Origin of the sequence: Roseateles sp. (assembly GCF_039595595.1) — a bacterium.
GTDB lineage: Bacteria > Pseudomonadota > Gammaproteobacteria > Burkholderiales > Burkholderiaceae_C > Roseateles.
Genome location: NZ_JBCNLG010000022.1, coordinates 1 through 56,723, shown reverse-complemented (window position 1 = coordinate 56,723; position 56,723 = coordinate 1). Strand labels below are relative to the sequence as shown.

The window sequence follows — 56,723 nt, the reverse complement described above, 5'->3', positions numbered from 1 at the left end:
CGTCCCCTCGGGGCCGTTCCCCTCACTGGACCTGGCGCGAGCCCGGCGCCTGATTCTGCGGATCGGTGAAGAGCTCGCCGACATCCACCGCGTCGAAGACATAGTGGTTGCCGCAGAACTCGCAGCCGATCTCGACGCCGCCCAGCTCGGCCAGAACCTCGTCCACCTCCTGGCGCCCCAGGCCTAGCAGCATGCGGCCCACGCGCTCGCGCGAGCAGGTGCACTGGAAGCGCGGCGACTGCGGGTCGAAGCGGCGCACCGTCTCCTCCCAGAACAGGCGGCGCAGGATGGTGTCGCTGTCCAGCGTCAGCAGCTCCTCCGAGGTCAGCGTCGAGGCCAGCATGCTGATGCGGTTGTAGGCCTCTTCCATCTCCTCGCGCGCGACGCCCGACGAGGCGCCCGCCTCCAGGTTGCCCTCGCCCTCGATGGGCAGGCGCTGGATCATCAGACCGGCCGCGAGCTGGTCGTTGGCCGCCAGCACCAGCGTGGTCTCGAGCTGCTCCGACTGGCGCATGTAGTGCTGCAGCACGTCGCTGAGCTTTTCCAGCGGCCGGCCATCGGGGCCGTTCAGCGGCACGACGCCCTGATACGGCTGCTGGCCCGGCAGTCTGTCCTTCGGATCGAGCGTGATCGCGCAGCGGCCCTGGCCATGGACGTTGAGCATCTGCTGCAGCGTCGCGTCGTCCGGCACCGCGTCGCGCGTCTTGGCGGTGGAGCGGAAGGTCATGTCCGGCTGCACTTCGGCCACTGCGAGCTTGAGCGGCCCGTCGCCCATGACCTGGAAGACCAGCGCGCCGTTGAACTTGATGTTGGCCTGCATCAGCACGCCCGCCGCGGTCATCTGGCCGAGCAGGTCGCGCACCGCCGGCGCCAGCGGCTCCTTGCGGCGGCCCAGCAGCTCCTTCCAGCCCTCGTCCAGGCGCACCAGCATGCCGCGCACCGGCAGGCCTTCGAAGAGGAACTTGTGGAGCTCGCTCGGGGCGGGCTTGAGGGGCGTGGTCATGGCGATTCCTTCGGCGGATTCGAGTTATCTGTGGGGGGAAGGTCCCGAGATGGGGGCAAGTGGCGCGCTCGCAAGCGGCCGGTGCCGTGGACGGTTCGGCGGTCCGGGTTCGGCGGTCCAGGTTCGGCGATCGTGCGGGAGGCCGATAATTCTACGAATGGAACTTCGAACCCGCGCGCTGCAGGTCCTTCTGATCGCGGACCCGCAGGCCAAGGCGCAGGCGGCCCGCGCGCTTCATGCCCAGGCCACGGCCACCGGGCCCGCCGGCGACGCGCACGCCCTCATCCTGGACGCCGGCGCCCTCCTCGTCCCCGAGACCGAGCCGCCCGGCCGCCCGGAGCGGCCGCGCCTGGTCGCGGCGCTGCAGGTCGCATCGCGCTCGCCGTTCACGCCCGAGGGCCGCGCGGCACTGCTGCACGCCATCGCGCATATCGAGTTCAACGCGATCAACCTGGCGCTGGACGCGGTCTGGCGCTTCCCCGGCATGCCGCGCGCGTTCTACCTGGACTGGCTGCAGGTGGCGTCGGAGGAGGCGCTGCACTTCTCGCTGCTCGATGCTCACCTGCGCGAATCGCTGGGGCGCCGCTATGGCGACTTCGACGCGCACGACGGGCTGTGGTCGATGGCCCGCCGCACCGCCGGCGACGTGCTGGCGCGAATGGCGCTGGTGCCGCGCACGCTGGAGGCGCGCGGGCTGGACGCCACGCCGCCGCTGCAGGCCAAGTTCGCCAAGGCCGGCGACGCGCGCGCGGTGGAGATCCTCGGCGTGATCCTGCGCGACGAGGTCGGGCACGTGCGCATCGGCAACCACTGGTACCGCCACCTGTGCCGCGAGCGCGGACTCGATCCGGTGGCGCTCTACCCCGAACTGGTCGAGCGCTTCGAGGCGCCCAAGTTGCGCCCGCCGTTCAACGTCGAGGCGCGCAGCGCCGCCGGCTTCAGCCCTGAAGAAATCGCCTATCTCAGCTCATGAAGGCTGACGCGCCCTGACCATCGGGCGCGACCGCCGCTGTGCTTGACACTCTCCGCCCATGACCCGCATCCAAGCCAATCTGCTGCTCACCCTCATCGCGATGATCTGGGGCTCCGCCTTCGTCGCCCAGGCCCACGGGATGGAGAGCATCGGCCCGATGATGTTCACCGGCATCCGTTTCCTGATCGGCGCGCTGGTGGTGCTGCCGCTGATCGTGCGCGAGCGCCGCGCCGCGGGTGCGGCCGCGCTGCGCGGCGGCGACGCGCTCAAGATCATGGGATTGGGCGCGCTGCTGACCGTCGGCGCGGCGCTGCAGCAGATCGGCATCCAGTACACGACGGTGACCAACGCCGGCTTCCTGACCGCGCTCTACGTGCCGCTGGTGCCCTTGCTGGGCTGGATCCTGCTGCGCCACCTGCCGCACTGGTCGGTGTGGCCCGGCGCGCTGGCCTGCCTGGCCGGCGCCTTCCTGCTGTCGGGGGCGCACGAGCTCAGCATCGGCCTGGGCGATGCCTGGGTGATCGCGTCGGCGCTGCCCTGGGCGGTGCACGTGCTGCTGGTGGGCCTGGTCGCCGACCGGATGAACGCGCCATTCACGGTCGCCGGCGGCCAGTTCCTGTTCTGCGGCGTGGTGGCGCTGGCCTGGGGACTGGGCTTCGAGTCCTGGAGCTGGGCCGGCCTGCAGGCCGCCGCCGGTCCCATCCTGTACACCGGCGTGCTGTCGGTGGGCGTGGCCTTCACCGGGCAGGTCGTGGCCCAGCGCTACGCCCATGCCGCGGACGCCGCGATCATCCTGTCGTCGGAGACGCTGTTCGCCGCGATCTTCGGCTACCTGCTGATGGGCGACCGGCTAGGCAGCGCCGGCCTGGCGGGCTGCGCGCTGATCCTCGGCGCGATGCTGCTGATCCAGCTGCTGCCGATGCTGCGCGTGCTCAGACCGCGCGCGGCCTGAAGCGAGGGCGCGGCTCAGTCCAGCGGGAACGCGCTCGACTTCTTCACCGTCCGCAGCACCAGCATCGAGTTCGCCTTCGCCACGCCCGGCAGCTGCATCAGCACGTGCGTGTGCAGCCGCTCGAGGTCGTCTGCGTCCTTGTAGGCGAAGCGCAGCAGGTAGTCGTTGGTGCCGGCCACGTAGAAGCAGTCGAGCAACTCGGGCGCGTCCTTGACCGCCTGCTCGAACTCGGCGAGCGCCGCCGGCGTCATCCGCTCCAGGTTGACGATGGTCCAGCTGGTGCCGGGCTTGCCGATCGCCTTCGGATTCAGCAGCGCGACCACGCGGTCGATGACGCCGCTGTCCTCCAGCCGCTTGACCCGCCGCAGGCACGCCGACGGCGACAGATGGACCTGCTGCGCGAGGTCCTGATTCGAGATGCGCGCGTCGCGCTGCAAGACCGCGAGGATCGCGCGGTCGATCGCATCCAGTTGCACTTCCTTGACCATGGGCGGCATTGTGTTCGAAGACTCCCCCCTTTTCGCCGCATTGGGTTGCGCATTCAGGGGTTTACCCGCCTCCGGAACGCTCACCGATTGCGCGGCGGCTTGCCTAGACTGCCCGGCATCGACCTCGGAGTTCCCATGACCACGCCCAACCTCGACGCCTACTGGATGCCGTTCACGGCCAACCGCCAGTTCAAGCAGTCGCCGCGCCTGCTCACGCGCGCTGACGGCATGTTCTTCACCGACGATCAGGGCCGGCAGGTGCTGGACGGCGTGGCCGGCCTGTGGTGCGTGAACGCGGGCCACAACCGGCCGCGCATCGTCCAGGCGATCCAGGAACAGGCCGCCGAGCTGGACTTCGCGCCGCCCTTCCAGATGGGCCATCCCAAGGCCTTCGAGTTCGCGTCGCGCCTGGCGCAGATCGCGCCCGAGGGCATGAACAAGGTCTTCTTCACCAACTCCGGCTCCGAGTCGGTGGAAACGGCGCTGAAGATCGCGCTCGCCTACCACCGCGCCCGCGGCGAGGGCCAGCGCACCCGGCTGATCGGCCGCGAGCGCGGCTATCACGGCGTCAACTTCGGCGGCATGTCGGTGGGCGGCATGGTCGCCAACCGCAAGATGTTCGGGACGCTGCTGGCGGGCGTGGACCACCTGCGCCACACGCACGACCTCGCGCGCAACGCGTTCAGCGTCGGCCAACCGGCCCATGGCGCGGAACTGGCCGACGACCTCGAGCGGATGGTCGCGCTGCACGACGCATCGACGATCGCGGCGGTGATCGTCGAGCCGGTCGCGGGCTCGGCCGGCGTGCTGATCCCGCCGCAGGGCTACCTGCAGCGCCTGCGCGAGATCTGCGACAGGCACGGCATCCTGCTGATCTTCGACGAGGTCATCACCGGCTTCGGCCGCACCGGCAACGCCTTCGCGGCGCAGACCTTCGGCGTGACGCCGGACCTGATGACGGTGGCCAAGGGCTTGACCAACGGCTGCGTGCCGATGGGCGCGGTGCTGGCGCAGCAGCGCATCCATGAGGCCTTCATGACCGGCCCGGAGCATCTGATCGAGTTCTTCCACGGCTACACCTACTCGGCGCACCCGCTGGCCTGCGCGGCGGGCCTGGCGACGCTGGACACCTACGCCGAGGACGGCCTGCTGACGCGCGCGTCGGAGCTGCAGGGCTACTTCGCCGAGCAACTGCATGCGCTGCGCGGCGAGCCGCATGTGATCGACGTGCGCAACCTCGGACTGGTCGGCGGCGTGGAGCTGTCGCCGCGCGCCGGCGAGCCGACCAAGCGCGCCTTCGAGACCTTCCTCGACTGCTGGCAGCAGGGCGTGCTGATCCGCACCACCGGCGACATCCTGGCGCTGTCGCCGCCGCTGATCGCCCAGCGCGAGCACCTGGACCGCATGATTGATGCGATCCGCGTGGCGCTGCGCCGGCTCAAGTGACGGCGTGGGGCATCATCCCGCACCATGTCCAGCGCCACCACCGATCCGACGCCCGCCGCCCACGAGCATCACGGCCACCAGGGCCACCACGGTCATCATGTGCCGTGGCTCTCCTACCTGAGCCTGGCCGCCAGCACCAGCCTGATCGGCAGCTACGTCGGCCTGTCCAAGCTGCTGGTGCTGGCCTTCCCGGTCTTCCTGCTGGCCTTCCTGCGCTTCGGCATGGCGGCGGTGTTCATGCTGCCGTGGCTGCGGCGCGGCCCGGCGGAGAAGCCGCTCTCCGGCCGGACTCGCTTCCTGCTGTTCCTTGAATCGTTCTTCGGCAACTTCCTGTTCTCGATCTGCCTGCTGTTCGGGATGAAGCACAGCTCGGCCGTCGTGGCCGGCGTGATCATGGCCGGCATCCCGGCGACGGTCGCGCTGATGAGCTGGCTGTTCCTGCGCGAGCGCATCGCGCCGCGGACGCTGCTGGGCATCGCGGCCGCGGTCGGCGGCATCGTGATGGTGGCGCTCGACCGCCATGGCGGCGCCGCGGATCCGCAGCTCGGGCAGACCTCGATCTGGGGGGCGCTGCTGCTGGTCGGCGCGATGTGCTGCGAAGCCAGCTACGTCGTCATCGGCAAGCGGCTGACGGCCGACCTGCCGCCGCGGCGCATCAGCGCGCTGATCAACCTGTGGGGGCTGGTGCTGGTCACGCCGCTGGGGCTGTGGCAGGCCGTCGATTTCGACTTCGGCGCCGTTGCGCCCAAGGACTGGGGGCTGCTGCTGTTCTACGCGATCGCCGCCAGCACCGTCACCGTCTGGCTGTGGATGAAGGGCCTGCAGCACGTCAGCGCCGCCAAGGCCGGCGTGTTCATGGTCTTCCTGCCGGTTTCCACGGCGCTGATCGGCCTGCTCTTCCTCGGCGAGCGGATGAGCGGCACGCAGTTGCTGGCCTACGCGCTGGCGCTGGGCGGTGTCGTGCTGGCGACCTGGCCCGGCAGGCCGGAACGGCTTTCCCGCCCCTGAATCGGCGACACCGGCCCCACGACACCGGTCCGGTTCCGGAATTACACCGGTCTGCATTCAGATTTACTACCAATGTAATACCATTTGGGGATACGGCCCGCTAAGATGGGCTGACCGAACCCGCCCGGACGCTTTGGCTTCCGGGCCGAACCCTCCCCGCCGATGAACGCGAACGCCTCTCCCACGGGCCCCACGCCTGCCTTTCCCACGAGCGCCGGCCCGGCTGCCGGCCAAGCCGTCAGCCAGGCAGATTGGGAAGCCTGGATCGCCAGCTGGTATGCCGTCCTGCAGCAACCCGTGCGTACCGGTGTCAGTCCGTTGGCGGCGCAGCCGGCTGCGGCAGGCGCTGAAACCGCGCAACCTGCGCCGCTGGCCCTGGTCTTCGCCCCGCATCCGGACGACGAGTGCATCGTGGGCGCATTGCCGCTGCGGTTGCGCCAGGAAGCCGGCTGGCGCGTGACCAACATCGCGGTGACGCTGGGCAGCAAGCAGGGCCGGCGCGCCGAGCGCTGGACCGAGGTGGGCGCCGCCTGCGACGTGCTGGATTTCGACCTGCGCCTGCTGGCCGCCGACGGCTTCGAGCAGGTCAAGCCGGAAGCCGCCGCCGCGCGGACGCCGCAATGGCAGGAACAGGTGAGACTGGTCGCCGAACTGCTGGCGGCGGAAAAGCCGGCGCTGATCCTGGCGCCGCACGCGGGCGATGGCATTCCGACCCACATCGGGGTGCACCTGCTGGTCACCGAGGCGCTGATCCAGGCGCGGATCGCCACCGTCGTCGCCCACACCGAGTTCTGGGCGACGCAGCCGTCGCCGACCACGCTGATCGAGACCGGCCAGCGCGACACCGCGCGCCTGGTGCGCGCGCTGGCCTGCCACCAGGGCGAGATCGCGCGCAATCCGTATCACCTGCGCCTGCCGGCCTGGATGGCCGACAACGTGCGCCGCGGCGGCGAGCTGCTCGCCGGCGCGGGCGAGGCGCCGCCCGATTTCGCCTTCGGCACGCTGTACCGGCTCACGCGCTGGGCTGACGGCGCCCCCGCCGGCGATCTGCCGAGCACGCACTGGTCCTGCGACACGCCGCTGGACGCGAAGGCGCTGCTCGGCGGCTGAGCGCCGCCCGCACCTGCAACCTGAACTCATCGCCGGCCGCGATTCCGGCATGCGCGGCGCGCACGCGGGCGCTCGCGGGCACACGCGGCGGGCCTATGCTCGGCGTTTCCCCTTTTCGAGCCCCCTCCCTCACGCCATGAGCGACGCCCGCACCGATCACCCGACCCATCTCCGCGTTCATCAGTTCGCCGGCCTGAAACCGGGTCCGAAGCTGCTGGTGACGGCCGCCGTGCACGGCAACGAGGTCGCCGGCGTCGGCGCGATCGAGCGCGTCATGCGGATGCTCGACGAGGGCCGGCTCACGCTGCTCAAGGGCACGCTGACGATGATCCCCATCGTCAATCCGCTGGCGCACCGGCTGCAGCGCCGTGAGGGCGAGCGCAACCTGAACCGCAACCTGCGCGTCAATCCGATTCCGCAGGACTTCGAGGATCGCGTCGCCAACCGCCTGTGCCCGTGGATCGCCGCCAGCGACGTGCTGCTGGACCTGCACAGCTTCAACAACCCGGGACCGGCCTTCGCGATGATGGGCCCGCGCGACAACGACGGCGAGCTCGAGCCCTTCCGCCACCAGGCCGCCGAGACCGCGCTGGCGCTGGCGGTGGGCACCTCGCGCATCGTCGAGGGCTGGCTGTCGACGTATGCGCTGGGCCTGAAGCGCCGCGCCGAGAAGGCCGCCGACGGCTCGCGCCGCATGGCGCTGCAGCAGGATCCGCATTACGGCGTCGGCACCACCGAGTACATGCGCAGCACCGGCGGCTACTGCATCACGCTGGAATGCGGCCAGCACGCGGATCCGCAGGGGCCGGAGGTCGCCTTCAAGGCGATCCTGCGCACGCTGGTGCTGCTGGGCATGATCGCGCCGGCGGGCATCGAGCTCGCCGATCCGAAGCGCCCGGTGGAAGTGCTGCAGCTGTACGAGGTCATCGACCGCGAGAGCGTCGACGACCGTTTCGAGCGCACCTGGGCCAGTTTCGACGCCGTCGCTGCGGGTGAGCGCATCGGCACGCGCGCCGACGGCACGCCCGTGCTGGCGCCCTTTGCTGGACGCATCGTCTTCCCCAACAACAACGCCGAGCCCGGCCACGAGTGGTTCTACCTGGCAAAGCCCAGCGACCGCGTGTTGACTTGAGCTTGTGGCTAGAGTCGCGGGCATGAACGACACCCCTGCCTCCGCCCGTCCGCTGCAGCCGCTGCGCATTGATTTCGTCTCGGACGTCGCGTGCCCCTGGTGCGCGGTGGGCCTGAAGTCGCTGGAAACGGCGCTGGCCCGTCTGCCGGACGTGCCGGTGGACATCCATTTCCAGCCCTTCGAGCTCAACCCGCAGATGGCGCCCGAAGGCGAGGACATCGAAGAGCATCTGACGCGCAAGTACGGCTCGACGCCCGAGCAGCGCAAGGACATCCGCGCGCATCTGCGCCAGCGCGGCGCCGATGTCGGTTTCACCTTCACCGAGGGCGCGCGCAGCCGCGTCTGGAACACCTTCGACGCCCATCGCCTGCTGCACTGGGCCGGGCTGCAGTCGCCCAAGGCGCAGCACGACCTGAAGCTGGCGCTGCTGACGGCGTATCACACGCATGGCAGAAACCCGGGCGAGCGCGAGACACTGCTGGCCGCGGTGCGCGAGATCGGCCTGGACGCGGCCGAAGCGGCGCGCGTCTTCGACAGCGGCGACTACACCGATGACGTGCGCGACGCCGAGTCGCTGTGGCTGACGCGCGGCATCAACTCGGTGCCGGCGGTCGTGATCAACGAGAAATACCTGATCCAGGGCGGCCAGCCGCCCGAGGCCTTCGAGCAGGCGCTGCGCCAGATCGCCGCCGAATCCGCTCAGGCCTGAACGCGCAAGCGGGTTGATCCGGTGGCCGGAGCGGCCGCCGGAACTGAGACAATCGCCCATCGTTTGAACGGGGCCACGCGTCGTCCGCGTGGCCCCGTCGTCATTCCTGGCGCCCTGGCGCGCCGTCCTTGCCTGCCGTAGTTCCGAGATGTTCAAGAACCTGATCGTTTACCGCCTGTCCAACGACTGGCAGCCCCATGTGGAAAAGCTCGAGGACGCGCTCGAGCAGGAGCGTTTCAAGCCGTGCGGCGCGACCGAGGCGCTGTCGGCCGGCTGGGTGCCGCCGCGCGGCGAGCCCGGCGCCCGCTTGCTGGAGGAGATCGATGGCCATTGGCTGCTGAGCCTGCGCATGGAGAAGCGCGTGCTGCCGGGATCGGTGGTGCGCGAGCGGGTCGAGGAGATGGTCGAGCAGATCGAGCACGAGACCGGCCGGCGTCCCGGCAAGAAGCAGCAGCGCGACATGAAGGACCAGGCCACGCTGGAACTGCTGCCGCGCGCGTTCACGCTGCAATCGCACCTGCGGGTGTGGATCTCGCCGAAGCAGGGCTTCCTGATGGTGGACGCGGGCTCGATCGGCAAGGCGGATGAGCTGATCACGCTGCTGGTGAAGGCGGATTCGTCGATCAACCTGCACCTGCTGCAAAGCGCCGAATCGCCGGCGGCGTGCATGGCGGCGTGGCTGATGGATGGCGTGCCGCCGAAGGATTTCATCATCGACCGCGACTGCGAGCTGAAGGCGGCCGACGAGATGAAGGCGGCGGTGCGCTATGCGCGTCACAACCTGGACACCGACGAGGTGAAGGCGCATCTGACCAGCGGCAAGATGCCGACGCGGCTGGCGATGACGTGGAAGGAGCGGGTGTCGTTCACGCTGACGGACACGATGCAGATCAAGGGCATCAAGTTCCTGGACGTGGTCTTCGACGGGCGGGACAAGCCGGCCAAGGATGAGGCGTTCGATGTGGACGCGGCGCTGGCGACGGGCGAGCTGGCGCAGTTGATTCCCGACCTGATCGAGGGATTGGGCGGGGAACTGGACTTCATCGGGCAGTCGGCCAAGATCGCGGCGGAACATGCGCCGAAGGCCGCGCCGGCGGCTTCGCCGGCGAAGGACGAGGATCTCGCGACCGAGGCGGCGCCCTGGGATTGAGGGGCGCCACGAGCCCCTGGCCCTCAGCCCGCTCAGAACAGATCCTGCTGCTCCCCCACCTGCTGGCCTGTCGCGCGCGCCTCGATGGCAAGGATCTTGAGCTTCGTGACGACGCCGCCCGCGGCCGAGAAGCCCGTGAGGTTGGCCGCCTTGCCCGCGGCCGGCGCTCCCATCACGCGATGGCAAGGCACGATCGGCGCGAACGGGTTATGCCCCTCCGCGCGGCCCACCGCGCGCGCCGCGCCCGGATGCCCCAGCCGCGCGGCCACTTCCCCGTAAGTCAGCGTCTGCCCGACCGGAATGCGCCGCGTCAGCGCGAGCACCTCCCGATCGAAGGCCGGCACCGCGCTGTCATCCAGCTGCACCTCGAGCAGATCCCGCGTCTGCCCTTCAAGCAGCGCCCGCACGCCCTCGCAGGCGTGTCTCACCGCCTCCGGCAGACGCTCGAACGCTGTCTCCTCGCGCGCCGCGGGGAATCTCACCCACATCCGATCGCGCGTCATCGACGGCGTCTCTTCCGGCAACTGCGATCCCACGATGCCGCGCTCGGTCCACGCGATGCCGCAGTGGCCGAGCACCGTCGGGTAGCAATGGAAGAAGACCTGCGGCGCCATCGCGCGATGCTCCTCGCCGGCGCCGTCAGCCGCTGACAGGAGCCTGCGCCGCCGGCTCCTGGAACGCCGGATGCTGCCGCGCGATCTCCGCGGCCTGCACCCGGGCCTCGGTGGCGAGCTTCGCGACCTCGCGCGGCGCCATCGCCTTGAGCTTGTGATCCGACCACACCTGCCGCCAGCGGCGCGCGCCCGGCAGTCCGTTCCACAGCCCCAGCGCATGCCGCATCGCCTGCGGCCACGGCCGGCCCAGCGCCACCTGCCGGTCCAGGTAATCGAGCCACTGCGCTTCGACCTCCTCCCGGCTCGTCACACGCGGCGCCGCCTCGCCAAAGAACCGCTGGTCCCACTGCGCCATCTGCCAGGGCTCGTGATAGGCCTGGCGCCCGATCATCACGCCGTCGACATGCTGGAGCTGCTCCGCGATCTCCTCATCCGCCTTGAGCCCGCCATTGATCGCGATGGTGAGATGGGGGAACTCGCGCTTGAGCTGGTGGACCAGCTCATACCGCAGCGGTGGAATGTCCCGGTTCTCCTTCGGCGACAGCCCCTGCAGCCAGGCGTTGCGCGCGTGCACGATGAAGACCTCGCAGCCCGCCTCGGCCACCTGGCCGACGAAATCGCGCACGAACTCGTAGCGCTCGATCCGGTCGATGCCGATGCGGTGCTTGACCGTCACCGGGATCGCGACCGCGTCCCGCATCGCCTTGACGCCATCGGCCACCAGCCCCGGCTCCGCCATCAGGCAGGCGCCGAAGGCGCCGCGCTGGACGCGCTCGCTGGGGCAGCCGCAGTTCAGGTTGACCTCGTCATAGCCCCACTGCTCCGCCAGCTTGGCGCAGGCGGCGAGATCGGCCGGCTCCGAGCCGCCCAGCTGCAGCGCGACCGGATGCTCCTCGGCGTTGAAGTCCAGGTGGCGCGGCTTGTCGCCGTGGAGGATCGCGCCGGTGGTGACCATCTCGGTGTACAGCAGCGTGTGGCGGGTCAGCAGCCGGTGCAGGAAACGGCAATCCGCGGTGGTCCAGTCGAGCATCGGCGCGACGGACAGCCGCCAGGGGGAGAACTTCGGGGACATAGGGCGCGGATTATCCGCCGTGTGTCGATTTGCGTCGGCGGCGCGAGCGCAGCGCCTCGCGAACGCGCGTACGTCGTACCATGCCGACCGCTCATGTTCCCGCCCTTCCGCCGTTCCCGAGGTCTCCCGCCGATGCGCGGTCCGGTCATTGCGCTGATGACCGCGGCCGGACTCGCACTGGCCGGCGCATCCCCGGCAGCGCAGGCGGCTCAAGACAAGTCCCCCCGGAAGGCGGCCCCCTCCACCGCGCCGAAAGCCCCAAAGGGAGGGAAGGCCGCGAAGGCCGCGAAGGCCAAGGCCGGAACGGCCGCCAAGCCAGTCGGCAAAGCGAGGCCGGCAGCCCCGGCGCAGCCCCCCTCCACCGCAAGCGCCCCTTCCGCCGCCATGAGGACCGAAGCCGCCGACATCGACGAGCTCCGCCGGCGGCTCGCCGCGAAGTCCGTGCAGCTGGCGCGCCGCGCCGAGGTCGACGACGTCGCGATCGAGGTCTGGTCGAGCGCGGCCCCCCGCAAGTACTACGTCGCCGTGTCGCAGCAAGGCGCCGTGCGGCGCACGCTCACCACCAGCGACGAGTCGCTCGCCTGGCAGCACTTCGACAGCTTCCGGCGCATGGCCGCCGCCGGCGAGGTGGGCCGGCCCGTCCTGCTCGGCCGCATGACCGACGACCTGCCCGCCGCGACGCCGGCGCCGTCCGTGCTGCCCTCCGAGGCGCTGCTGCTCCCTGCCGTGCCGATGACGCCGCTGTCCGACGGCCCCGACCTGCGCTTCTTCGGCAGCGCGGTGGAGACCGTGCGCCGCCAGCGCATCGGCGAGGACGTCGTGCGCCTGGTCTGGAGCAGCGAGACCCAGGAGTTCTTCGCGGCGCTCACCCGCCACGCGACCGTCGTGATGATGGTGCGCAGCCGCGACGCCGCCGACGCCGACCGCGCCTTCGAACAGCTGGTGCGCCAGGCCGAGGCCCGCGCCTCGCTGCGGCTGGAGCCGGCCGCGTCCACGCCGCTGCCAACCCGCTAGCCCTCCCGCCAGCTCCTCCCGCCAGCTCCTCCCGCCGGTCTCTCAATTCGCGGCCCTGTCCTACAGACAGCCCGCGCCAACGCGCGAAGACTTGGGGTATCGCAGTCCCGCGAGGAGCCGCCATGAAGCGCCTCAGCAAGATGACGCTGCTCGCCGCGAGCATGACCGCCGCCGCCGCCGCCGCGGCCATCGCCCAGACGCCGGAGGCGCCCGCCGCTTCGAGCGCGAGCCGGCGCCAGTCCGGCACCGTCGGTCCGCCGATTGACGCCGGTCAGTTGAACGCGGCGCCCGCCGCACCGGCCCAGCCCCCACGCCAGACCCCCGCCCCTGCCGCGCAGACGCCGCCAGAACCGGCCGGGCCTACCGCGGTGGAGCAGGACATCCCGCCTCCCCGCCCGGCCTCCGGTCCGGCCAGCCGCAAGGCCAGTGGCCGCGTGACCGACGCGGCGGACTCGCCGCCCGGGCGCGCGCTGCGAGCGGACAGGAACTGAGCCCGTGCGTCCGGCTCCGGCGCGCGCTTCCCGCGCGTAAACCCGGAGTCGGCCCGCTTTACACCCCGCGTTCGCGGGATTGCCTTCGCGCCTCGCCGTACAGCGCACGGCTCTCTCCCCCTCCCCGCGAAACCAATGGCCATCGGCCTTTCCGGCCACGCCCCCTGACGCCGGGACAGCCCGGACAACACCTGGCACATCTCCTGCAAACAGATGATGTGTGCAGTACCGCACCGAGCGCGGTTGCCCGAGTGCGTTGTGTCCGTTCGATCAAGGGAGCTCCACGATGTTCACAAGAATCAAGCGCTTCAAGCACGGCTGGCTGCCGGTCGCGGCCCTGGCCCTGGGCGCGGCAACGTCCGCGCAGGCCGCCGCGGTCTTTCTCGAGGGCGGCACCGATGCCGGCGAATCCCTCACCACCGCGACCACCGTCACCGGCGCCGGTTCTGTCGACGCGATCCGCGGCACGCTGGACGGCGGCGCCGACCTGTTCGCCGTCTACCTCACCGCGGGCACCGCCTTCTCGGCCACGACGACCGCCTCGGGCTTCCCGTACAACTTCTTCGACACCGTGCTCTACCTGTTCGACGCTGCCGGCAAGGGCCTGATCGCCAATGACGACGACGGCAACGCCGGCGGCTCGCAGTCGACGCTGAGCGGCTACATCCCCACCGTCAGCGGCCTGTACTACCTGGCCATCACCGGCGCGAGCTACACCCCGGTGAGCGGCGGCGCGGCCATCTTCCCGTCGCTGCTGGGCCAGCCGGGCAACGTCGCGGCCAATCCCGGCGCAGGCGCGCTGAGCGGCTGGAACAGCCTCACCAGCGAATCCGGCGACTACGAGATCGTCCTGACCGGCGCCAGCGCGGCCGCCTCCGACGTGCCCGAGCCCGGCAGCCTGCTGCTGGTCGGCGCGGCGCTGGGCGCCGCCGGCCTGATCCGCCGCCGCAAGAGCGCCGCCGCGCCCGCCGCCGCCTCCGTCAACGCCTGACCCCGCAGGAGCCGCTTCATGACGACTTCCCATCGCCCGTCCTTCCCGCGCCTGCGCGCTCTCACCGCGCTGGTCGCGCTCGCCGCCTGCGGCGCCGCCCAGGCCCAGCACGCCCGGCTCGACGGCCCGCTGTCCGACCTCGTCGACAAGCAGTCGCGCCGCGCCGCGCGCAGCCTGAACGTCGCACCCAGCGCCATCCAGGCCAACCACCGCGCCATGACCGATGCCCAGGGGCGCGTGCTCGTGGACATCTACCTGCAGCCGGGCGCCTCGCTGGCCGGCATGCGCGCCTCGTTGACCGCCGCCGGCGCCCGCATCACCGGCGTGAACGCGGCCTTCGGCAGCGGCGCGATCTCCGCCTACGTGCCGCCCGCGACGCTGAGCACGCTCGCCGCCACCAGCGGCCTGCACCTGATGAAGATGACCCACCGGCCGCAGCGCAACGTCGGCGCCGTGACCTCGCAGGGCGCGCCGGTGATGCGCAGCAACGTCGCCAACGCCTCGGGCTGGACCGGCGCGGGCATCACCGTCGGCGTGCTCTCCGACTCCTACGACGGCTCCCCGCTGAGCTTCACCACCATTCGCGCCGCCGATGACATCGCCTCCGGCGACCTGCGTCCGCCCAAGCTCGTCATCGACCTGCCGCCCGACAGCAGCCTGGCCGACGAGGGCCGCGCGATGATGCAGATCGTCCAGGACGTCGCGCCGCAGGCCGACCAGTGCTTCGCCACCGCCTTCGCCGGCGAGGCCGCCTTCGCCGACAACATCCGCCGCCTGCGCACCGACCCGGCCTGCCGCGCCGACGTGATCGTCGATGACGTGTTCTATTACGACGAACCTTTCTTCTCCGACGGCCAGGTCGCCCAGGCGGTGACGGACGTCGTGACCAGCACCACGCTGCCCGGCAAGCCGGTCTCGTACTTCTCGTCCGCGGGCAACCAGGGCGCGTCGGGTGGCGGCGGCTCGATCGACATCCCCGCCGCGACCTTCTCGACGACGCCCACCAACCTGGGCAACGTCAACCTGGCCTCGGTGCTGGCCTGCGAGGGCTCGCCCACCACGGGCGGCACGGCGGCCGATGTCGGCGGCGGCTTCCTGGACTTCGGCGGCGGCGTGTTCGCGCTGCCGGTGACCTACAACGCCGCCGGCTCCACGCTGCTGCTGCAGTGGGACGACCTCTTCTATCAGGGCAAGGTCACCACCGACCTGAACTTCTACCTGATCGACGCCACCGGCACCTGCGTCTTCACCTTCGCCGACGACAACTTCGCGGTCGACAACGGCACCGAGGTCGTGAGCCTGTCCGGCGGCCCCTCGGGCAACTACCGGATCATGATCGGCCGCACCAGCGCCGGCACGCACCAGGCTTCGCGCGTGCGCATCGCCAACCTCGACGGCTGGGGCGGCAACGCCTTCCGCGTGCGCACCAGCCCGATCACCTTCGGCCACAGCGCCGCGGCCGCCGCCAACAGCGTCGCCGCCTACCGCTACACCTTCCCGGCCACGCAGCAGAGCCCGTTCATCCCCGCGTTCGAGAGCTTCTCCAGCCCCGGCCCGGTGACCATCGCCTTCGACGCCGCCGGCAACCGCCTGCCGGTGGCCGAGACGCGCAAGAAGCCCGACATCGCCGCGCCCGATGGCGGCAACACGACCTTCTTCTACAAGAACTCGGATTACGAGGGCGACGGCTTCAACAACTTCTTCGGCACCAGTGCCGCCGCGCCGCATGCGGCCGGCGTGGCCGCGCTGATGCTGCAGAAGGCCGGCGGTCCCGGCACGCTGACGCCCAAGCAGGTCAAGAGCATCCTGCAGGGCACGCCGGCGGCGCGCGTCATCCCCTACTCGGGCGGCGCGGCGGTCAAGGGCTGGAGCGTCTATGACGGCTTCGGCCTGATCGACGCGGTCAACGCGCTGAACAAGCTGCCCTGACCCTCGCGGGCCCGGTCGCCCTATGCTGGTGGCGGCTCGAGCGATCGGGCCGCCACTCGTTTCAGGGAGACAACATGCGACTTTCGATCCGACGCGGCCGCGGGCCGCTCGTTGCGCTGGCGCTTGGAGGCGCCGCGCTGCTCGCCGCCTGTGGCGGCGATGACGACAACGGCAGCGGCGGCCCGACGCCGCCCGATGCCGCCTACTCGGCCGAGATCCGCCGCACCGCGATGGGCGTGCCGCACATCAAGGCGGCCAACTGGGGCGGCGCCGGCTACGGTTACGGTTACGCGCAGGCGCAGGACGACCTGTGCACCCTCGCCAACTCGATGCTGACCTTCCGCGGCGAGCGCTCGCGCTACTTCGGCGCCGATGCGCGGATTCCGTTCCAGGGCACGATCGGCCAGCCAAAGAACATCGACTCGGACTTCTATCACCGGCATGTCCTGAACGACGCGGTGCTGCAGCGGCTGATCGCCGCGCAACCGGACAAGCTCAAGCAGCTCGTCGCCGGCTATGCCGCGGGCTACAACCGCTACCTGCGCGACCTGAAGGCGGGCGCCGATCCCGCAGCCCATGCGGCCTGCCGCGCCGAGGCCTGGGTCGTGCCGATCTCGGACATCGACGTCTTCCGGCGCATGTACGCCGCGCACTTCGCGGCGGGCTACAGCAACTTCCTGCCGCAGATCGCCAACGCGGCGCCGCCCGCGGCCGCGAGCCCGTCGGCGGCCCCTCCCCGTGCCGGGGCCGCCCGCGCCCGGTCCGCCGGCGCGCCGCTGCGCGTGGCGATCGACGCGTCGCGTCTGCCGGCCTTCCAGGTCGGCGGCCGCGATGGCGTGGGCAGCAACATGATCGGCTTCGGCACCGCGGCCACCGGCGACGGCAGTCCGCTGCTGTTCGGGAATCCGCACTGGTACTGGCGCGGCCCCGACCGCTTCTACCAGGCGCAGCTCACCATTCCGGGCGAACTCAACGTCGCCGGCACCTCCTTCCTGGGGGTGCCGGTGATCCAGATCGGCTACACCGACAACATCGCCTGGAGTCACACCGTCTCGACGGCGCGGCGCTTCGGACTGTTCCAGCTTTCGCTCGCGCCGGGCGACCCCACCAGCTATCTGCGTGATGGCGCGATCGTGAAGATGACCGCGCGCAGCATCACCGTGCAGGTGCTGCAAGGCGACGGCAGTGTCACGCCGGTCACGCGCACGCTCTACGAGTCTCAATACGGACCGATGGTGACGCTGGCGGCGGTCAATCCGGCGCTGGGCTGGAACACGAACACCGCGTTCGCGATCCGCGACATCAACGCCGAGAACTTCCGCGTCTTCCGCGTCTGGCTGCGCTGGAGCCAGGCGACGACGCTGGACGACGTGGCCCGCATCCAGCGCGAAGAGGCGTCCATTCCGTGGGTCAACACCGTCGCGGTCGCTCGCGGCGGCAACCAGGCCTGGTACGCCGACATCGGCGCGGTGCCCAACGTGTCCAGCGCGCAGCTGATGAACTGCGCCACGCCGCTGACGGCGGCGCTCTCGGCCGCGCTGCCGCGCGCGCCCGTCCTGGACGGCTCCAAGAGCAGCTGCGACTGGCAGACCGACCTCGACTCGGTGCAGCCCGGCGCGATCGGTCCCTCGCGGATGCCGGGCCTGCTGCGCGACGACTACGTGCTCAACAGCAACGACAGCTACTGGCTGCCCAACACCGCCTCGCCGCTGACCGGCTATCCGGACATCCTCGGCCCGGCGGGCACGGCCTCGCTCAGCTTCCGCACGCGGCTCGCGCACACGCTGGTGCAGGGCCGGCTGGCGGGCACCGACGGCTACGCCGGGAACAAGGCCACCAGCGAGACGGTGCGGGCGATGGTGCTCAACAGCCGCGCGTTCACCGCCGAGCTGTTCAAGGACCAGGCCTACGCGATGCTGTGCGCGCCGGCTTCGGTCATCGACGTGACCGGCGACCTGCTCACCGGCGAGACCTTCAACCCGGCCAGGAGCGTCGATCCCGCGCAGGCTTGCGCGACGCTGCAGGCCTGGGATGGGAAGGGGCTGATCGCGTCGCGCGGCGCGCATCTGTGGGACGAGTTCTGGAGCCGCGCCTCGCTGGTGGCGGAGTCCTCGCTGTACCAGGTGCGCTTCGATCCGGCCGATCCGATCGGCACACCGCGCGTGCTGAACGTGGCGGCGACGGGCACGCTGAAGCAGGCCTTCGGCGCGGCGATCCTGCGCGTGCAGGCCAGCGGCTTCGCGCTGGACGCCACGCGCGGCGAGACGCTGTTCGCCGTCCGCGGCAGCGAGAAGATCCCGATGTACGGGGGCTGCGGCGCGCAGGGCTACTACACGGTGGCCTGCGCGCTGTCGCGGCTGGACCAGGGTGGCTACCAGCTCGACACCGCCACCAGCGCCAACAGCTACATGCAGGTGGTGCGCTTCCCATCGGAGGGCGTCGAGGCCTACACCTTCCTGACCTTCTCGCTGTCCGACGATCCGGCCTCGGCGCATTACGCCGACTACACCCGCGCCTACAGCGCGGGGCAGTGGCAGAAGATGCCGTTCTCCGAAGGGGATATCGCGAAGGATCCAGGCTTCAGCACGAAGACGATCAGCGAGTGAGCAAATGGCGCGCGACGCCTGTCAGGGCGTGTCTCCGCATTCCCGGAACAGGTCCCGCGCGTCAGCGAGTTGGCGCTTCATTTCCTTGCGACTCACGTCACCCCTGAGCCTGGACTGTTGCTCGGCCAGCACTTTCAAGTCGTCGGGCTTGGCTGTCATCCATCCACTCCGTCCGTCGTGTTGTCGCGCAGCGAGCCGCAGGTTGGGCAGGAATCTTCCCCGTCCTCCTCGTCGTCACCGTCTTCTCCCTCCATGAAGCAGAACACAAAGCCTTCATAGGGAACGCCAAGGTCGATCGCGCGTCGGTCCAGCTCTCGCGTCAGTGCCACCGCCTGCATCGGCGTCGCGTCAATGCTCAGTTCAATGAAGACGCTGGGCGACAAATCCTCATGACGCAGGCAAGTGAGCCGTATCTCGCCCCGACATATCGTCACGCCATGACGTCGCAGCACCTCGGCTGCCAGTTGGAGGTGAAGCAGGACGTCCGTGCAGCGTGTCCCCCAATACTGGAAGCACCGTCGAACTTCATCTGGCAACGCGCCCCAGTCCATAGGTTGACCGCCCAAGTCTGCCCTTCGTTCCGAAGCGGCCCCGAAAAGCGTTTCGGGATATCGGAACAGGTGTACCAAGGGCCGTAACCCCTGCATCGGCGCTTCATCGATCGCGACCCGCCCAACCCTTTCCTGCGGAAGTTCCTCTGCAATAAACGCCATCGCTTCGCTCCTTCTCAACTGCTGTTCATCGAGTCCATGACCCGAAGGCATGCAGTGTCGAAGCGAATTGGCGTTTGTCGATTCCCTCCAAGGGGCGTCGCGATGGGGGTTACTGATCCGAGTAGGTCACTCCCCCTCCGTCAACACATCAAGGCCGTTGAATCAGCCCCGCGTCAGCAACCCTGACAAGTCGTGCCCGGGCCGCTCCTCCCATCAGGGGTTCAGGCGAGCGCCCGCAGCGGATGCTCCCCCGCTGGCCACGGGCTGCGGAAGAAGGCCTCGACGTCCGCGCGGCACACGTCCTCGACACGGGCCGGGTTCCACTTCGGCGCGTGGTCCTTGTCCACGGCCAGCGCGCGCACGCCCTCGACCGTCTCGCTGGCCGCGCCCGGCCGCAGGTGGAAGCAGTGATGCACCAGGTCGCGCTCCATGCGCAGGTCATCGGCCAGGCTCATGCCGCGCGCGCGGCGCACCTGCTCCAGCGTGACCGCCATCATCAGCGGCGAGCGCTTCGCGAGCGCCGCCAGCGTGTGCTGCGCCCAGGGGTCGCTGTCCGCCGCCAGCGACGCGAACAGCGCCTGCACCGATTCCGCCTGGAAGTGCCGGTTGATCAGCGCCCGCGCGTTCCAGTGCTCGGCCGGCGGCGCCAGGTCGGCCCGCTCCATCACCGTCGCCACCACATGCTCGGCGCTGTCCTGGGAGCCGGTCTTGAAGGCCTGGACGATCGCCGGCAGCTCGCTGCTGCGCACGAACACGTCGCCCAGGCCGAGCTCGATCGCATCGCCCGCGCCGATCACCTGGCCGGTCAGCGCCAGCCACTCGCCGCTGTGGCCCGGGCAGCGCGACAGGAAATAACCGCCGCCCACGTCGGGGAACAGGCCGATGTTGGTCTCCGGCATCGCCAGTTTGGAGTGCTCGGTCAGCACGCGCAACTTGGCACCCTGGCTGATGCCCATGCCGCCGCCCATCACCACGCCGTCCATCAGCGCGATGTAGGGCTTGGGGAACTGGTGGATCAGGAAGTTGAGCGCGTATTCCTCGGTGAAGAACGCGTCCAGCGCGGCATCGCCGGCCAGCGCCGCCTGATGGAAGAAGCGGATGTCGCCACCGGCGCAGAACGCCGCGGGCTTGCCCTCGCGCCCCGCGCCCAGCACCGCCACCGCCTGGATGTCCGGATCCGCGGCCCAGGCCGTCAGCAGCGCGGTCATGTCGCGGATCATCGCCAGCGACAGCGCGTTCAGGGCCTGCGGCCGGTTCAAGGTGATCAGGCCGAGGCAGCCGTTGACCTCGGCCAGGACCAGCCCTTCGGATTGCAGCGACGGAATCACAGCGACATCTCTCCACTCGTAGAAGCGGCCGGGCGGCGCCAGGCGCCCAGCAGCTCGTTGCCAATCAATGCGGCCAGCACCATAACACCGCCGAGCAGGGCCGCCGGCGCCGGCGCCTCGCCCGCCAGCAGCCAGGCCCACAGCACGCCCAGCAGCACTTCCATCAGCCCCAGCAGCGCGACCTCCGCCGCCGGCAGCACCCGCGTGACCCGTACCACCATCAGGCAGGGCACCGCCAGTTGGAACACGCCCAGCCCGGCCAGCAGCAGCAGGTCCCGGCCCGAGGCGGCGAACGGCCAGGCCAGCGGCAGCGTGACCAGCGCCGACAGCAGCGCGCCCAGCCACACGGCGGGCATCAGGTCGGCCTGGCCATCGCCGGCGCGCGCCTGCAGCAGCGTCCAGTTGCTCGCGGCGGCCACGGGCACCGCCAGCGCGACGCCCATGCCCAGCCAGGCGCCCGCGCCCGCGCGCAACTCGCTCGCGAACATCCAGGCGATGCCGGCGCTGGCCAGCCAGATCGCGAACCAGGTGCGCGGCGCCAGCCGCTGCCTCAGGAACACGCGCGCGAACACGGCCGTCAGCAGCGGGCCCAGCGCCATCGTCACCAGCACGTTGGCCACGCCGGTCATCGTCAGCGCCAGCATGAAGGCGGTGTACATGACGGCCCAGCACAGACCCGAGCCCAGCACCGACGGCGAGTGCCGCAGCCGCGGCAGCGCCTGGCGCCAGTAGCCGCGCCCGCGCAGCAGCGGCAGCAGCACGGTCAGCGCCAGCGCGTTGAACGCGCTGCGCCAGAAGGTCACTTCGAAGCCGCGCGCCGAATCCAGGTGGCGCGACACGGCGCCCGCGCTGCTCCACAGCAGCGTGGCGGCCAGCATCACGAAAACGGCGGCGCGGTGCTTCATCGGCGGGTCCTGCGTCCTTGCTCAGGCATCGCGGTAGATGGCCACGGCCGGCTCGCCGCCAGCGGCGACCCAGCCGCGGTACATGCCTTCGGTGTTGAAGCCGAGCCAGACGCGCCCGTCCCCATCGACGGCGATCAGACCGCCATCGCCGCCGACCCGCGGCAGCTCGTCGAACACGACGCGCTCGCAGGCCGCCGCCAGGTCCAGGCCGCCGATGCGCATCAGCGCGCCGACCTCGTGCGCGGCGCTGGCGCGGATGAAGGCCTCGCCGGTGCCGGTGCAGGACACGGCGACGCAGCGGTCATCGGCATAGCAGCCGGCGCCCGGCAGCGGCGAATCCCCCACGCGTCCCGGCCTCTTGTTGGTCATCCCGCCCGTCGACGTCGCCGCCGCCAGATGGCCCGCCGCGTCGCGCACGACCGCGCCGACGGTGCCGAACTTGTCCTGCTCGTCCAGCGGCCCCTGCCCGCCCCCGGCCGCCCGCTGGCCGTCATGGTCCAGGACGGCGCCCAGCGCCGCGGCCTGCGCCGCCTTCAACTGAGCCAGCCGCTGCGGCGTGCCGAACCAGCCCGGCTCGACCCGCTCCAGGCCCTGCTCGAACGCGAACGCGTCGGCCGCCGGGCCGATCAGCATCACGTGTCCGCTGTGCGCCATCACCGCGCGCGCCGCGAGCACCGGATTGCGCACCCGCGTCACGCCGGCGACCGCGCCAGCCGCCCGGTCGCGCCCGTCCATCACGCTGGCGTCCAGTTCATGCCGCTCGTCGGCCGTGTAGACCGCGCCCTTGCCGGCATTGAAGAACTCGCACTCCTCCAGCCGCCGCACCGCCTCGACGGCCACGTCCATCGCCGCGTCGCCGCGCGCGAGCTGCCGCGCGCCGTCGGCCAGGATGCCTGCGAGCGCGGCGCGGTACTGCGCTTCGCGCTCCGCGGACAGGCTGTCGCGGCGCAGCGTGCCGGCGCCGCCGTGGATGGCGAGCACGGCGCGCGGCGCGCCGATCGGGGTCGAGGCCAGAGTCGAGGAGGAAGCGGTCATGGTCGGAGGCCGGGGAGGCGAGCGCGCAAGCCGCGCATTTTCCTCCGCCTGCGGCATCTCCCTGGGCTTGTCCCGGTCGGGACACGGAAAAAGCGAACGCTCGTGCTAAAAACCAACGCAGTCCACAGCCCACGGGGGACGCGCTCGAACGCGAGCCGCCAGCCCGACATCCCGACCGCAGGAGACATCGCATGGATCTCAACTTCACCCCCGAGGAGCAGGCCTTCCGGGCCCACATCCGCCAGTGGGTGGCCGAGCACCTTCCGAAGGACATCAGCCACAAGGTGCACAACGCGCTGCGGCTGAACAAGGACGATCTGCAGCGCTGGGCGCGGCTCCTGGGCAAGCAGGGCTGGCATGGCTGGGCCTGGCCCAAGCAGTTCGGCGGCCCGGGCTGGAACGCCGTGCAGCGCCATCTCTTCGAAGAGGAATGCGCCCTGGCCGGCGCGCCGCGCGTGGTGCCCTTCGGACCGGTGATGGTGGCGCCGGTGATCATGGCCTTCGGCTCGCGCGAGCAGCAGGAGCGCCACCTCCCCGGGATCATGAGCGGCGACGTCTGGTGGAGCCAGGGCTACAGCGAGCCGGGCTCGGGCTCGGACCTGGCCTCGGTGAAGACCCGCGCCGAGCGCCGCGGCGACAAGTACATCGTCAACGGCCAGAAGACCTGGACCACGCTGGGCCAGTACGGCGACTGGATCTTCTGCCTGGTGCGCACCGATGCCTCGGTCAAGCCGCAGGCCGGCATCTCCTTCCTGCTGATCGACATGAAGTCGCCGGGCGTGACCGTGCGGCCGATCATCATGCTCGACGGCGAGCACGAGGTGAACGAAGTGTTCTTCGACAACGTCGAGGTCCCCGCGGAGAACCTGGTCGGCGAGGAGAACAAGGGCTGGACGTACGCCAAGTACCTGCTCGCGCACGAGCGCACCAACATCGCCGACGTGAACCGCGCCAAGCGCGAACTGGAGCGGCTCAAGCGCATCGCCAAGGCGGAAGGGGTCTACGAGGACCCGCGTTTCCGCGACCAGATCGCGCTGCTGGAGGTGGACATCGTCGCGCTGGAGATGATGGTGCTGCGGGTGCTCTCGGCCGAGAGCAGCGGCAAGCAGTCGCTGGACGTGGCGGGCCTGCTGAAGATCCGCGGCAGCGAGATCCAGCAGCGCTACACCGAGCTGATGATGCTGGCCGCGGGTCCGTACGCGACACCCTTCATCCATGAGGCCATGGAGGCGGGCTGGCAGGGCGACCACGTCGGCGCGGCCCATTGCGCGCCGCTCGCGAGCCACTACTTCAACTATCGCAAGACGACGATCTACGGCGGCTCCAACGAGGTGCAGCGCAACATCGTCGCGCAGACGGTGCTCGGCTGACCGCGGCCCGGGACACGAGGAGACACGCACATGGACTTCGATTTCACCGACGACCAGATCTCGCTGCGCGATGCCGTGCGGCGCTATGTCGACAAGGATTACGGCTTTGAGCAGCGCCGCGCGATCGTGAAGGCCGGAGGCTTCTCGCGCGCGGTCTGGGACGGGCTGGCCGGGCTCGGCCTGACCGCGCTGGCCGTGCCCGAAGCGCACGGCGGCCTGGGTTTCGGCCCGGTCGAGGCGATGGTGGTGATGGAGGAACTGGGCCGCGGCCTGGTGATGGAGCCCTACGCGCAGGGCGCGCTGGTCGCGCCGGCGGTGCTGGCGCAATCGGACGCCGGCGCGCAAGCCCAGTGGCTGCCGCGCATCGCGGGCGGCGAGGCGCTGGTGGTGCTCGCGCACCAGGAGCGCCGCGCGCGTTACCGGCTCGACGTCTGCGACACGCTGGCCACGGCCGACCACCGGCTCAGCGGCCTCAAGAGCGTGGTCCCGGCCGGTGACCAGGCCGATGCGTTCATCGTGCCGGCGCGCGCCGGCGGCACCGGCGCGGGGATCGCGCTGTACCTCGTCGCGAAGGACGCGCCCGGCGTGGCGCTGCGCGGCTATCCGCTGCATGACGGCTCGCGCGCCGCCGAGCTGACGCTGAAGGACACGCCGGCCACGCTGCTGGCCGGGCCCGACCGCGGCCTCGCGGTGCTGGAGCACGCCGTCGACATCGCCATCGCCGCGCAGGCGGCCGAGGCGGTCGGCGCGATGGACCGCTTCGTCGCGCTGACGGCGGAATACATGAACACGCGCAAGCAGTTCGGCGTCGCGATCGCCAGCTTCCAGGCGCTGCGCCACCGCATGGCTGACATCAAGATGCAGCTCGAGCTGGCGCGCTCGATGAGCTACTTCGCCACGCTCAAGCTCGCCGAGCCGGCCGACGCGCGGCGCCGGGCGGTGTCGCAGGCCAAGGTGCAGCTGGGCCAGGCGATGCGCTTCGTCGGACAGCAATGCACCCAGCTCCATGGCGGCATCGGCGTGACCGACGAGTACATCGGCAGCCACTACTTCAAGCGGCTGACGGTGATGGAGATGCAGTACGGCGATTCGCTGCATCACCTGGGCGAGGTGAGCCGCCGCATGCAGGACACGGCCGGGGTCTTCGCCTGACCTTCGCTGCGTAAACTGCGCGGGTCTTGCCGCCTTCGCGGCGAGGGAGACCGCCATGGCGCTCGCGCGCTCATCCCCGGACGCCGGCAGCCTGTGCGACGTGGCCGGGCTCAAGCTCGGCCACTTCACCCATCCGTCGGCGCCCACGGGCTGCAGCGTGGTGCTGTGCGAGGCCGGCGCCACCGCCGGCGTGGACGTGCGCGGCGCCGCGCCGGGCACGCGCGACACCGAACTGCTGCGTCCCGAGAACACGGTGCAGCAGGTGCACGCGCTGGTGCTCACCGGCGGCAGCGCCTTCGGGCTCGCCGCGGCGGATGGCGTGATGCGCTGGCTCGCCGAGCGCGGGCATGGATTCGCCGTGGGCCAGGCGCGCGTGCCCATCGTGCCGGCGGCGGTGCTGTTCGATCTCTGGCTGCATGGCGCGGACACCGCGCCCGATGCGGCGGCCGGACGCGCGGCCTGCGATGAGGCGTCGGCGACGGAGCGCTCGCGCGGCCGCATCGGCGCGGGCGCCGGCGCGACGGTGGGCAAGCTGCTTGGCGTCGAGCACGCGATGCCCGGCGGACTGGGCATGGCCTCGGTGCGGATCGGCGGCGTGACGCTCGCGGCGATGGTGGCGGTGAATGCCGTCGGCGACGTGGTCGATCCGCAAGGCGGCGAGGTGATCGCCGGACCGCGCGGCGCGGATGGCCGGCCGCGCTCGACGGTGCAGGCGCTGCTCGCGGGCGAAGTCCCGGGTGGCGCGCTGCCAGGCAGCGCCACGACGATCGGGATCATCGCCACCGACGCGCGGCTGACCAAGGCGCAAGCGACCAAGCTCGCGCAGATCGCGCATGACGGCTATGCGCGCGCGATCCAGCCGGTGCACACGGTGATGGATGGGGATGTGGTGTTCGCCCTCGCCACCGGCGCGGCAGGCGTCGATGGCGACATGACGCTGCTGGGCGCGGTGGCGGCGGAGGTGGTGGCGCGGGCGGTGGTGGATGCGGTCACTTGAGCCTGCGAGGCTGTGGCCGGCGGAACTCCCGGGCGATAGGGTGGAAGCGAGAGGTCGAGACAGACACCTCAGGAAGCGCCAGGATTGCGAACAGGTTTCGGCGGGACGGGCGGCCCGGATCGACCGGTGCCCGCCACGGCGCGCGGCGGCTTCGGCGGCGGCTCGACCGTCCGGGCGGGCAGACCGCCGCGTCGCTCGGCATCCAGCATCAGCCGGGTGAACGCCTTGAGCGACGCCAGGTCCTCGAGGCGGAACAGAGAGGGACGATCACCGGCCAGACGCAGACATTCGAGCACCACGGCCTCCTCCATGCGGCGCACATCCACTTCGCCGCGAAGAAAGCGTTGCAGCAGTCCCGACGCGGCCGCAAAGGTCGCGCCGGCATGACCGCCGTCGGCACATTGAAAGACCGTGACGCCTCCTGGCTGGCGGGTCTGCGCGAGATGAAGACTGACGTCGAAGAGCCGCTGCGGCGAAATCGGCCGGCCTGCCCCGCCCGTCGGCATCCGGATCAATTGCAGGACCTGCGCGTGGCCTGGCGATGACTGGCCGTCGGGTCCCAATGCCGTCCCGTCGCGAGCCAGGCGGACTTCGACCCGGCTCACATGCGCGTCAGTGGCGGGAGTCCGCCCGTGCTTGGCATCCAGCGCCGACTTGTTGCCTTGACGTTCAAAGCTGGCCATCAGGCGCCCCTGGACCACTCGTTTGGTCGAGCCATCGAGCGGCCCGGCCGCCGCATGCGCCTTCTCCTTGGCCGAGCGCAGATCCACGATGCGCCGGACGTCCCTGCCCAGACAGGCCTGGGCAAAGGCGACGCTCTCCTGCAGCGTCAGAGAGGGGATCACCACAGTGCCTGTGGTGCTGACACTGGGAAACAGCCCCGGGATCGCCACGGAGGGCTTTGTCCCCACGCTGGCGGACAGATGGTCGAGCCGCGCCTTCATGGCTGCGGCTGCGGCCATGTCCGCGCCGCTGTCGGGCTTGTCCTGGCCGGTCAGGACATGCAGGGCACGGGAGAGATGATTCAGTAGCGGTGCCATGGCGGCTCCTCGGATTCGGGCCCAAAGGGCCGGGATGTCGGATGAAAGCGCCGCCTCTGTGCCGTCGCCGCATGGCAAGGTCCTCCCATCGAGTGCTCGCCTTGATATCGCTCAATCAACGGAAGGACGGATTCGGCGACCGGGGGACTGGCGCAGTTGCACCTCGTCGTCCGGCGCGGACGCTTCGGGTTGGCGGAAGATGTCGCGCACGTCGCGCCGCCGCTTCGAGTGGCCGCCTGACGCGCCCTCGTTGTCCCGCGTCCCGTCCTCAAAGCGTAACTTGCCGGATATCGCCCGGTCCTCACCCGCGCAAGCGCGGCCGCCCTTCATCGCAGAGCGGAGCGGCACGGCGCCCGGCGGCTTATCCGTGACCACCTCCGGCGTACGCATCGACACCGGAGTCCCCAGGCGTCCGGCGCGGCCTTCGGCCAGCATCATCCTGCCCATGGTCAGCAGCGACGCCAGATGCTCCGGCCGATCGAAGAGCGTGGCGCTGCGCGCCGCGCGCAGATTGACGCACTGCTGAACGATGAGGTCCTCCAGATTTCCGGCCTTCAACGTTCCCTTCGCGAATTTCTGGAACAACGTGTGCGCCACGGCGAAGACAGCGCTGCGATCGTCGCCTCCAGGAGACTGGAAGGCGATCGGCCGTGCCGGTGTCTCCTTGTGCAAGGCACGACAGGTCTCGAGCAAGGTGCGCGGGCTGATCGAATGGTCAAGCGGGATGGGAATCGCATAGTTCGTGACATCGTGGCGGGCGTCCTTCTTCTTGGCATCCGCCCTGCCCGTATGAATCGATATGACACTCACGGCAGCCTCGGGGCAGGCTGAGATCAGACGAGCGCCTTCGGACGGTCCGTCGAGGCCGACAGCGTCGGTTTCCACGAACTCGACCTCGCGCTGCCCCACGGTGATCGGACAGTTGTTCTCCATGCAGGGAAACAGCTGCTTATGCTCCTCGACGGTGCCAAGTGTCACGACGGCCGCGATGTCGTGCTCGAAACAGGCTTGCGTCCATGCCATCGCCTCGTCATAAACCGGGACAGCCATGACGAGGTTGCCCTCGTCCGTCCAATTGGCGTGCAGTTGCCTGGCAGCCGGGTCGTCCTCCTTACCGCCCTGCTTCAGCAGGGTCCGGTGGTTGACCGGGGTGGTTGGCGCGAAGGAGTTGTTGACGCACGCCTGCTTCGCCAGGTGATCGGGATGATGGAACGCAGCCAACTCGGAAGAGAGTCGCTTGGCATCGGGCAAGCTGCGATTCCACTCGTGCGCGTCGGCAGGTTCGACGTTTGACTGCAGAGGAAGCGCGGGTTCATGCGTGGCGACGGAAGTGCTGGACAAGCCGGAGGGCACGGGGGCGTGGGAAATGAAGGGAAATCTCATGACGTGCTTCCAAGAACGAACAGTGACGCGTTCGTGGCGTTACTGGTGGAATTCGTTCGCCAGCGACAATCCCGCCCATGAATTCGAGCTCCGCCAAGCCCGTCGCGATCGCGCAGAACATGACGCTGCTGGGCGCGGTGGCGGCGGAGGTGGTGGCGCGGGCGGTGGGGGATGCCGTCGACCCGCGGCATGGAGGCCGGATCAACGGTTGAGGGAAGCCGCGTCGCGCGGCACCACTTGCAATCGGTCGCAGTACTCGAGCAACGACGTGAGATCCGCTTGCCGGAACAGCTCGGGACCACCGTGCTCGCGGACCTGGCTGCACGCGTCGAGCACCGCGCGGCTGCGATCGCCCGTCACGTCGATACCGGATCGATGCCATTGGCGAAGCAGCAGGGCCGCCTCGACCAGCGCGCCGGCGTGCCGGTCGTGCGCCGGGCACTGAATCGCCTGGCGTTCACCGGGCGCGAGCCGCCGGCTCCCCACGTGCTCGCACAGTGCGAACAGCTGAGCAGAGGACATCGTGTTCCCGCGCTTGACCGGAACCCGGCACCAATCCAATCGCTGGCAGCCACCCTCGGACGCGCCTTCCGGGCGGTACGGCCGGCCCAGATGCGTCAGCGTGACCTCCATCCAGGTGTTGGTCACCTGGCCGCCCACCGACTTGATCGCCTGTGCGACCGGCTTCTTCGAGCGGGGGCCATGCAGATTGATGCCACGGAACCGCGCGGCAAGGCCGCCGGGGGCACTCTGGTAGACCTTGCCGCTGTCCATGCACGAAGGTTCGCCGTCGGCACCGGGCGGCCTCAGATCGATGACGCGGGCAATGCGGTGGTCGATGCAGCTGGCCGCCCAGCTGTGAGCCTCCTTGCGGATGGGCGCGTCCATCAGCAGGTTGCCGGTTCCCGGCATCAGATGGGCGCGAATCGGGCGCTGAGCAAAGCCGAATGCCTTGCCGGGCGGGATCAAGGATTTCAGGTGCAGGTGCTCTGAGTTCACGCCGTTGCAGTCCTTGGTGCGCGCATCCAGTTGCTGGAGCAGGTGCGCGGCTTCGCCGGCCCGCGCCTTCCACGCCCGCGTCTCGGCGCAAGACATGCCATCGGGCGCCTGGAGCTGCGGCTTGGTCGAGCCATCGGACGGACCGGCGAGGTCCTTCTTGCGATGAAACAGGGAGCTGAAAGAAATCTTCATGGAGGTTGTCGTGCGGCTGGCGGAAATGCCGCGCCATTGGTGAACGCAACTCCTGTCCGCAAATGCACCTCCAACGTTCGAATTGACGGAATCAGTGGTCGCCAACCGGTCGGGCTTCGCAGCGACAATCCCGCCCCATGAATTCGAGTTCCCCCAAGTCCGCCAAGCCCGTCGCGATCGCGCAGATCCTGTTCAGCCAGGGCTTCGGCACGCGGCGGCACTGCGCCGCGCTGATCGATCACGGCCTGGTGTCGGTCGCCGGCGAGGTCGTCGAAGACCCGCATCAGGCCTTCGAGACGGCCGGCCTCGTCTTCGAAGTCGAGGGCCAGTCGTGGCCCTATCACGAGAAGGCGCTGATCCTCCTGCACAAGCCCGCGGGCTACGAGTGCTCACGCAAGCCGAGCCACCATCCGAGCGTGTTCTCGCTGCTGCCCGAGCCGCTGCGCAATCGCGACATCCAGCCGGTCGGCCGTCTGGACGAGGACACCACTGGCCTGCTGCTGCTGACCGACGACGGCCCCCTGCAGCACAAGCTGACCAGTCCGAAGTACCACGTGCCCAAGCTCTACCAAGCGGTGTGCAAGGCGGAGCTGGATGACGCGCAACTGCGCAAGCTCGTCGAGGGCGTGCTGCTCGAGGAGCGCAACCCCAAGCTCGCCGCGGAGCCGGTGAGCGCCGTGTCGGCGCGGCGGCTGCCGGACGGCCGCCTGGAGATGGCCCTCACCGAGGGCCGCTACCACCAGGCCAAGCGCATGGTGGCGGCGGTCGGCAATCGCGTGCTGGCGCTGCACCGCCAGCAGATCGGCGCGCTGGCGCTGCCGGCCGATCTCAGGGAAGGCGGCTGGATGTGGCTGGATGAGGCTCAGCGGGAGCTGGCGATGTCGGAGCCGCCCGGCGAATCCGGCTCGAATCCAGCAGCCATGTCGTCCTGATCCTCGAGTGCCTTGCGGCGGCCGGCCAGGCTGGCCATGAGATTCCGGGCCAGTTTCGATCCCTTGGGCGCTTGCTTGAGCAGCTTGGACATCTCGATCATCTTCCCGCCCCATCGCTCTTCTGTGTCCAGGTCCTCCTGGTCCCCGAGGCGAGGCAGTTCAGCGGGTATGTCGGCGAGCTCGAAGGTTCTCACCTCCACGCGCTGCTCCACTTGGCAAGCCTCGCGCAGTCCCGCCATGCGCTCGGGCTGTATCGACGCAAGCGGAACCGCGGGAGACCTCAGGAGGCTCTTTCGAGCGCTGGGAGGCCGCTTGTGGATGACTTGCGGCACGTTCTCGTCCGGCGGTTCGCTGAAGAGTGCCTTCTCCTCCTGGGTCCATTGATGACACCTCGTCGGATGCGACGGCCCTTCATGGACCAGCAGTTGCGCGAACTGTTGCAGGCTGACCAGCAGGTCGGGCCGCTGCGCGAAGAGCGTCCTGCTTCGCCGGCCCCTCAGCATCTTGCAAGCATCGAAGACCGCGTCGGACGCCTCCTGGAAGGACAGCGGCTCCCGGAGACATCGACGAAACACCGCGTTCGCCGCTGCGCAAGCCGCGGCCAGGTCGCCGCCGTGGTCATCCATGAACACGACGCTGGTGTCGCCGCCCAGCCCTCCGTGCGCTTGGATCTGGCGACACAGCTCCAACAAGTGGCTGGCGTCCAGCGGCGACTGCGCGTCGAGCGGCGCGCGCGTCCACGTCAGGTGCGCGTGGACTGACGATTCCCCGCGACGCGCACTGAGTTCCACCAAGTACTCGCTCGCGAACCTGCCCAACGCCGGAACCATCGACGGGACGCCGGCAACCGGGCGGAGTGCGAGCGCGTCGCGCGAGTGCTCCCAAGGCACGGGCTTGGCGGCCACATCACCGACGGCGTCGTTCTCCCAGGTCAGATCGATCACCTGATTCACGCCGCGGTCGAGGCAGGCCTGAGCGAACCGGGCCGACTCGTCGCGATTGGCGGGCGCCGCCGCCAGCACCGCCGTCGTGCTCACCTGGCTCGCATCCAGATCGACGCGTCTTGAGCCATCCCGGCTTGGCACGGTCAGCTTCGTACCGGTGTTCACCGCAAGCGCCCCGGGTGTCTTGCGGATCCGGGCCTCTTCGCTCTGAAACGCGCGGGTGCTGGCGTCCAGACTCGCCAACATCTTCTGGCCTTCGTCACTGCGGGCGCCGCCGGCATCTGGAGACCGGTTGAAAATCGACAAAAGGGAAAACTTCATGCCCTTCTCCAGAAACGTTGAGGTGGCCTTCGTGATGTCGAGCGGTACTGCAGACAAGGTCCTCACCAGCGGCAATTGATCGATGTCAAACGCGGACCTGCGGCCGCGCGTCGTGCGACGGAGGACGCGAACCCGGGAAGTCCCCGAGATCAGCCGTCACCAACCTTGGGTAGAAACGCGCCCACAAGGCGCCGTTCGAGAGGCGTGCGCCACAAGACCGTGGGAGGGCGCGGCCGAGATCCTCGACGGCCGGGTCGTATGGGAACTTCAGACAACGAACAACACGGGGACGCCGACGCCCTGCAGGTGGCGGTCCAGGTCCGGGCCGAACGCCTGACCAGCCTGCAGGCCCGCGTGGCCATGCCGGCCTGTATCGGCGCGCTGTTCAGCCTGCTGCCGGTCGCCTTGCTGTGGCAACACCTGCCCGAGGTCGACCTGCTGGGCTGGCTGGCCGTGCGCTGGGGCCTCTCGCTGTGGCGCACGCTGCAGGCGCGCCGCTTCCTGCGCCTGCCGCTGCGCGAGCGCGCCTCGCCCGACTGGGAACGCCGCTACCTGATCGGCCTGGGCCTGGACGGCCTGGCGTGGGGGGTGATCGGCGCGCTCTTCGCCACGCCCAACCTGCCCGAGATCGACGGCGCCATCATGACCACGCTGGTCGGCCTGGTCGCCTTCACCATGGTGTCCCTGGGCCACTGGGCGCGCGGGCAGGCGCTGTTCGCGTCGCTGGTGGTCGCGCCGCTGGCGATCCGGCTCGCGATGCAGGGCGGCACGACCGGCTGGCTCAGCGTCGGCGGGCTGGCGATGTTCTGGCTGCTGACGGTGCTCGAGTCCCGCCGCATCGAGGCCCGCACGCTGGAGCTGCTGCGGCTGCGCTTCGAGCAGGCGCGGCTGGCCGAGCAGCGGCGTCTGGCGCTGGACGCGGCCGAGGAGACCAGCAGCAGCAAGAGCCGCTTCGTCGCGGTGATGAGCCATGAGATCCGCACGCCGCTGAACGGCATCATCGGCATGGCGCAGTTGCTGGAGCGCGGCGATCTCACGCCGCAGCAGCGCGAGCAGGTGGACATCGTGCGGCGCTCGGGCAAGCACCTGCTGACGCTGGTCAACGACATCCTGGACCTGGCGCGCATCGAATCGGGCAAGCTCGTCGTCCAGGCCCAGCCCTTCGACATCCGCGAGGTCGCCAGCGACGTCGCCCGGCTGCTGGGCGAGACCGCGCGCGCCAAGGGCCTGCGCTTCGAGCTGGCCATCGCGCCGCAGCTGCCCGCGCGGGCGATGGGCGATGCGTCGCGGATCCAGCAGGTGCTGCACAACCTCGTGGGCAATGCCATCAAGTTCACCGACCAGGGCAGCGTCAGCGTCGAGGTCTCGTCGGTGCTGGACATGCGCGCCGGCACCCTGCTGCGCTTCGCCGTCAAGGACACCGGCGACGGCATTCCGGCCGATCAGCTGGAGCGCATCTTCGCGCCCTTCGAGCAGGCCGCCGACAAGGCGCGCCGCGATGGCGCCGGGCTGGGGCTGACGATCTCGCGCGAGCTCGCCCGCGCGATGGGCGGCGACCTGCGCTGCGCCTCTGCGCCGGGCCAGGGCTCGGTGTTCGAGTTCACGCTGCCGCTGCAGGCCTGCGGCGGCGAGGAGGCGTCGCCGCGCACCCCGGCGGCCGCATCGGCAGCGACCGCCGCAGCGGCCGCGTCCCCGTTGCCGGTGCTCGAAGGCCGCGTGCTGCAGGTCGACGACAGCCCGGTCAACCTGCTGGTCGCCACCACGATGCTGGAGCGCTGCGGGCTGGAGGTGGTGCCGGCGGGCAACGGCCGCGAGGCGCTCGAGCGGCTGGGCGCGCAGCGCGTCGACCTGGTCCTGATGGACTGCCAGATGCCGGAGCTCGACGGCCTCGCGGCCACGGCCGCCTGGCGCCAGGAGGAGGCCCGCCGGCTGCTGCCGCGCACGCCGGTGGTGGCGCTGACCGCCAGCGCCGTCGACGACGACCGTGCCCGCTGCCTGGCCGCGGGCATGGACGACTACCTGCCCAAGCCCTTCGAGATGGACGAGCTGTTGGCCGTCGTCACGCGGCACCTGCCCGCCATCCCGCCGATAATCCGCCCCCTATGCAGGTCTTCCGCGGCTTCCACCATCCCGGCATCGCAGCGCAGTGCGCGCTGACGATCGGCAATTTCGACGGCGTCCATCGCGGCCATCAGGCGATGCTGGCGCTGCTGCTGTCGGAGGCCCGCCACCGCGGCCTGCCGGCCTGCGTGCTGACCTTCGAGCCGCATCCGCGCGACTTCTTCGCCAGGAAGCTCGGCAAGCCCGAACTCGCGCCGGCCCGCATCGCGACGCTGCGCGACAAGCTCCAGGAGCTCGAGCGCTGCGGCATCGACCAGGTCGTGGTGCTGCGCTTCGACGAGGCGCTGGCCTCGCTCCCCGCGCAGGACTTCATCCAGCAGGTGCTGGTGGACGGCCTGGGCGCGAAATACGTGCTGGTCGGCGACGACTTCCGCTTCGGCGCCAAACGCCAGGGCGACTACGCGACGCTGGACGCGGCCGGTCAGCGGCTGGGCTTCGACGTCGCCCGGATGATGAGCTACGAGGTCCACGGGCTGCGGGTGTCGAGCTCGGCCGTGCGCGAGGCGCTGGCCGCCGGCGACATGGACGGCGCGGCGCGGCTGCTGGGGCGGCCGTACGCGATCTCGGGCCACGTGATCCATGGCCAGAAGCTGGGCCGCCAGCTGGCGGAAACGGCGCCCGGCGCCGGCGACGGCTTCCGCACGCTGAACCTGCGCTTCGATCACGACAAGCCCGCCGCGCACGGCATCTTCGCGGTGCGCGTCCATGGCCTGGACGGCGACACCGGCGCGGCGCTGGACGGCGTGGCCTCGCTGGGCGTGCGGCCGACCGTCGAGGACGCCGGCCGGGTGCTGCTGGAAGTCCACGCGCTGGACTGGCCGGCCGCGCTGGCCGCGCGGCTGGGGCCCGGCGAGGCCTACGGTAAACTCGTCCGGGTGGAACTCCTCCAAAAACTGCGCGATGAAGCCCGTTTCGACGGGCTTGATTCGTTGACGGCCGCGATCCGCGAAGACGTCCGTCAGGCGCGCGAGTACTTCGCGCAACAGGCGTCCACCCACGCCGCCGTCCGCCGCCAGACCACCCGCGACCGAATTTGAAGGGCTGACCGCCCTCCCCTGCGCTCAGCCGGCGCGCAGCCCCGTGCTCCTGGCCGCCTCCGCGCCCTTCTCTTCATGCCTCGCCGCCCCGCGCACGCCGGGGTCCGCCCTCTTCGATTGCCCCCGCCATGACCGACACGTCCAAGCCCGACTACCGCTCGACGCTCAACCTGCCCGATACCGCGTTCCCAATGCGCGGCGACCTGCCCAAGCGCGAGCCGGGCTGGGTCAAGGAATGGGAGGACCAGGGCATCTACCAGCGGCTGCGCGTCTCGCGCCAGGGCAAGCCCAAGTTCGTGCTGCACGATGGCCCGCCCTACGCCAACGGCCAGATCCACATGGGCCACGCGGTCAACAAGATCCTGAAGGACATGATCGTCAAGGCGCGCCAGCTCGAGGGCTTCGACGCCGCCTACATCCCGGGCTGGGACTGCCATGGCCTGCCGATCGAGAACCAGATCGAGAAGACCTTCGGCCGCGGCCTGCCGCGCGACGAGGTCCAGGCCAAGAGCCGCAAGTACGCCGGCGAACAGATCGACCAGCAGCGCGCCGACTTCAAGCGCCTGGGCGTGCTGGGCGACTGGGACCACCCCTACCGCACGATGGACTTCAAGAACGAGGCCGGCGAGATCCGCGTGCTCAAGCGCCTGTTCGAGCGCGGCTTCGTGTACCGCGGCCTCAAGCCGGTGTACTGGTGCTTCGACTGCGGCTCCTCGCTGGCCGAGTTCGAGATCGAGTACGCCGACAAGGACTCCCCGGCCGTGGACGTGGCCTTCCTGAGCGCCGAGCCGGACAAGCTGGCGGCAGCCTTCGGCCTGCCGAAGCTGGACAAGGAGGCGTTCACCGTCATCTGGACGACCACGCCCTGGACCATCCCCGCCAACCAGGCGCTGAACCTGAACCCGGAGCTCCCGTACGCGCTGGTCGACACCGAGCGCGGCTACTTCGTCGTGGCCGAGGCGCTGGTCGAGAAGTGCCTGGCGCGCTGGGGCATCGAGGGCCGGCAGGTCGCCGTCACGCCGGGCAAGTCGCTCGAGCTGCTGAAGTTCAAGCATCCGCTGGCGCACGTTCATCCGGGCTTTGACCGCGAGAGCCCGGTCTACCTGGCCGACTACGCCACCGCCGACGACGGCACCGGCGTGGTCCACTCGGCGCCGGCCTACGGCGTGGACGACTTCAACTCGTGCATGGCGCACGGGATGACGTTCAAGGACATCAAGAACCCGGTGCAGGGCAACGGCGTCTACGAGGCCGAACTGCCGCTGTTCGGCGGCCAGCACATCTGGAAGGCCAATCCGGTGATCGCCGCGGCGCTGCAGGACGCCGGCCGCCTGATGGCGCAGAGCAAGATCAAGCACAGCTACCCGCACTGCTGGCGCCACAAGAGCCCGGTGATCTACCGCGCCGCGGCGCAGTGGTTCGTCCGCATGGATGAAGGCGACGGCGTGTTCACCGTCGACAAGGCCGACAAGACGCTGCGCCAGCTGGCGCTGGACGCGATCGAGCAGACCAGCTTCTATCCGGAGAACGGCCGGACACGCCTGCACGACATGATCGCGGGCCGTCCCGACTGGTGCATCTCGCGCCAGCGCAGCTGGGGCGTGCCGCTGCCGATCTTCCTGCACAAGGACAGCGGCCAGCCGCATCCGAAGACGCTGGAGTTCATCGAGCGCGCCGCGCAGCTGGTCGAGGCCGGTGGCATCGAGGCCTGGTCCAAGCTCGACCCGGCCGAGTGGCTGGGCGCCGAGGCCGAGCAGTACTCGAAGGGCCAGGACATCCTGGACGTGTGGTTCGACTCGGGCTCCACCTTCCAGCACGTGCTCAAGGGCTCGCACGCCGGCGCGGCGCACGAGACCGGCCCGGAGGCCGACCTCTATCTCGAAGGCCATGACCAGCATCGCGGCTGGTTCCACTCGTCGCTGCTGATCTCGTGCGCGATCAACGGCCGCGCGCCCTATCGCGGCCTGCTCACCCACGGCTTCACCGTGGACAGCCAGGGCCGCAAGATGAGCAAGTCGCTGGGCAACGGCGTCGACCCGCAGGAGACCAGCAAGTCGCTGGGCGCCGAGATCATCCGGCTGTGGGTGGCGGCGTCGGACTACTCGGGCGACATCGCCGGCGACAAGAAGATCCTGGACCGCGTCGTGGACGGCTACCGCCGCATCCGCAACACGCTGCGCTTCCTGCTGGCCAACACCTCGGACTTCGACGCGGCCGCGGACGCGGTGCCGCTGGACCAGTTGCTGGAGGCCGACCGCTACGCGCTGGCGCGCGCCGCGCAGTTCCAGCAGGAGATCCTGGCGCACTACCAGCGCTACGAGTTCCACCCGGTGGTGGCCAAGCTGCAGGTGTACTGCTCGGAGGACCTGGGCGCGTTCTATCTCGACGTGCTGAAGGACCGGCTGTACACGACCGCGCCGAAGTCGCTGGCGCGCCGCTCGGCGCAGACGGCGCTGTGGCACATCACGCACGCGATGCTGCGCTGGATGGCGCCGTTCCTGAGCTTCACCGCCGAGGAGGCGTGGAAGGTCTTCGCCGGCAAGCAGCCGGGCGAGACCATCTTCACCGAGACCTACTGGTCCTTCGGCGTCGCGCATGACGACGGCCTGATCGCGAAGTGGAACCGCATCCACGAGATCCGCGATGCGGTGAACAAGGCGATCGAGGCGGTGCGCTCGGAAGGCCGCATCGGCGCGTCGCTGCAGGCCGAGGTGGCGCTGGGCCTGAACGCCGAGGACCTGGCGCTGCTGGGCAGTTTGGGCGACGACCTGAAGTTCGTGCTGATCACCTCGGCCGCCAGCGTCGCGCTGGCGCCGGAGCTCAGCATCACGGTGACGCCATCGGAGCACCAGAAGTGCGAGCGCTGCTGGCACTACCGCGCGGACGTCGGCATCAACCCGGCGCATCCGACGATCTGCGGCCGCTGCGACAGCAACCTCCACGGCGAAGGCGAGCAGCGCTCGATCGCCTGATCGCTTGATTGCTCACTGGCGGTGACTCACCGCCCGCCCCCCTCGAGCGTGTCCAGCTCGACGTCGAGTTCGATCAACTGCTCGAAGGCGGGGTCCATCCAGGCCCGCGCCTGGAGCAGCAGCCGGCCGCGATGCAGGCCGGCGGGCAGGCCGGGGTTGTCCTGTGCGTGAAAGCTCACCGTGACCGGTCCCGCCACGGCCCGCTGACAGGTGATGCCATCCTCCATGCGCGTCGACCGGCCGCCGCACCGCGGATCGCGCTCGGCGCGCAGTTGGATCTGGCGCTCGATCCCGGTCACGGCGTCATGCACCGCCACCTCGATCCGGCTGGGGCCCGGACTGCCGCTCCAGACACCGGTGCGCGGCCCTTGCGCTCCGTCCTGCGCGGGCACCGTGTAGTAGACGGTGCCCTGCGACGCCCGCTCCGCGACATTGGGCGAGCGATACGCCGTCCCGGCGGTCACGCGTCCTCTGAGCAGATGACGGATGTCCAGATGCAGCGTCAGCCGTTCCTGCCGCGATCGGTCCATGCCGGCCAGGACCTCGACATCGAAGCGGCCGGTGTAGATCCCCGGCTTCAGGAGCGGGTTGTCGGCCGGCAGGAACGCCACCGTCAGCCGATTGCTGCGCGCGTCGGCACAGGGGGCCGCGTCCTCCATGGCGGACTGCCGGCAATCGCTGTCGCGGTGGGCGCGAAGCCGGATCCCGGCCAACGCGCCCGTACGGGCCTCCCTCGCCTGCACGACGATCCTGCTGTCTCCCGCCGTGCCGGACCACTGGCTCACGGCGGGCCCGGTCACGCCCGGCTGCGCGGGAACGACGAAATGGACGCTGGATCCGGACGGGTCGCGCGCATGGTTCCTGGACACGAAGGGGCTGGACGCGGTGACCGCCATGCGCTCCGAATGCAGCACCGCGCCGGGGAAGACGCGGTGGATCCAGGCCGCATGGCGAGGCAGGTGGGAGCCGAACGCCTCGGGGCTCCGCACCTTGGCGGGGTCGTAGGCGGCGGAAGAAATGGCCGACACCTCCCAATAGCCCCGCCATGATCGCCACCACGCGGATCCGCTGTCGCCGGGCTTCAGCAATGCCCATGACGGGCTGGCAGCCACGGGTTCGAACTGCGTGGCGACAAGCGCCCGTTCCGCAAAGAGGAATCTCATGACCGCGGCTTCACCGGTGATCCGCTTCTGCGGCATGGGCAGTGCCCTGTGAGCCCTTCCCACGCCCGTATGGCCGTATCCGACGAAGTGGACGGTTTCCCCCGCTGAAAGAGCCTGTTCGCCGAGGGTGGGCCGCTCCAGCGGTTTGCCGCGCTGATCGACCGGCGTGCTCACGCGCGGCAATCTCAGCACGGCGACATCGTCGACGCAGCGCCAGACGCCGGGGTCGTCCTGCGGCTCTGGCGGCACGAAAGCCAGCCCATCGCCCTCGGCGACGACCTGCCCGCGCCAGTCCTGGAAGGAGCGGCGGTTGACGACCGCTCGGCCACTGGACGAGGAGAGGCAGTGCGCCGCTGTCAGCAGGTAGGTGTGCGGCCCGTCCTCGCCCAGCCAGGTCGCCGTGCATCCCGAGAGGCGGCCCACCGGCAGGAACTGATCGGCCAGACTGCGTTGATGCAGGAGGTCGGCGACCCGGGGAAAGGTCGCATCCAGCGCGGCCAGATTGCCGCCAAGCTCGATGAACTTCGATTCGCTGATGGCCACCGCCCGGGCGGCGAGCGGCACGAGCAGGACACCGAGGGACAGGACCATCACGCTCGCTCGCGAGCGGGTGGCATGGGGCTTCTTCGACGGCAAGACAACTCCAGATCAGGAAGGGATCGGGATGTTGCGAGCACAGGCGAAGGGTTGCCATTGACCGGATTTGCGCGCGGTGACCAGCCGCTGACTGACGCGCTGGCCACCGATGACGGATGCAAGTCAGCCGGCAATGCCGGCGTACGTCAAGCGGATGGCTCCGGCCGCCGCGCTGCGCGGCATTCATCGACCCGCATCCATCCCAGTCCGGCACTCGTGCCTCCGGGCGCAAGCCCCAGGCGCGGCCGGTATTCGCAACCGACCCAGCCATCCCAGCCGGTGGACGCGGTGATCTCGTCAATGGCGGCGAGCGCCACCCGCCAGTCGAACGTGCCGACATCCGGCTCGTGCCGGTCCGGCACACCGGCAATCTGCAGATGTCCGACGCGGCCGGTGGGCAGGTGACGCCTCACCTGCGCGACGACGTCCCCCTCCACACGGCCGCAGTGGTACAGGTCCATCTGGACCATCAGGTTCGCGGCGCCGATGCGCTCGACGATCTGGTGCGCCTCGTCCTGGCGCTGCAGGAGGTAGCCCGGCATGTCGAAGGGATTGATGGGCTCGATCATCAACGCGATGCCCGCGCACTGCGCCTGCTCCGCCGCCCAGCGCAGCCGCGCCTCGTAGCGTTCGATCGCCGCTTCGCGATCGGCACCGGCCGGCAGCAGACCCGCGAGCACATGCACCCGCGGCGATGCCACCTCCGCCGCATACGCGAGCGCCCGCTCGATCGAATCGCGGAAATCAGCCTCCCGGCCCGCGAGCGAGGCCAGCCCCCGCTCACCCGCGGCCCAGTCCCCCGCCGGGGCGTTGATCAGCGCCACGCGCAAACCCTCACCCCGCGCACGCGCGCGGAACTCGGCCACCGGCATACCCTCGGGGAACATGCACTCCACCCCCTCGAATCCGTCGCGCGCAGCAGCGGCGAAACGATCGAGGAACGGCAGATCGGGGTAGAGGAAGCTCAGGTTGGCGGCGAAGCGAGGCATGCCTCAATTCTTGCCTTACCTGTGCGCGGGCTGCGTCCCTCTTGTCGGATCGAAACCGACGAAGCGGCGAAGGTGACTGAGGAGGTTCTCCCCGGCGAAGAGCGTTTCGATGTTCACGTCGACCTGCAGGAGTTCCGGCTCTGACGTCCCCTGGATGGCCTGGATCCACAACTTTCCGCGATAGAGGCCAGGCCGCAGACCGGGGTTGTCCGCAGGATCGAAGCTGACCTTGAGCAAACTCGCCGCTGGCTCCGCCGAACCGCACGGCCCCGAGTCCTCCATCCGTCGAACGGCTGGAATACCGAACCTCCCGCATGCCAACACGCGTTGCCCACGCAACTTGATCCGTCGATCCTGCTGAAGGACGGCATCCCGGACGGTCAGGTCGATCACGCTGAACTCGCCGTCTCCCTGTTGGGTGGGCGCCGAAGACCCGACGGCCCGTTCCTGGGACGGCCCGACGAAGTGCGGATGGAGCATCGTCGGCAGCGATGAAATGAACGGCTCGGAGCTGGACACCGAGCCTTCGAGGTGGTGGTTCAGCTTCACCCGCACCGTGAAGCGCTCGCTGTACTCGGGAACGTGCCAGCCCTTGGCCTCGACTTCGAACTGGCCGACATAGCGGCCGCGCTTCAGGCCCGGGTTGTCTTCGGGATGAAACGACAGGATGAGGGTTCCTTGCCGTTTGTCGGTCACGCAGCCAACGCCATCCTCCATCCGCACTTTCAAGCCACAGCCCGCGTCGCGCCATCCACGCAACCTGACCTCGTCGCGATGTCCGGTCAATTCGTCGGTGAGGAGCACGCGCAGGGTGCTGTGCGTCTGCGATGCGGACCAGAGCCGTTCAGTCGGACCGCTCGCGCCGTCCTGCGATGGAATCGTGTAGTAGACCGTTCCCTTGCCGACATCCAGCGCGTGATTGCGCGACACGAAAGGCGTCGTCGCGGTCACCGTCAAGCGATCGCTGAAGGTGGCAAGACCGGGATAGAGGTCCTTCGCCCAGGGCAGGAAACGGGACATCCTGGTTCCGTACGACGTGGAGGACATTGGGCCCCAGTCCCGCGCTCCCGGCGTTGCGGTCGAGAAGACGGCCGCCATGCTCCAGTAGCCGCGGGGCGCCTGCCACCCGCCGGATCCGCTGTCGCCGCTCGCCACGCGAGCCCAATCCATCAGCGGCTCCGGATCCGATTTCCTCGGAGAGTCCGCCAGGAAGCCGGTCCTCAGCCTGCGCCCACCGTCACTGTCGATGGGCGGGGCGGCGAGCCCCCATCGGCGCTGCCCTTCGCCCTGCAGTTCCCAAGTCTCCGACGAGCCGTAGCCGACTAAGTGCAGCGGCCAGCCGGACTCATCCTGCCCGTCGTACAGCAGCGGCTGCATCAGACGCTCTCCCTCGCGATCCTTGGGAATTGCAAGCGTCGGCAGCCGCAGCAGCGCGATGTCTGCACGGCGGCCGTCGCCCACGGCCTCAGGGGGGATGAACGCCCAGCCCCATCCTTTGGCGAGCACGCTGCCGTTCCATCCGACGAAAGTCGCGTGGTCGCGCATCGCGGGAGCGGTCTGCGCGCTCAGACAATGGGCTGCAGTCAGCACGTAGGTGTGACCCGCGTTCTCACCAAGCCATGTGGCCGTGCACCAACCCTTTCCTTGGACGTCCAGACGGCCGACTGCCAGGAAGGGCGTCGCAAGGCTCACCCGATGCAGCTGCTCATCGAGGCTGGGCCCGGTGGCCTGCGGCATGCGCTCCTGCGCAAGAGGTCCCAGCAACGCCTCGAACGATCCGTCCTTGAGCTGCTGCTCGAGGAACGGCCGGTCGACGGCAACGCGCTTTTGACGCTTCGCGCGTTCGGTGCCGGCCGGCTCGATCGACGGGTCCGCCGCTCGCGGGGTGGTCAGGAACAAGGAAAGGACCGCGCCCATCAACAGGGCCGGTCCCACAGGCAGTCGCCGCATCGCAACTCCTCAAGGCGGTGAAGGAGCCGCTTGGTTACCGCCAGCGCATGGCGCACCTCAGGCCGGACGGGGACGTCGACGAGGAAAAGCGGCGCTGCCCCCGCTCAGAGCGTGTCCAGATCCACATCCACGCTCAGCCTGTTCTGCTCCGTCCCGGCGCCCGATATGTGGCTGCCGTCCATGTCGAACCGGCCGCGGTAGATGCCCGGCGGCAGATCGGGGTTGTCCTCCTTCACGAAGGCGACCGTCAGGCGGCGTTTCCGGTCCTGCGGCGCGCAAGGCTTGGCTTCGCCGCAGCCCTGCCCCATCTGCGCGCGAAGCTGGATCACGCGCGTGGTCCTGGGCATGTGTCTGCCGAAGGAGTTGGGGCCGTCATGGATCCATTCCGCCTTCTGCCGCAGCACGTCGTGCACGACCACGGCGATGAGGCGGTCCGGCTGTTTCGACTTGGGGGTCGTGCTCACCTCGACGGCTTGCATGACGCCGTCTTGCGCGGGCACGCTGAAGGTGAAGCGGTTGGGCCGCTTCTCCTCGCCCGCCGGCACGATGCCTCGCCGATGCACGGCGCCCTTGTAGTCCCATTCGAACGGTGCCTTCGCCGTGACGCGCCCCAGCGCCCGCGTGGCGATCCGCACGTCGACCCGAAACACGTCGGGATTGAGGAGGTTGATGCATGTCGGATCTGCCGGGCTGGCCGGGGGACAGCCGAACAGGCCCGCGATGTCGAAGGTGCCGATGAACACGCGTCCCGGCGCCAACCCCGGGTTGTCCTCCGGCCAGTAGCTGAGCATCAGCCGGCCGTCTTCCCCTTGCTCGCACCCGGTCGGGTCGTTCATCGCGAGCAGGCCCGCGCAAGGCGTCATCTTCTGTCCACGCAAGCTCAGCCGCGTCGCCACGCCCGACTGCTCATCCTTCACCGCCACCTCGAAGCGGGTGTGCCCAGGCGCGCCAGACCGCATCGGACCGGCCTGCGGCTCCGACGGCACCTTGAAATACACGCCGTGGCGCCGCTCGCCGGAGAGGCCGTCCAGGCTGAAATCGGTGGTGACCAGAGGGCGCCGTTCGGTCAACGGGTACGCGTCTGCCCAGCTGCCATCGAACACATGCAGCGTCCGCCGCGCGATGCGCACGCCCGGAAAAATGCCCTCGATCCAGCGCGCATGAGACGCCACCCGCTCGGTGGCCGTGCGGTCCTTGCCATACCCGTTGGTGACGTCGGTCAGCATCACTTCGGACGCCCTGCGTTCATACCAGCCGCTGCCGTTGTCTCCCTTGGCCGCGCGCGCCCATCGGTCGGCATCCGTCTTGGCGTCATACAGCAGGAGGGAGTCGTGGGGATTGTCATGGATGCTGTGGGCTCCGTCGTCCTGCCTCACGGCGAGGCCGAAGCGGCGCGCGCGCACCGTGTTTGCCTGGCTTCCGACGCCCCCCAGACCGTAACCCACCCCCTCCATCGAGCGATGCGCCTGGTTGGTCTGTCCGTCCGAGTAGCGGTAGGTGTCGCTGATCCGGACCGGCGGCAGCAGCGGCTTGAGGATGTCCAGCGGCTTGTCCGCCGGCCGGGGCATGCGAACCACGGCCATGCGATCGGCCTTGCCGTACCCGGGAAAGAAGATCCTGGCTTCGCCGCTGATCACGGACTTCTCCCGCCAATCGATGAACTCGACCTGCGCGAGACGGGTCTGGGCGTTCACGTCCCGTCCGCTGAGGCAGACCGCTCCGGCGAGAAGGTAGAAGTACGCCTCGTCCTCGCCGAGCCAGGTCGCGTTCGTCTGTTCGCAACCCGGTTCGGCGCTCACGGAGAAGAGCTTGAGCAATCCTGCTGAATGGAAGCGCGGTTTCACGCTTTCCTTGAGCAACTGCTGGTCCACGTGCGCGGACGTGGCCTCGACGTTGGCCAGGTCGCCGCCCCGGCCGGTGAATGCGCCCTCGTTGATGACGATGGCGCGGGCCTGCGTCGCCGCCAGCGCGCAGGGCAGCAAGAGCGCGAGCAGTGGACGGCGCGAGCCGGTGAGGATACGGGCGGGCATGAAGGCTCCGGGAGTGGATGGAGCCAAAAATTCTGGGCAAGGCCCGCCCGCGCCGCCATGACCGGCATGCTCATCCCGGTCAGGGTTGACCACCGATCCGAGGAGCGGGTCGCCTCGTTCCCGCCAGGCCGGTACGGCAGCCTGCCAGGCCGGTGCGGAAACAGCGACGGCCCCGCAGGGCCGTCGTCGATGGTCCGGGCGCGGCCGTCAGCAGCAGCGGCCCGTGCGGGAGCTGTAACGCGCCTCCTGACGCTCTCGGAAGAAGGCCTCGTAGCTCAGGGGCGCCTGCTCCGGATGCGTGCGGGCCATGTGCGCGAGATAGGCGCCGTAGTCGGCGCCGATCAGCTGCTGGCGCACGCCGCGCGCCATGTAGCGGCCCGCCTGCAGCAGCTCGGCGCCCGCCTGCAGGGCAGCCTGCGTCGCCTGCGCGGCCTGCTTAAGCATGGCCGCCCGCCGTCGCGCCCTCGGGCATGCGCTCGAACGGCGTCTCGTGCACCGTCGGGCGGCGCTCGGCACGCGCCTTCAGCACCGCCTTCACGCTGTACACCAGCACGCTGATCACGACGAACATGAACAGCCCGCACAGCGCCGCATCCAGCCGGTCATTGAAGATCACGCGCTCCATCGCGTCCAGGCTCTTCGCCGGCGCCAGCACCTTGCCAGAGGCGAGCGCGTCCGCGTACTTCGACGCGTGCGCCAGGAAACCGACCTTCGGATCGGCGCTGAAGATCTTCTGCCAGCCCGCCGTCATCGTGCACACCAGCAGCCACGCCGCCGGCACGATCGTCGTCCACGCGTAACGGTCCTTCTTCATCTTGAACAGCACCACCGTGCCCAGCAGCAGCGCCACCGCGGCGAGCATCTGGTTGGCAATGCCGAACAGCGGCCACAGCGTGTTGATGCCGCCCAGCGGATCCACCACGCCCTGGTACAGGAAGTAACCCCACGCGGCCACGCACAGACCCGTGGCGATCAGGTTGGCCGGCAGCGACTCCGTGCGCTTGAGCGCCGGCACGAAGGTGCCCAGCAGGTCCTGCAGCATGAAACGGCCCGCGCGCGTGCCCGCATCGACCGCGGTCAGGATGAACAGCGCCTCGAACAGGATCGCGAAGTGGTACCAGAACGCCATCATCGCCTTGCCGCCCACCACCTGATGCAGGATGTGCGCCATGCCCACCGCCAGCGTCGGCGCGCCACCGGCGCGCGCCAGGATGGTGTTCTCGCCGACGTCCTTGGCGGTCTGCACCAGCATCTCCGGCGTGACCACGAAGCCCCAGGTCGACAGCGTCGCCGCGACCGTCTCGGGCGTGCTGCCCACCAGCGCGGCCGGGCTGTTCATCGCGAAGTACACGCCCGGCTCGATGCACGAGGCCGCCACCAGCGCCATCACCGCCACGAAGGATTCGGCCAGCATGCCGCCGTAGCCGATGAAGCGCGCGTTGACCTCGTTGTCCAGCATCTTGGGCGTGGTGCCCGAGCTGATCAGCGCATGGAAGCCCGACACCGCGCCGCAGGCGATGGTGATGAACAGGAAGGGGAACAGGTTGCCCGACCACACCGGACCGTTGCCGGCCGCGAACTGCGTGAACGAGGGCATCTGCATCGGCGGCGCGACGATCACGATGCCCACGGCCAGCGCGATGATGGTGCCGATCTTCAGGAAGGTGGACAGGTAGTCGCGCGGCGCCAGCAGCAGCCACACCGGGATGCAGGCGGCCACGAAGCCGTAGCCGATCAGCATCCAGGTCAGCGCCTTGCCGTCGTAGGTGAACAGCGGCGCCCAGGCCGGGCTCTCATGCACCCACTGGCCGCCGATGATCGCCAGCATCAGCAGCACGAAGCCGATGATGGACACCTCGCCGATGCGGCCCGGACGGATGAAGCGCAGATACACGCCCATGAACAGCGCCACCGGGATCGTCGCCGCCACGGTGAAGGTGCCCCAGGGCGAGCCCGCCAGCGCCTTCACCACGATCAGCGCCAGCACCGCCAGGATGATGATCATGATCATGAAGGCGCCGAACAGCGCGATCACGCCGGGCACCGTGCCCATCTCCTGCTTGACCAGGTCGCCCAGCGAGCGGCCGTCGCGGCGCGTGGAGATGAACAGCACGATGAAGTCCTGCACCGCGCCGGCGAAGATCACGCCGGCCAGGATCCACAGCAGCCCAGGGAGGTAGCCCATCTGCGCGGCCAGCACCGGCCCCACCAGCGGGCCGGCACCCGCGATGGCGGCGAAATGGTGGCCGTACAGCACGTACTTGTGGGTGGGAACGAAGTCCAGCCCGTCGTTGTGCTTCCAGGCGGGCGTCTGCCGCGCCGGGTCCAGGCCCAGCACCTTCGTGGCCAGGAACAGGCTGTAGTAGCGGTAGCCGATCAGGTAGACGCAGATCGCCGCGACGACGACCCACAGCGCGCTCACCGCCTCACCGCGCGCCAGCGCCACGGTGGCCAGGGCGAACGCCCCCAGGACTGCCACGCCCGCCCAGGCGAGGTGGCGACTCATGTTCGTCATCGATGTCTCCTTATGGACGCGCCCCGGCGGCATTCGCCGGCCCGGGGTCGCGGGTGCATGTCTTGCAGCCGGCAGTTTCCGTGCCGCCGCGGTTTCCCACATCCGTCGCGCGGACTAGTCCGGCCGCGTGATAGCGCTTAGGGGCTAACCCTGATCGCCCGGCACGGGCGGCGGCGGATCCTCGTCCCGCCAGGCCGAGCTCCGGAGCCCGCGCATGCGGATCAATCCCCCCGCCAGCGCCTGCGCCAGGCTCATGCGGCGGGCGAACAGAGCCCGCACGCATGCCCCTTCCGACGCCGTCTGGTCCTTGACTTCACGCAGCTGTTCCGGGGTCGCCGGATCCACCAGGTGCGGACAGGCCATCTGCCGGCCATGCAGGGTCAGGCGGCCGCTGTGGGTGATCAATGCCGCCAGCGCGGAAGGACTGAATCCCAGCCCATGGGCGATCCGCATGCGCCGATCCGTGCGGGAGAGCCCCGTCCACCAGCGCGGGTTGCTTTGCAGCACCCTCACGACCTCGGGAGGAACGCGATAGTCCCCGGGGCGGGCGGAGTCCGCATGGAGCTGCTGCGCGCTCGCCCGCCGATTCGCCTCCCGCTGTTCCAGCGAAGGCTGCAGCGCGCAGAACCGCCGGACCAGCGGGAACTGCGTGCAGATCGACAGCGCAAGACCGGGACTGCGCAGCAGGTGCTGGCGCAGACGCATGGCCAGGGCGTCGCGCAGGGCGGCACCGTCGGCGCAGCAGCTCGGCACCGTCTGGCCGCAGAGCCCATGAGCGCTCCGGGCCGCCGCGCAGATCAGGTCGAACACCTTCCTCGGCTCCAGGCGCGCGCTGGCTGCCATGACGGGCCAGTCCTGCCCGCCCCGCGTCGCGACATGGCCCCAGCCGACCTCGCATTCCCCCGTGTAGAGCATGGACACCGTGATCCAGAGCCGCACCTGCGCCCGTCCCGCGATCGCCGGCAGCACGCGTTGCGCGGCGCTCGACGGCGGTTCACGGTTCAGCCGCTGGCAAGTGACAAGCACCTCGCAGGCGGCGGGAATGGCCGCCATCGCGCGCAGCTCGGCCATGAGCCGGATCAGAAAGCACCCGTGCCGCATGGGGTCCCTGGAGCCGAGCCAGGCCTCGTGACACTCGAAGTCCGCGAGCCAGCGCTCGAGCAGGTCAAGCGGCAAGGCCGTCAAGGCGGTGGCGGTGGCGGCGGGCGCGGCCGGCGCCATCGAGGCGCCCGGCGCATCGCCCGGGGCCTCGTCGTCCTCGACAACGATCGGGAAGTGGAAGGAAGCACCAGCGGGAGCAGGCCACATGGTCGAAGGCGCCGGAGCGCGCGAGACGAAGCTGCGCTGCGTGCCGGGGCCCGGGGGCGCGGTTCCCCGCGCGCGGACCGCGCCGGGACCGCGCCGGGACCGCGCCGGGTTTACGACAGGTCCCGGTGCAAACCGCGCGCGTGCTCCACCGCGTAGCGGATCAGCTCGGCCTGGCCCTCGAGCTCGAGCTTGCGCTTGATGTTCTGGCGATGCGTCTCGACGGTGCGCACCGACAGGTCCAGCGCCTTGGCGATCTGCTTGCTCGATTCACCACGCCCGAGCGCCGAGAGGATCTCGCTCTCGCGCGGCGAAAGGATGGGACGCGGCTGCTGGCTGCGGAACATGCGCTTGGACACGCCCGGGCTGAGGAAGGTGCCTCCCGCGGCGACCGCGTCGATGGCCGCGACGATCTCGCCCGCCGGCGCGTCCTTGAGCACGTAGCCGCGGGCACCGGCCTGCAGCGCGCGCTGCACGTACTCGGGGTTGTCGTACATGCTGTACATCAGCACGCGCAGGTCGGGCGCGCGCTCCAGCATCGTCTGCGCGAGCTGGATGCCGTTGTGTCCCTTCAGCCCGACATCCAGCAGCACCACCTGCGGCTGCGTGGCGATCAGCATCACCATCGCCTCCTCCGCGTTGCCGGCCTCGCCGACGACGAGGTAGCGCGCCTCGCCCTGCAGCCGCGAGCGCACGCCCTCGCGCACCAGCGGATGGTCGTCGACCAGCAGCAGGCGCACGGGGGCGGCGCGGTCGGTGCCGTGATCGGTGCCGCGATCAGCTCCGGAGGAGGACTCGGGGTTCATGAGGCGGGATTGTCGCGCGCCAGCCGCCGGATCGCGGCGGCCGGCACGATCGCCTCGATCTGCGTCCCATGGCCGGGGCTGGACTGCAGGTCCAGCGCGCCGTCGACCGAGGCCAGCCGCTCGCGCATGTTGCGCAGGCCGATGCCCAGGTGCGGATCGGCCCGCTCGGCGTCGTCGGGATCGAAGCCGGCGCCGTCATCCAGCACGCGCAGCAGCACGCCGCCGGGCTCGCCCTTCGGGTCCGGGGGCGCGAATTCGAGCGACATCTCCACGCGCGCCGCGCCCGCGTGCTTGGCGACGTTGGTCAGCGCCTCCTGCGCGACGCGGAACAGCACCGTGTTGAGCAGCTCCGGCAGCTCGCGCGGCTGGCCGGCCACGCGCAGCGACACGGGCACCGCGCCGCCCTCGTCGAACTCGCGCGCCAGGTGCTCCAGCGCGGCCGGCAGGCCCAGCGTGTCCAGCAGCGCGGGCCGCAGCCGGTGCGACAGCCGCCGCACCTCGGTGAGGCTGTCGTTCAGCCGCTCCAGCGCGCGCGGCAGCAGCGTGGTCGCGCCGCTCTGCTGCGCGGATTCGATCAGCAGCTTGGTCGAGACCAGCGTCTGGCTGACCCCGTCATGCAGCTCGCGCGAGAGGTGCGCGCGCTCGTCCTCCTGCGAGCGCACGACCTGATGCGCCAGCGCGCGCAGCCTGGCCTCGGCCTGGCGGTGCTCGCTCAGGTTCAGCGCCAGCGCGCAGGCGCTGATCAGCGCCACGCCGAAGACCGCGATCGCCGCGATGCCCCACATCGTGCGGGCGATGTTGGCCTGGGCCTCGCGATCGAGCTGCTCCAGCGTCGCCCGGATGCCGTCCAGGTAGAGCCCGGTGCCAAGCATCCAGTTCCAGCGCTCCATCGCCACGACGTAGCCGAGCTTGGGCGCCATCTCGCCGCTGGAGGGCTTGCGCCAGAGGTAGTCGACATAGCCGCCGCCGGCCTTGGCCTGCGCGATCAGCTGCTGGATCGTCGGCCGCCCGAGCGGATCGCGCAGTTCCCACAGGTCGCGGCCGATCAGGCTGGGCTGGCGCGAGTGCATCAGCACCCGGCCCTGCAGGTCGTAGACGAAGAAGTAGCCGTCCTCGCCGTAGTCCAGCGAGGACAGCAGCCGCAGCGCCTCGCGCTTGTCGCGCTCGACGTCGGCGGCGCTGCCCTGCGCGGCCAGGCCCGGCGCGCGCTGGTACAGCGGCTGCAGCGTGCTGACGGCCAGCTCGACGTAATGGCGCAGCTCGTCGCGGCGCGCGTCCATGTAGGCGCGCTGCACGGCGGCGTGCTCGCGCGCAAGCAGCTCCCGCTCCTGCTGGCGCACCGCCACCGCGATCAGCAGCAGCGAGGCGACCAGCGGCAGCAGCGCCAGCAACAGGATCTTGAGGCGGAGTCTCATGCGACCCGCACTCTAGCCGCACGGCGAGGGCCCGCCCGGCGCTACAGTTGCGGGTTTCGCCCGCTTCCCGCCCGCCGCCATGGCCACCAAGACCCCGTCCTCGTCGAACAACCGCCTGATCCAGTGGCTGGCCATCGCCCTGCTGGTCATCGTGGCCGATCAGTTCACCAAGGTGCTGATCCTGCACAGCTTCCAGTACGGGGACAGCCACTACGTGCTGCCCTTCTTCAACCTGGTGCGGGTGCACAACACCGGCGCGGCCTTCAGCTTCCTGGCGGGCGCCTCGGGCTGGCAGCGCTGGTTCTTCGTCGCGCTGGGCGCGGCGGCGACGATCTTCATCGTCTGGCTGCTGCGCCGCCACGGCCATCAGACGCAGTTCGCCTGGGCGCTCAGCCTGATCCTGGGCGGCGCGGTGGGCAACGTCGTGGACCGCCTGCTGCACGGCTACGTGGTCGACTTCATCCAGCTGCACTGGGCCGGCTGGTACTACCCGTCCTTCAACATCGCCGACAGCGCCATCACCATCGGCGCCGTCCTGCTGATCTGGGACGAGCTGCGCCGCGTCAAGCGCGGCTGAGAGCGGCTGAGAGCGGCTGAGCGCCGCTGAATGGCCCGCCTTCCGCCCTCCGACCGAGGGTTCCTCCGGAGAAACGAGGCTGGCGTCTTCGCGCCCGTCTGCGTAGCCTTGCCTGCAGGAAGGGAACACCGTCACGCCGCGGCGCGAGGGCTGCCACGCCCGCGCTGCCGACGTGACGAAGTGGACAGCGCGCGCATGGACACGCCGTGGCCCACGGCGACAATCCGCTGCGACCCAACGCAACCAGAACAGGGCCTCGCCCCCATGCTCGACTTCTCCTGCCTGACCCACTATGACTGGCTCGATGTGCCCATGTGGGTCTACGACCAGGAGCGTCAGCGCAACCTCTGGGCGAATGCCGCCGCGCTGAGCTTCTGGCGCGCGGACAGCGCGGAGGAGTTCCTCTCCCGCGATCTCAGCGACATGAGCCCCTCGGTGGCCGAGCGACTGGCGGTGACCGCCGCCGATCACACGCAGGGCAAGCTGGTGCGCGAGCAATGGACCCTGTACCCCAAGGGCCAGCCGACGACGGTGATGCTGGTCTCGCGCGGGATCCGCACGCCCGACAAGCGCCAGGTCATGCTCTTCGCGGCGGACTCGCTGGTGAGCGGCGTCGACAAGAGCCTGCTGCGCGGCGTCGAGGCGCTGCAGCACACCTCGGTGCGCATCGCCGTGTTCTCGCTGCGCGACGGCAGCGTGCTGATGCGCAATCCGGCTGCGGCGATGTGCTTCAACGGCCTGCGCAAGACCATCGGCGCGACGGACTTCAGCGCCATCTTCCCCGAGCCCGACCTGGCGCGCCGCATCATGGCGCAGGTGCGCGGCGGCCAGACCTTCGGCGCCGAGCTCGAGATCAACACCGCCAACGGCCGACGCTGGCACGCCATCGACGCGCGCCCGATGCGCGACCCGGTCAGCGGCGAAGTCGTGCTGCAGCTCAACGCGCGCGACATCAGCGACTTCAAGGCCACGCAATCGCAGCTCGAGGCCGCGCGCGAGGCCGCCGAGGCGGCCAGCCAGGCCAAGAGCTCCTTCCTGGCCAACATGAGCCACGAGATCCGCACGCCGATGAATGGCGTGCTGGGGCTGACGGAGCTGGTGCTGCAGACCGAGCTCAACGAGCGCCAGCGCAAGTTCATCGAGCTGGCGCACAGCTCGGCCAAGGGGCTGATGGTCATCATCAACGACCTGCTGGACATCGCGAAGATCGAGGCCGGCCGCGTGATCATCGACCAGGCGCCGTTCAGCCTGCACGACTGCCTGCGCGAGGCGCTGCATCCGCTGCTGCTGCAGGCGCACGAGAAGGGCCTGCAGCTGCATGCGCGCGTGCAGCCCGGCGTGCCGCTGCACCTGCTGGGCGACGCGCTGCGGCTGCGCCAGATCCTGGTGAACCTGGTGGGCAATGCGCTCAAGTTCACCGAGACCGGCGAGGTCCGCGTCGACATCCAGCGCATCGATGGCGGCGGCCCGGCCGAGGCCGGCCCGCTGCGGCTGCGCATCGCGGTGCATGACACCGGCATCGGCATGACGCGCGAGCAGATCGCGCAGATCTTCAGCCCCTTCACGCAGGCCGACGGCAGCATCACGCGCCGCTACGGCGGCACCGGCCTGGGCCTGACCATCGTCAAGCGGCTGGTGGAGCTGATGGGCGGCGAGGTGCAGGTCGAGAGCCAGCCCGGCGCGGGTTCCTGCTTCAGCTTCGAGATCCGCGTCTCCCAGCCGCTGGTGCTGGACGAGGTGCTGCGCACCGAGACGGTCGATGTCGATGTCCACGAGTCGGCGCCCGGCGCGCTCGATGGCGCAGGCGCGACGGACTTCGGCGGCGACACGGTGCCGGCGGGGCTGGACGAGCTGCCGCCGCCGCGCCGCATCGTCACCGACGCGGGCGGTCCGGACAGCCGCCTGGGCGAAGGCAGCGCCAACGACGCGCTGCTCGACGCGGAGACGGTGGCCGCCGAGCTCGACGAGCCGCCGCTGCCCGCCTCTGGCGGATCAAACCAGCAGCACGCCTGAGCCGGTGGTGCTGCGGGCTTCCAGCTCGCGATGCGCGCGCTGGACCTCGTCGAACGGATAGCGCTGTTCGACCGCGATCTTCACCGCGCCGCTCTCGACCGCCTTGAACAGATCGCCGGCGATCTCCTGCGTCGCCTCGAGCGAGCTCAGGTGCACGAACAGCGAGGGCCGCGTCAGGTACAGGCCCTTGGCCGAGAGCGCGCCCAGCGCCACCGGCGGCACCGGGCCCGACGCGTTGCCGAAGCTGACCATCAGCCCGAAGGGCCGCAGGCTGGCGAGCGAGCCTTCCCAGGTCGACGCGCCGACCGAGTCGTAGACCACCTTCACGCCCTTGCCGCCGGTGATGGCCTGCACGCGCTCGGCGAAGTTCTGCGTCGAGTAGTTGATCGCATGCGCCGCGCCGTGATCGAGCGCGAGCTGGCATTTCGCATCGCTGCCGGCGGTGGCGATCAGTTGCAGGCCCAGCGCCTTGGCCCACTGGCAGGCGATCAGGCCGACGCCGCCGGCCGCGGCGTGGAAGAGCACGTGATCCCCGGGCTGCAGCCCGCCTTGCGGCAGCGTGCGCCGCAGCAGGTACTGCACGGTCATGCCCTTGAGCATCATCGCGGCGCCCTGCTCGAAGCTGAGGAACTCGGGCAGCCTGACGACGCTGCGCGCCGGCATCACGCGCGCGGTCGCGTAGGCGCCCACCGGCTGGCAGGCATAGGCGGCGCGGTCGCCGGGCTTCAGGTGCGTGACGCCCTCGCCCACCGCCTCCACGATGCCGGCCCCCTCCATGCCCAGCCCCGACGGCATCGGCAGCGGGTAGGCGCCGCTGCGGTGGTAGATGTCGATGTAGTTGAGGCCGCAGGCCGCGTGGCGGATGCGGATCTCGCCGGGGCCGGGATCGCCGACCTCGATCGCCTCGATCGTCAGGACCTCCGGTCCACCTTGGCGCGAGATGCGCACGGCTCTGTCGCTCATCAGGGTTCTCCTCGTGGGGGGATGTCGCTCGCGCGTCGCCCGACGCATCGATCGCGGCTATCGTGCCAGTCTCCTGTTGCGAGCGCTTCGCCCCGATGACCTTGACCCCACGCCTGGCCCTGATGCTGACGCTGCCGCCGCTGCTGTGGGCGGGCAATGCCGTGGTCGGACGCTCGGTGGGGCCGCTGGTGCCGCCGCTGCTGCTCAACGCGATGCGCTGGTCGCTGGCGCTGGCGCTGCTCGTGCTGATCGCGCGGCCGGCGCGGGCGCTGCTGCAAGACCTGGCCCCACTGCGGCGGCGCTGGCGCTACTTCGCGCTGGCCGGGGTGCTGGGCATGGGCTGCTACAACGCGCTGCAGTACCAGGCGCTGCACAGCGCCACGGCGCTCAACGTGACGCTGATCGCGGCCAGCCTGCCGGTCTGGATGCTCAGCATCGGCGCCCTCTTCTACCGCGTGTGGCCGACGCGGCGCCAACTGGCCGGCGCGCTGCTGTCGGTGACGGGCGTGGCGCTGGTGATCTCGCGCGGCGATCCGGAGCGGCTGGCGCGGATCGAGTTCGTGCATGGCGATCTGCTGATGCTGCTGGCCGTGCTCAGCTGGGCCTTCTACAGCTGGCTGCTGGCGCGGCCGCCCGCGCACATGCAAGGCGGGCAGCGCCCGGCCTGGGACTGGGCCGCGCTGCTGACGGCGCAGATGCTGTTCGGGCTGGCGTTCAGCTGGGGCTCGGCGGGCGTGGAGCAGGCGGCCGGCGCCGCGCCGGTGCAATGGGGCTGGCCGCTGGCGGCGGCGCTGGCGTACGTGGCGATCGGGCCGTCGCTGATCGCGTATCGCTGCTGGGGCCTGGGCGTGGCGCAGGCCGGACCGGCGCTGGCGGCGTTCTTCGCCAACCTGACGCCGGTGTTCGCGGCGCTGATGTCGGCCGCGCTGCTGGGCGAATGGCCGGCCTGGTTCCATGGCGCGGCCTTCGCGCTGATCGTGGCGGGGATCGCGGTGTCGGCGGGCCGGCGCTGAGCTGAGCTGAGCTGAGCTGAGCTGAGCTGAGCGCGACCGCGGTGTCGCCGGATCGGCGGCGCCGGTGGCGGCTTTCGCGGTGCCGTCAGGCCGGCGCAGAGGATATCCGGCCTGACTGACTGACGGACCGACGGACGGAGGTCTCAGAAGGTGCCGGGGTAGGCGCCGCCGTCGAGCAGGACATTCTGGCCGGTCAGGTAGCCCGCGTGGGCCGAGCACATCAGCGCGCAGATCGCGCCGAACTCGGCGGCGCTGCCGAAGCGCTGCGCGGGGATCGCGCTCATGCGCTTGGCGCGGACCTCGTCGAGCGGCTGGCCGGACTTCTGCGCGCCGGCGGCCATGGTCTTCTGCAGGCGGTCGGTGTCGAAGGCGCCCGGCAGCAGGTTGTTGATCGTGACGTTGCGGCCGGCGATGCGGGGCTGGCGCGCGATGCCGGCGACGAAGCCGGTCAGGCCGGAGCGGGCGCCGTTGGACAGGCCCAGCACGTCGATCGGCGCCTTCACCGCGCCGGAGGTGATGTTGACGATGCGGCCGAAGCCGCGATCGGCCATCTGGTCGACGGTGGCCTTGATCAGCGCGATCGGGGTCAGCATGTTGGCGTCCAGCGCGGCGAGCCACTGCTCGCGCTCCCAGTCGCGGAAGTCGCCGGGCGGCGGGCCGCCGGCGTTGTTGATCAGGATGTCGATGCGCGGCGCGGCGGCCAGCGCGGCGGCGCGGCCGGCCTCGGTGGTGATGTCGCCGGCGACGGCCACGACCTGCACGGCGGGGTTGAGCGCCCGCAGCTTCGCGGCCTGGGCCTGCAGCGCCTCCTCACCGCGCGCGGTGATCACGACGTTGACGCCCTCCGCGGCCAGCGCCTCGGCGCAGCCGGCGCCGAGCCCCTTCGAAGCCGCGCACACCAGGGCCCACTTGCCCGAAATTCCCAAGTCCATGTCGATCTCCGTGGTCGCATCGATGTTGGCTGCGATTGTGCGCGGCGGGCGCAATCGCGTTGTGCGCGGAGTGACTCCCGCGTCAGGGCTTCGGCTCCCGACCTTCGGCATCAATCGCAACGAACCTCCGCCGAGAACTCCCTCGCCCCGCCTGCGGGGATGTATGGACCGGGGACATAGGTAACAGGTGTGCCAGGACATGGGTAACAGGTCCAATCCAGGTTAGTCAGCCTGGCACAAGTCGATCGTGCGCACTTTGTGATGGCAGAAGTAGACGTCGAAGCTGC

48 protein-coding genes are annotated in these 56,723 nt (G+C 70.1%); 24 read left to right on the top strand and 24 right to left on the bottom strand.

All coding sequences use genetic code 11. The features are described 5' to 3' along the window. Positions 1–22 precede the first annotated feature (22 nt). Entirely contained in the window at positions 23–1,003 is a 981-nt protein-coding gene (locus tag ABDW61_RS20845; RefSeq protein WP_343641443.1) for an Hsp33 family molecular chaperone HslO, read from the bottom strand. A 157-nt stretch (positions 1,004–1,160) separates the two neighbouring features. On the opposite strand from ABDW61_RS20845, the gene ABDW61_RS20840 reads away from it, so the two are divergent. Together ABDW61_RS20840 and ABDW61_RS20835 are read left to right on the top strand one after the other, a co-directional pair. Then, a complete protein-coding gene (locus ABDW61_RS20840; protein ID WP_343641442.1) occupies positions 1,161–1,976 on the top strand; it encodes a ferritin-like domain-containing protein in 816 nt (271 codons plus the stop codon). Between the two features lie 58 nt (positions 1,977–2,034). Beyond that, positions 2,035–2,928, top strand: a complete 894-nt coding sequence (locus ABDW61_RS20835) for a DMT family transporter (RefSeq protein ID WP_343641441.1) — start codon at positions 2,035–2,037, stop codon at positions 2,926–2,928. A gap of 14 nt (positions 2,929–2,942) precedes the next feature. On the opposite strand, the gene ABDW61_RS20830 is transcribed toward ABDW61_RS20835, so the two are convergent. Continuing rightward, positions 2,943–3,416 (bottom strand): Lrp/AsnC family transcriptional regulator, encoded by a 474-nt coding sequence (locus tag ABDW61_RS20830; protein WP_343641440.1) that lies wholly within the window; start codon positions 3,414–3,416, stop codon positions 2,943–2,945. Between the two features lie 135 nt (positions 3,417–3,551). Here ABDW61_RS20830 and ABDW61_RS20825 point away from each other — a divergent pair, with 135 nt between their 5' ends. The 6 genes from ABDW61_RS20825 to ABDW61_RS20800 all read left to right on the top strand — a co-directional run bounded on the left by ABDW61_RS20825 (position 3,552) and on the right by ABDW61_RS20800 (position 9,971). Further along, the gene (locus ABDW61_RS20825) at positions 3,552–4,862 is read left to right on the top strand and encodes an aspartate aminotransferase family protein (protein WP_343641439.1); all 1,311 of its coding nucleotides are present in this window, start codon (positions 3,552–3,554) and stop codon (positions 4,860–4,862) included. Between the two features lie 24 nt (positions 4,863–4,886). Continuing rightward, entirely contained in the window at positions 4,887–5,870 is a 984-nt protein-coding gene (locus ABDW61_RS20820) for a DMT family transporter (protein ID WP_343641438.1), read from the top strand. A gap of 297 nt (positions 5,871–6,167) precedes the next feature. Continuing rightward, complete coding sequence (locus ABDW61_RS20815; RefSeq protein WP_343641437.1) at positions 6,168–6,980, top strand: PIG-L family deacetylase; 813 nt, start codon at positions 6,168–6,170, stop codon at positions 6,978–6,980. A 136-nt stretch (positions 6,981–7,116) separates the two neighbouring features. Next, on the top strand, positions 7,117–8,112 hold the full coding sequence (locus tag ABDW61_RS20810; RefSeq protein ID WP_343641436.1) for a succinylglutamate desuccinylase/aspartoacylase family protein: 996 nt from the start codon (positions 7,117–7,119) through the stop codon (positions 8,110–8,112). A gap of 22 nt (positions 8,113–8,134) precedes the next feature. Beyond that, positions 8,135–8,821, top strand: coding sequence for a DsbA family oxidoreductase (locus tag ABDW61_RS20805; protein WP_343641435.1), 687 nt, complete (start codon positions 8,135–8,137; stop codon positions 8,819–8,821). 148 nt (positions 8,822–8,969) lie between these two features. Then, positions 8,970–9,971, top strand: coding sequence for a recombination-associated protein RdgC (locus ABDW61_RS20800; protein ID WP_343641433.1), 1,002 nt, complete (start codon positions 8,970–8,972; stop codon positions 9,969–9,971). Positions 9,972–10,003: 32 nt separating this feature from the next. On the opposite strand, the gene ABDW61_RS20795 is transcribed toward ABDW61_RS20800, so the two are convergent. Together ABDW61_RS20795 and dusA are read right to left on the bottom strand one after the other, a co-directional pair. After that, entirely contained in the window at positions 10,004–10,585 is a 582-nt protein-coding gene (locus tag ABDW61_RS20795) for a methylated-DNA--[protein]-cysteine S-methyltransferase (protein WP_343641431.1), read from the bottom strand. A 25-nt stretch (positions 10,586–10,610) separates the two neighbouring features. After that, positions 10,611–11,657: a tRNA dihydrouridine(20/20a) synthase DusA gene (gene dusA / locus ABDW61_RS20790; RefSeq protein WP_343641429.1), complete on the bottom strand. Its 1,047-nt coding sequence runs from the start codon at positions 11,655–11,657 to the stop codon at positions 10,611–10,613. A gap of 384 nt (positions 11,658–12,041) precedes the next feature. On the opposite strand from dusA, the gene ABDW61_RS20785 reads away from it, so the two are divergent. The 5 genes from ABDW61_RS20785 to ABDW61_RS20765 all read left to right on the top strand — a co-directional run bounded on the left by ABDW61_RS20785 (position 12,042) and on the right by ABDW61_RS20765 (position 18,688). Further along, entirely contained in the window at positions 12,042–12,671 is a 630-nt protein-coding gene (locus ABDW61_RS20785) for a hypothetical protein (RefSeq protein WP_343641427.1), read from the top strand. Positions 12,672–12,793: 122 nt separating this feature from the next. Next, positions 12,794–13,162: a hypothetical protein gene (locus ABDW61_RS20780; RefSeq protein ID WP_343641425.1), complete on the top strand. Its 369-nt coding sequence runs from the start codon at positions 12,794–12,796 to the stop codon at positions 13,160–13,162. A gap of 286 nt (positions 13,163–13,448) precedes the next feature. After that, on the top strand, positions 13,449–14,153 hold the full coding sequence (locus ABDW61_RS20775; RefSeq protein ID WP_343641424.1) for a pre-peptidase C-terminal domain-containing protein: 705 nt from the start codon (positions 13,449–13,451) through the stop codon (positions 14,151–14,153). Positions 14,154–14,171: 18 nt separating this feature from the next. Next, complete coding sequence (locus tag ABDW61_RS20770) at positions 14,172–16,082, top strand: S8 family serine peptidase (protein WP_343641423.1); 1,911 nt, start codon at positions 14,172–14,174, stop codon at positions 16,080–16,082. A gap of 74 nt (positions 16,083–16,156) precedes the next feature. Continuing rightward, complete coding sequence (locus ABDW61_RS20765; RefSeq protein WP_343641421.1) at positions 16,157–18,688, top strand: penicillin acylase family protein; 2,532 nt, start codon at positions 16,157–16,159, stop codon at positions 18,686–18,688. 21 nt (positions 18,689–18,709) lie between these two features. Here the strand turns inward: ABDW61_RS20765 and ABDW61_RS20760 are convergent, their stop codons facing one another. From ABDW61_RS20760 to ABDW61_RS20740, 5 genes are all read right to left on the bottom strand, one after another. Then, positions 18,710–18,847 (bottom strand): hypothetical protein, encoded by a 138-nt coding sequence (locus ABDW61_RS20760; RefSeq protein WP_343641419.1) that lies wholly within the window; start codon positions 18,845–18,847, stop codon positions 18,710–18,712. After that, the gene (locus tag ABDW61_RS20755; protein WP_343641417.1) at positions 18,844–19,401 is read right to left on the bottom strand and encodes a hypothetical protein; all 558 of its coding nucleotides are present in this window, start codon (positions 19,399–19,401) and stop codon (positions 18,844–18,846) included. The genes ABDW61_RS20760 and ABDW61_RS20755 overlap by 4 nt, the downstream gene beginning before the upstream one ends. 221 nt (positions 19,402–19,622) lie before the next feature. Beyond that, positions 19,623–20,729, bottom strand: coding sequence for an enoyl-CoA hydratase/isomerase family protein (locus ABDW61_RS20750; protein WP_343641415.1), 1,107 nt, complete (start codon positions 20,727–20,729; stop codon positions 19,623–19,625). Further along, on the bottom strand, positions 20,726–21,634 hold the full coding sequence (locus tag ABDW61_RS20745; RefSeq protein ID WP_343641414.1) for a DMT family transporter: 909 nt from the start codon (positions 21,632–21,634) through the stop codon (positions 20,726–20,728). The genes ABDW61_RS20750 and ABDW61_RS20745 overlap by 4 nt, the downstream gene beginning before the upstream one ends. A 21-nt stretch (positions 21,635–21,655) precedes the next feature. Further along, positions 21,656–22,669, bottom strand: a complete 1,014-nt coding sequence (locus ABDW61_RS20740; protein WP_343641412.1) for an isoaspartyl peptidase/L-asparaginase — start codon at positions 22,667–22,669, stop codon at positions 21,656–21,658. 191 nt (positions 22,670–22,860) lie between these two features. Between ABDW61_RS20740 and ABDW61_RS20735 the strand changes: the two genes are divergently transcribed. From ABDW61_RS20735 to ABDW61_RS20725, 3 genes are read left to right on the top strand one after another with little or no spacing between them, the layout of a single operon-like run. Next, positions 22,861–24,039, top strand: a complete 1,179-nt coding sequence (locus ABDW61_RS20735) for an acyl-CoA dehydrogenase family protein (RefSeq protein WP_343641410.1) — start codon at positions 22,861–22,863, stop codon at positions 24,037–24,039. Positions 24,040–24,069: 30 nt separating this feature from the next. Beyond that, a complete protein-coding gene (locus ABDW61_RS20730; protein WP_343641408.1) occupies positions 24,070–25,191 on the top strand; it encodes an acyl-CoA dehydrogenase family protein in 1,122 nt (373 codons plus the stop codon). A 55-nt stretch (positions 25,192–25,246) separates the two neighbouring features. Then, positions 25,247–26,188, top strand: a complete 942-nt coding sequence (locus ABDW61_RS20725) for a P1 family peptidase (protein ID WP_343641406.1) — start codon at positions 25,247–25,249, stop codon at positions 26,186–26,188. Between the two features lie 68 nt (positions 26,189–26,256). Here the strand turns inward: ABDW61_RS20725 and ABDW61_RS20720 are convergent, their stop codons facing one another. Further along, entirely contained in the window at positions 26,257–27,228 is a 972-nt protein-coding gene (locus ABDW61_RS20720; protein ID WP_343641404.1) for a hypothetical protein, read from the bottom strand. A 111-nt stretch (positions 27,229–27,339) separates the two neighbouring features. Continuing rightward, positions 27,340–28,611, bottom strand: a complete 1,272-nt coding sequence (locus ABDW61_RS20715; protein ID WP_343641402.1) for a hypothetical protein — start codon at positions 28,609–28,611, stop codon at positions 27,340–27,342. Positions 28,612–28,688: 77 nt separating this feature from the next. Between ABDW61_RS20715 and ABDW61_RS20710 the strand changes: the two genes are divergently transcribed. Further along, positions 28,689–28,823, top strand: a complete 135-nt coding sequence (locus tag ABDW61_RS20710) for a hypothetical protein (RefSeq protein WP_343641400.1) — start codon at positions 28,689–28,691, stop codon at positions 28,821–28,823. Here the strand turns inward: ABDW61_RS20710 and ABDW61_RS20705 are convergent. Next, the gene (locus ABDW61_RS20705; RefSeq protein ID WP_343641398.1) at positions 28,813–29,802 is read right to left on the bottom strand and encodes a hypothetical protein; all 990 of its coding nucleotides are present in this window, start codon (positions 29,800–29,802) and stop codon (positions 28,813–28,815) included. The two genes, ABDW61_RS20710 and ABDW61_RS20705, sit on opposite strands and share 11 nt — an antisense overlap. 137 nt (positions 29,803–29,939) lie before the next feature. On the opposite strand from ABDW61_RS20705, the gene ABDW61_RS20700 reads away from it, so the two are divergent. Next, positions 29,940–30,734 carry a 16S rRNA pseudouridine(516) synthase gene (locus tag ABDW61_RS20700; protein WP_343641396.1) on the top strand — a complete coding sequence of 265 codons (795 nt, stop codon included), beginning with the start codon at positions 29,940–29,942 and terminating at the stop codon, positions 30,732–30,734. Here ABDW61_RS20700 and ABDW61_RS20695 read toward each other — a convergent pair. After that, positions 30,665–31,999 carry a hypothetical protein gene (locus ABDW61_RS20695; RefSeq protein ID WP_343641394.1) on the bottom strand — a complete coding sequence of 445 codons (1,335 nt, stop codon included), beginning with the start codon at positions 31,997–31,999 and terminating at the stop codon, positions 30,665–30,667. The two genes, ABDW61_RS20700 and ABDW61_RS20695, sit on opposite strands and share 70 nt — an antisense overlap. A 258-nt stretch (positions 32,000–32,257) precedes the next feature. Here ABDW61_RS20695 and ABDW61_RS20690 point away from each other — a divergent pair, with 258 nt between their 5' ends. The 3 genes from ABDW61_RS20690 (at position 32,258) to ileS (ending at position 38,129) form a co-directional block, all read left to right on the top strand. Continuing rightward, entirely contained in the window at positions 32,258–34,156 is a 1,899-nt protein-coding gene (locus ABDW61_RS20690; RefSeq protein ID WP_343641392.1) for an ATP-binding protein, read from the top strand. Then, positions 34,102–35,157 carry a bifunctional riboflavin kinase/FAD synthetase gene (locus ABDW61_RS20685; protein ID WP_343641390.1) on the top strand — a complete coding sequence of 352 codons (1,056 nt, stop codon included), beginning with the start codon at positions 34,102–34,104 and terminating at the stop codon, positions 35,155–35,157. The genes ABDW61_RS20690 and ABDW61_RS20685 overlap by 55 nt, the downstream gene beginning before the upstream one ends. A gap of 128 nt (positions 35,158–35,285) precedes the next feature. Then, complete coding sequence (gene ileS, locus ABDW61_RS20680) at positions 35,286–38,129, top strand: isoleucine--tRNA ligase (RefSeq protein WP_343641388.1); 2,844 nt, start codon at positions 35,286–35,288, stop codon at positions 38,127–38,129. Positions 38,130–38,155: 26 nt separating this feature from the next. Here the strand turns inward: ileS and ABDW61_RS20675 are convergent, their stop codons facing one another. The 9 genes from ABDW61_RS20675 to ABDW61_RS20635 all read right to left on the bottom strand — a co-directional run bounded on the left by ABDW61_RS20675 (position 38,156) and on the right by ABDW61_RS20635 (position 50,938). Then, positions 38,156–39,928, bottom strand: a complete 1,773-nt coding sequence (locus ABDW61_RS20675; protein ID WP_343641386.1) for a trypsin-like serine protease — start codon at positions 39,926–39,928, stop codon at positions 38,156–38,158. Positions 39,929–40,074: 146 nt separating this feature from the next. Then, the gene (locus ABDW61_RS20670) at positions 40,075–40,917 is read right to left on the bottom strand and encodes a TIM barrel protein (RefSeq protein WP_343641384.1); all 843 of its coding nucleotides are present in this window, start codon (positions 40,915–40,917) and stop codon (positions 40,075–40,077) included. 15 nt (positions 40,918–40,932) lie between these two features. Further along, entirely contained in the window at positions 40,933–42,867 is a 1,935-nt protein-coding gene (locus ABDW61_RS20665; protein WP_343641382.1) for a hypothetical protein, read from the bottom strand. A 104-nt stretch (positions 42,868–42,971) separates the two neighbouring features. Beyond that, positions 42,972–44,897 (bottom strand): hypothetical protein, encoded by a 1,926-nt coding sequence (locus ABDW61_RS20660; RefSeq protein WP_343641380.1) that lies wholly within the window; start codon positions 44,895–44,897, stop codon positions 42,972–42,974. Between the two features lie 207 nt (positions 44,898–45,104). Further along, a complete protein-coding gene (locus ABDW61_RS20655) occupies positions 45,105–45,341 on the bottom strand; it encodes a YbdD/YjiX family protein (protein ID WP_343641379.1) in 237 nt (78 codons plus the stop codon). Beyond that, complete coding sequence (locus ABDW61_RS20650) at positions 45,334–47,412, bottom strand: carbon starvation CstA family protein (RefSeq protein WP_343641378.1); 2,079 nt, start codon at positions 47,410–47,412, stop codon at positions 45,334–45,336. Before ABDW61_RS20650 ends, ABDW61_RS20655 begins: the two co-directional genes overlap by 8 nt. A gap of 144 nt (positions 47,413–47,556) precedes the next feature. Further along, positions 47,557–48,633 (bottom strand): hypothetical protein, encoded by a 1,077-nt coding sequence (locus ABDW61_RS20645; RefSeq protein WP_343641377.1) that lies wholly within the window; start codon positions 48,631–48,633, stop codon positions 47,557–47,559. Positions 48,634–48,830: 197 nt separating this feature from the next. Next, positions 48,831–49,523 (bottom strand): response regulator transcription factor, encoded by a 693-nt coding sequence (locus ABDW61_RS20640; protein WP_343641375.1) that lies wholly within the window; start codon positions 49,521–49,523, stop codon positions 48,831–48,833. Then, a complete protein-coding gene (locus ABDW61_RS20635; protein ID WP_343641374.1) occupies positions 49,520–50,938 on the bottom strand; it encodes a cache domain-containing protein in 1,419 nt (472 codons plus the stop codon). The genes ABDW61_RS20640 and ABDW61_RS20635 overlap by 4 nt, the downstream gene beginning before the upstream one ends. 79 nt (positions 50,939–51,017) lie before the next feature. Here ABDW61_RS20635 and lspA point away from each other — a divergent pair, with 79 nt between their 5' ends. After that, positions 51,018–51,515 (top strand): signal peptidase II, encoded by a 498-nt coding sequence (gene lspA, locus ABDW61_RS20630; protein WP_343641372.1) that lies wholly within the window; start codon positions 51,018–51,020, stop codon positions 51,513–51,515. Between the two features lie 264 nt (positions 51,516–51,779). Beyond that, on the top strand, positions 51,780–53,528 hold the full coding sequence (locus tag ABDW61_RS20625; RefSeq protein ID WP_343641371.1) for an ATP-binding protein: 1,749 nt from the start codon (positions 51,780–51,782) through the stop codon (positions 53,526–53,528). Here ABDW61_RS20625 and ABDW61_RS20620 read toward each other — a convergent pair. After that, positions 53,508–54,491: a quinone oxidoreductase gene (locus ABDW61_RS20620; protein ID WP_343641370.1), complete on the bottom strand. Its 984-nt coding sequence runs from the start codon at positions 54,489–54,491 to the stop codon at positions 53,508–53,510. The genes ABDW61_RS20625 and ABDW61_RS20620 overlap by 21 nt on opposite strands. 95 nt (positions 54,492–54,586) lie before the next feature. Here ABDW61_RS20620 and ABDW61_RS20615 point away from each other — a divergent pair, with 95 nt between their 5' ends. Then, a complete protein-coding gene (locus ABDW61_RS20615; RefSeq protein ID WP_343641368.1) occupies positions 54,587–55,504 on the top strand; it encodes a DMT family transporter in 918 nt (305 codons plus the stop codon). Positions 55,505–55,647: 143 nt separating this feature from the next. Here the strand turns inward: ABDW61_RS20615 and ABDW61_RS20610 are convergent, their stop codons facing one another. Further along, entirely contained in the window at positions 55,648–56,436 is a 789-nt protein-coding gene (locus ABDW61_RS20610) for an SDR family oxidoreductase (protein ID WP_343641366.1), read from the bottom strand. Between the last annotated feature and the right edge of the window lie 287 nt (positions 56,437–56,723).

Bases quoted from the DNA above. Each gene is read 5' to 3' on its own strand.
- ABDW61_RS20640 (WP_343641375.1), bottom strand. From the start codon at position 49,523: ATGAACCCCGAGTCCTCCTCCGGAGCTGATCGCGGCACCGATCACGGC.
- ABDW61_RS20735 (WP_343641410.1), top strand. From the start codon at position 22,861: ATGGATCTCAACTTCACCCCCGAGGAGCAGGCCTTCCGGGCCCACATC.
- ABDW61_RS20665 (WP_343641382.1), bottom strand. From the start codon at position 42,867: ATGCGGCGACTGCCTGTGGGACCGGCCCTGTTGATGGGCGCGGTCCTT.
- ABDW61_RS20625 (WP_343641371.1), top strand. From the start codon at position 51,780: ATGCTCGACTTCTCCTGCCTGACCCACTATGACTGGCTCGATGTGCCC.
- ABDW61_RS20745 (WP_343641414.1), bottom strand. From the start codon at position 21,634: ATGAAGCACCGCGCCGCCGTTTTCGTGATGCTGGCCGCCACGCTGCTG.
- ABDW61_RS20830 (WP_343641440.1), bottom strand. From the start codon at position 3,416: ATGGTCAAGGAAGTGCAACTGGATGCGATCGACCGCGCGATCCTCGCG.
- ABDW61_RS20730 (WP_343641408.1), top strand. From the start codon at position 24,070: ATGGACTTCGATTTCACCGACGACCAGATCTCGCTGCGCGATGCCGTG.
- ABDW61_RS20655 (WP_343641379.1), bottom strand. From the start codon at position 45,341: ATGCTTAAGCAGGCCGCGCAGGCGACGCAGGCTGCCCTGCAGGCGGGC.
- ABDW61_RS20695 (WP_343641394.1), bottom strand. From the start codon at position 31,999: ATGAAGTTTTCCCTTTTGTCGATTTTCAACCGGTCTCCAGATGCCGGC.
- ABDW61_RS20685 (WP_343641390.1), top strand. From the start codon at position 34,102: ATGCAGGTCTTCCGCGGCTTCCACCATCCCGGCATCGCAGCGCAGTGC.
- ABDW61_RS20670 (WP_343641384.1), bottom strand. From the start codon at position 40,917: ATGCCTCGCTTCGCCGCCAACCTGAGCTTCCTCTACCCCGATCTGCCG.
- ABDW61_RS20820 (WP_343641438.1), top strand. From the start codon at position 4,887: ATGTCCAGCGCCACCACCGATCCGACGCCCGCCGCCCACGAGCATCAC.
- ileS (WP_343641388.1), top strand. From the start codon at position 35,286: ATGACCGACACGTCCAAGCCCGACTACCGCTCGACGCTCAACCTGCCC.
- ABDW61_RS20710 (WP_343641400.1), top strand. From the start codon at position 28,689: ATGAATTCGAGCTCCGCCAAGCCCGTCGCGATCGCGCAGAACATGACG.
- ABDW61_RS20690 (WP_343641392.1), top strand. From the start codon at position 32,258: ATGGGAACTTCAGACAACGAACAACACGGGGACGCCGACGCCCTGCAG.
- lspA (WP_343641372.1), top strand. From the start codon at position 51,018: ATGGCCACCAAGACCCCGTCCTCGTCGAACAACCGCCTGATCCAGTGG.
- ABDW61_RS20610 (WP_343641366.1), bottom strand. From the start codon at position 56,436: ATGGACTTGGGAATTTCGGGCAAGTGGGCCCTGGTGTGCGCGGCTTCG.
- ABDW61_RS20775 (WP_343641424.1), top strand. From the start codon at position 13,449: ATGTTCACAAGAATCAAGCGCTTCAAGCACGGCTGGCTGCCGGTCGCG.
- ABDW61_RS20785 (WP_343641427.1), top strand. From the start codon at position 12,042: ATGAGGACCGAAGCCGCCGACATCGACGAGCTCCGCCGGCGGCTCGCC.
- dusA (WP_343641429.1), bottom strand. From the start codon at position 11,657: ATGTCCCCGAAGTTCTCCCCCTGGCGGCTGTCCGTCGCGCCGATGCTC.
- ABDW61_RS20835 (WP_343641441.1), top strand. From the start codon at position 2,035: ATGACCCGCATCCAAGCCAATCTGCTGCTCACCCTCATCGCGATGATC.
- ABDW61_RS20740 (WP_343641412.1), bottom strand. From the start codon at position 22,669: ATGACCGCTTCCTCCTCGACTCTGGCCTCGACCCCGATCGGCGCGCCG.
- ABDW61_RS20845 (WP_343641443.1), bottom strand. From the start codon at position 1,003: ATGACCACGCCCCTCAAGCCCGCCCCGAGCGAGCTCCACAAGTTCCTC.
- ABDW61_RS20755 (WP_343641417.1), bottom strand. From the start codon at position 19,401: ATGGCGTTTATTGCAGAGGAACTTCCGCAGGAAAGGGTTGGGCGGGTC.
- ABDW61_RS20620 (WP_343641370.1), bottom strand. From the start codon at position 54,491: ATGAGCGACAGAGCCGTGCGCATCTCGCGCCAAGGTGGACCGGAGGTC.
- ABDW61_RS20700 (WP_343641396.1), top strand. From the start codon at position 29,940: ATGAATTCGAGTTCCCCCAAGTCCGCCAAGCCCGTCGCGATCGCGCAG.
- ABDW61_RS20725 (WP_343641406.1), top strand. From the start codon at position 25,247: ATGGCGCTCGCGCGCTCATCCCCGGACGCCGGCAGCCTGTGCGACGTG.
- ABDW61_RS20825 (WP_343641439.1), top strand. From the start codon at position 3,552: ATGACCACGCCCAACCTCGACGCCTACTGGATGCCGTTCACGGCCAAC.
- ABDW61_RS20660 (WP_343641380.1), bottom strand. From the start codon at position 44,897: ATGCCCGCCCGTATCCTCACCGGCTCGCGCCGTCCACTGCTCGCGCTC.
- ABDW61_RS20765 (WP_343641421.1), top strand. From the start codon at position 16,157: ATGCGACTTTCGATCCGACGCGGCCGCGGGCCGCTCGTTGCGCTGGCG.
- ABDW61_RS20810 (WP_343641436.1), top strand. From the start codon at position 7,117: ATGAGCGACGCCCGCACCGATCACCCGACCCATCTCCGCGTTCATCAG.
- ABDW61_RS20645 (WP_343641377.1), bottom strand. From the start codon at position 48,633: ATGGCGCCGGCCGCGCCCGCCGCCACCGCCACCGCCTTGACGGCCTTG.
- ABDW61_RS20760 (WP_343641419.1), bottom strand. From the start codon at position 18,847: ATGACAGCCAAGCCCGACGACTTGAAAGTGCTGGCCGAGCAACAGTCC.
- ABDW61_RS20800 (WP_343641433.1), top strand. From the start codon at position 8,970: ATGTTCAAGAACCTGATCGTTTACCGCCTGTCCAACGACTGGCAGCCC.
- ABDW61_RS20780 (WP_343641425.1), top strand. From the start codon at position 12,794: ATGAAGCGCCTCAGCAAGATGACGCTGCTCGCCGCGAGCATGACCGCC.
- ABDW61_RS20635 (WP_343641374.1), bottom strand. From the start codon at position 50,938: ATGAGACTCCGCCTCAAGATCCTGTTGCTGGCGCTGCTGCCGCTGGTC.
- ABDW61_RS20650 (WP_343641378.1), bottom strand. From the start codon at position 47,412: ATGACGAACATGAGTCGCCACCTCGCCTGGGCGGGCGTGGCAGTCCTG.
- ABDW61_RS20615 (WP_343641368.1), top strand. From the start codon at position 54,587: ATGACCTTGACCCCACGCCTGGCCCTGATGCTGACGCTGCCGCCGCTG.
- ABDW61_RS20795 (WP_343641431.1), bottom strand. From the start codon at position 10,585: ATGGCGCCGCAGGTCTTCTTCCATTGCTACCCGACGGTGCTCGGCCAC.
- ABDW61_RS20720 (WP_343641404.1), bottom strand. From the start codon at position 27,228: ATGGCACCGCTACTGAATCATCTCTCCCGTGCCCTGCATGTCCTGACC.
- ABDW61_RS20840 (WP_343641442.1), top strand. From the start codon at position 1,161: ATGGAACTTCGAACCCGCGCGCTGCAGGTCCTTCTGATCGCGGACCCG.
- ABDW61_RS20705 (WP_343641398.1), bottom strand. From the start codon at position 29,802: ATGAAGATTTCTTTCAGCTCCCTGTTTCATCGCAAGAAGGACCTCGCC.
- ABDW61_RS20805 (WP_343641435.1), top strand. From the start codon at position 8,135: ATGAACGACACCCCTGCCTCCGCCCGTCCGCTGCAGCCGCTGCGCATT.
- ABDW61_RS20715 (WP_343641402.1), bottom strand. From the start codon at position 28,611: ATGAGATTTCCCTTCATTTCCCACGCCCCCGTGCCCTCCGGCTTGTCC.
- ABDW61_RS20770 (WP_343641423.1), top strand. From the start codon at position 14,172: ATGACGACTTCCCATCGCCCGTCCTTCCCGCGCCTGCGCGCTCTCACC.